Source organism: Thermosyntropha lipolytica DSM 11003 (genome assembly GCF_900129805.1).
GTDB lineage: Bacteria > Bacillota > Syntrophomonadia > Syntrophomonadales > Syntrophomonadaceae > Thermosyntropha > Thermosyntropha lipolytica.
In genome coordinates this window covers 1-57,671 of sequence record NZ_FQWY01000007.1, presented here as the reverse complement: position 1 = coordinate 57,671, position 57,671 = coordinate 1, and the positions used below count along the sequence as shown (strand labels likewise).

Genomic DNA, 57,671 nt, shown 5'->3' with positions numbered 1-57,671 from the left:
TATCTTCTTTGTTATAAAAAACATTAGGGTCAGTCATATGGAAAGTCTGATACATTTTAGCCTGAATAGTAAACAGCCAGGATGGATACCTTATATGGCTCTTAAGTTCTGGTGGCATCTGTTCTAAAGGTTTAAATACCCCTTTAAATATCCGGCTGTAAGTTTTTATAACCGGGTCGGATTTATCAGCTATATAAAAGTCCATTTCTCCGGTATAAGCATCTATAACTATTTTTACGGCATTTCTTACATAGTTATTGCCCCGACGGTCAAAAGGTTGAGAATAAGGATACTTGTCCGAGTAGGTATAAGCATCAATGATCCAGTATAATTTGCCATTTTCTTTATTTATTACTATATAAGGATCATCATCAAAATAGAGGTAGGGAGCAATTTTTTTAACCCTTTCTACTATATTGCGATTCATTAATATCTGGCTTTCCTTAGTTATATCTGAAGACAGCAGCATTTTATAATCCTTAAGTACCCAGGCGAACATGAGTTTTTTGCCTACTGAATCAAGTTTTATGCCATTTTTGCCTTCATAGAAGCAATAGACATTAGTATTTCCCATAGGATAGTCGAATTCTTTTTGTTTAGTATTTACAATGACATAGGAGTTAGTAAGTTCTCCAAAATATATCTCGGGTCTTTTTACAGTTAAGTCAGTAGTAAAAACAGGTGGTATATCTTTGATAAAAAAGCGCGGAAAACCTTCTTCTTCTACTTCATTTACCGGGCTTACTACTAAACCATAGCCATGAGTATACATAAGTCTTTCATTTATCCAGGTACGGGCATTTTCAGGAAGCCCGCTGGGGTCAATCTCACGGGCGGCCAGCATTACCTGACGGTATTTGCCATCTATAACATAGCGGTCGATATCGACATCATTAAATACATAGTAGGGACGAAGTTCCTGTAAGCTCTTATAGGTAGTAAGCAATGGCTGCCAGTCCCAGAGCCTTATATTATTAATAGTCGGGGCATCGCTAGGATTATTTATATCCAGTTTATAATCAACCGGAAAATCTTTGTGTTCAGCTTGATCCAGAGCATAGGCCTGCCGCGTATATTTTATAGCATTTTCGATATACTTCTTTTCCTTATTAAACTCATTAGGCTGAACGACAAATTTTTGCAAAAGGCCAGGATAAATTCCGCTCAAAACCAGAACAATAACCAGCCATACGGCAATACTTCCTACGATCCAGCTTACCCGCCTTATGAATATATTGAGCAGGATTACAGCGGCAATTACCAGCGAAATTATCACCAGAGCTTTATAGGAAACTAAACGGGCATATACATCAGCATAGGTAGCCCCAAACACTATACCTGAAGGGGAAAATAATATTTCATAAGAAGCAAGTTTGTATTTGAGGGCTTGCAGGGCAAATATAGCGGCAAAAAGGGTTGCCATATGTCCCTTGGCTACGGTAAATTGTCTCCAGTCTCCAAATAATATATTAGACGAAGCATTAAACAGGTATATGGTTCCGACAATAATAGTGATGAGAATTAAGGTGGACATTAATATACTGTATATAAACTGATAAAAAGCCAGATTAAAAAAGTAAAAGCTTAAATCTTTATTAAAAATAGGATCGTTAATATTAAAAGGCACCTTATTTATATACTGCTGCACCAGAATCCATTTATCAGCTACCGAAGAGCTGATCAAAAATGCTATAAAAAGGCTTATGCCTATAAATATCCAGGTAGCATATTTCCCCTTTAAAAATTCCAGCCAGGGGGATTTATGCCGCTCTTCATCCAGATAAATTACGGTAGGGTCATCATCTTCATCTTTATAATTAATGCCTATATTTTTGCGGGTAAAAATAAGGTTTATATAGCAGAGCAGAAAAACAGCCAGAAATACTGCGGCATACAAAACAATCTTATTAAGGAGTATAGTAGTAAAAACTGCTGCATAGTTTACAGATTTGAACCAGAGAAAATCGGCATAAAGATGAAGAAAAAGAGAGATTCCTCCCAAAAGGAGTAAGAAAACTATAAGCCTTATCGTACTCTTATTATTTCGCGCCATATTTACCTCCTTTTTAATCCCGCCTTTGCCTATTGCGCAGGCCTGTTTTTATAAAACTTCCCCCTCTAATAAACAGGTTTTAAAAGGGTTTCTTTTCGCAATTCAGCACACTGGCAGCCAGGAACTGGCGGGAGCTGTTTTAAAAATTCAAATATTATCTTTCCTATTGCAGCACTTTCTGCATAAAAGATATCTTTAAGCTCCTCATGCTGCCAGGGAGTTACTACACCTTCAGCATAATTTACCACTAAATAGATGCCGGCATAGCAAGCCCCTATCTCACGGGCCAGATAGACCTCAGGACATATGCTCTGCCCTATAATATCAGCCCCGGCTATTTTGTAATAGTTGACTTCTGCCGGGCTTTCAAAATGCCTTCCATCCGTATTGCAGTATATTCCGCGTTCAAAGACTTTTCCTTTGCGCCAGTTTTGTTGGGCTATGGAGAATATTTTGTCCCGCATCTCCGGACACAGCGCATCCCGCATAATAAGAAGATGCCGATCTTCAAGCCCTACATCTTTGCGCATAGAAAAATCCATATAATCATGAGGGATAACTAGATCCCGGGGATTTAAGAGATGATTTACCGCTCCCACCCCGCCTTCCGCTATTATCCGTTTTACTCCTGCCTGTTTAAACACCCAGAATATCTGCCGGGACGCATCTCCTCTTTTAATTCCTCTCCTCCATCCATGCATACGGCAGGCTAAAACCCTGCGGATTCCTTCCCGGCTCTTTACTGCCAACAGCTTAAACTGGGGACTGGTGCCAAAAGGGGTTTCAAATTTTAAAGTTTCCAGAACTTCTACATAATCCAGCCCCAAATCCTCCGGAATTTCAATGCTTAAAGTGCTGGAGCCTCCTATAAAGGCAAATTCTGCTGCTGGTACATACATCTATATCGCCTCACCTTACAGTTTAAAAAATTTGCAGTATGTTATAGGACGTGTCTCTCTGGGCCGGTATTCTGCCTGCCGAACGGATAAGGGAAATCATTTCTTCTTTTTTCATCTTATAAAAAGTGCCTGCTGCCCTTACCACATTTTCCTCGATCATTATGCTTCCCAAATCATCAGCCCCAAAAAGAAGGGAAAGCTGTCCAATCTCTTTGCCCTGAGTAACCCAGGATCCCTGTATGTGCTTAAAATTATCCAGATAAAGCCTGGATAAAGCCAGAAAACGCAGATAGTAAAGCGAAGAAATCTTATCTCCCGCCAGCATATTATTACCTGGCTGATAAGTCCAGACAATGAAAGCCCTGAAACCACCTGTTTGGTCCTGCAAGTCGCGAATTTGGTGCAAATGGTAAAGCTGGTGTTCTAATTTTTCAATACTTCCCATCATCATGGTAGCCGTAGAAGCAAGTCCTATTTCATGAGCTGTTTTCATGATAGAAAGCCATTCTTCCGTACTTATTTTATTGGGGCTTATCTCTCTTCTTACATCATCATGCAGGATTTCTGCTCCTCCTCCGGGCAAGGAATCAAGTCCGGCCTCTTTTAGCCTTAAAAGGGTTTCCTTTATGCTTAACCCGGATATTTTAGCAATAAACGATATTTCAGGAGCACTTAATGAATGCAGGGTTATATTATATCTGGCTTTTATATCTTTAAACATGTCGGTAAAAAAAGTTATATCCAGCTCTTCATTAAGCCCTCCCTGTATCATGAGCTGGGTGGCTCCCAGATCTATTGCTTCCTCAATCTTGGCCCAAAGAGCTTCGCGGTCGATGACATAAGCATCTTTCGCTTCCCTTGTCCGGTAAAAAGCGCAGAATTTACACCGGCAGCTGCAAATATTGGTGTAGTTTATATTGCGGTCGATTATGAAAGTAGCTAAATTATGGCCAAATATTTTTTGCCTTCTGGCATCAGCCGCTTTCCCTAAAGCAAAAAAATCAGCTTCCTGCCAGAGCTTGACAAATTCCTCATCTGTCATGCGTTTTCCATTTACGATATCTTCCAATAATCTATCAGCTCGCAAATCTATCCTCTCCAGCTTTATATATTGAGTATTTTTAAAGGCGGAACCTTTTCTAAAATACCTAACTTATGGGCATAGCGATAATATTCCTCAAGTCCTTCCTGTTTGGAAAGGTCAAAATCAAAACGCAAACTCTTAAAATAGTCTACCAGGTAGGAGGTAGTAAAATCTTCCCAGTAAGCCGCCTTGGCGGCTACCTCTTCAACATTTTCCAGGCTCAAGCTTATGGAGTCGACAAAGGTGTTTTTTATAAGCCTTATGGTATCCAGGTTTTTTTGCGCAAACTCTTCCCTTATTGCCCATACGGCAAACACCATGGGCAGACCTGTTTTATCCTTCCATAATTGGCCCAGATCATATACGAAAAGCCTCTTTTCCTGCTTGTATTTAGCCCTCAGGGCATCATCACCTATAAGCAAGGCGGCTTCTCCTTCTAAAAGCATAGCTCCCAGTTCTGGAGCTGAAATAAAATAGTGAGGTTCAATCTTATAAAAAAAGTGCATCAGTATATATAAAAGATTAACCGAAGTAGCAGATATATTGCTCAGGGCAATCTTCTTGCCATCCAATTCTTCAATCGGCACTTTGGAGAACAGGTAAACACTTTTAACTTCTCCATCACAGCTTATCGATATATCCGGCATCAGGACATATTCCTCATAATTTTGGGCATAGGCAATAGAAGAAATAGGAGCCAGATCAAGCTCTCCCTCTTTCAACATGCGGTTTAGATCAGTCGGGTTGCCTTTTATCAGCTCTATTTCCAGTAAAAACTTTTTCTCAATAAGTCCATAAAAAAGGGGAAAACAATTTATAAACTGTATGTGTCCTACTCGCGGCCGCATCCTGTTCCTCCGCCCCCCTGCTATCTGGTTAATAAGTCTGGAGAATATTATAGACCGTGTCCCGTTCTGCTGGTATATAGCCGGCTTCTTTTATAAGCCTTATAATACTAGTTTTGGAAATGCCTTTATCCGTTTTGGCTCCGGCAGCATGCATAATTTTTTCCTCGATAATAGTTCCATCCAGGTCATCAGCCCCAAATTCCAGAGCTATCTGGGCTACGGGAATACCCAGCATGACCCAGAAGGCTTTTATATGTTCTATGTTATCCAGGATCAGCCTGGATATGGCTATAGTTTTAAGCTGGTCGAAAACACTCGTTTTATTCAGGTGGGCCAGAGCTGTATTTTCCGGCAGGAAAGGCAGAGGAATAAAAGCCTTAAAACCGGGAGCTTCATCCTGCAATTCCCTTAATTTAAGCAAATGGTTTATCCGGTCCTCGTAATTTTCGATATGCCCAAAAAGCATGGTACAGTTAGTCTTAATTCCCAGCTTATGAGCTATGCGGTGTACCTCCAGCCATTCTTCACTGCTTGCTTTGCGCGGACAAAGCTCTTTTCTTATCCTGTCATCTAAAATCTCGGCTCCCCCACCGGGAATAGCATCCAGGCCGGCATCCTTCAAAGCACAAAGAACTTCCTCCACGGAGAGATGGCTTATATTAGCCAGATAGACGATTTCAACAGCAGTCAATGCCTGAATAAGTATATGCGGATAGGCTTTTTTAAGACGGCTTATTATTTCCACATAATAATCGAGAGTAAGTTTAGGATTTAATGCGCTTACAATATGAAATTCCGTTATCCCCTGATCTACAGCCCTGGAGGCATAGTCAAAAGCTTGCTCTACCGTCATGGCATAAGGTTTAGGTGCGTTTTCATCTACCCCGAATGCGCAGAACTTGCACTTGGAAACACATATATTAGTCAAGTTAATATGGCAGTTAACATTAAAAAAAACATAGTCCCCTATAAGCTGCTTCTTTTTTTCTTTGGCTATTTGCCCGATAGATAAAAGATCAGGAAACTCATATAGAAAAAGCCCATCTTCCTTAGTTAAACGTATGCCATTTGCAACTTTTTCTCTTATCTCAGCAAGTCTTTTATCCATTTCTTCTCTCCCCTGATTATTTAAAATCTATTATAACAAATAAATGTACTGCAGGTAAGAAAACTATTTTATTTGCAAAGTACGCAGGCGATTAAGAGCCGCCCCCAATTCGTAAGGGCGCACCCAAACCAGATCCCCCGGATGCTGGCCGGCAGGAAAAGGGGATATAACCTCAAAATTATCCGCTATATCTTCATATACCTTATCAATTATTTCCCTTAAACTTCGCCTGTCATCAACATACCGCTGCATATAGACCAGCAGATGAGCAATAGCTCTGGTCTGCCCGGGGTCTATCAGCTGTTCTACCGCCGACAGGTCAATAGCTGTTTTGCCATAAAGCACCGTGTCGATTCCTTTGGCGGCTACCTTGGCTTTTTTATGCCTGCCGTCTGACCAGCTGGCCTTTTTTATGATGCGGAAGGCATTTACTTCTAAACGGTTTCTCTTCTCTATAATCCGCTGGCTAGGAACTTCCTGCACTATTTTTCTGGCTTTATCGGTTACATTATAAACCTGGTAGCTGTCGAGCATAATAACCGTATCTGCTACCTCCAGATAATCTCCTGATCCTCCTATAACCAGGATGCTGGAGACTCCCTGCTCTTCATAAAGCTGCCTTACCCGATCTATAAAAGGAGTTATAGGTTCCTTATCTTTGGCAATAAGCCTTTGCATCCGCTCATCGCGTATCATGAAATTAGTAGCACTAGTATCTTCATCGAGGAGCAAAAGCCTAGCGCCCAATTCTAATGCTTCCATAATATTGGCAGCCTGCGAAGTGCTGCCACTGGCATTTTCCGTGGAAAAACTTTTCGTATCCTTCTGGAAAGGCAGGTTGTCAATAAAACAACTTATGTCAACCTTTTCTATATTTCTGCCATCTTCCGCTCTTATCTTTACGGCATCTCTTACCGTTATCACCCATTCCCGGCCATCACCCTTTATATGGTTATATACTCCTCTTTCCAGGGCTTTTAAGAGGGTGCTTTTACCATGAAAACCTCCGCCGGTTATCAGCGTTACCCCTTTTCTTATGCCCATGCCGGTTATAGGCCCATGATGAGGAGTAGTAATAGTTATCTGTAAATCAGGAGGAGACTTGAATTTAACTGCTTCTCTCGCCGGCAGAGGAAGATTGCTGTTACCGCTCCTGCGCGGCAATATGGCTCCATTGCCGACAAAAGCCACCAGGCCCAGCTCATCCAGTTTTTCGCGTAAATATTCCTGGTCGGCAAAAAGATTAACATGTTCCTCCAGCATATGCGGGTCAAGCTCTTTATAATAAAGGCATTTTTCCGCTATAAGAGGTAAAATATGGAGGAAAATATGCAGGGCCGCCTGTCCTTTTATCGTTCTCCCGCTAGCGGGAAGGCCTACGGATAACCTGGCTTCTATAAATTCCGAAGTTATCTTTACGGCCGTCCTCTTTATGACCTCCTGGCCTCCGGCATCGATAAAGATGAGCCCGCTGTTGCCAGTGCCGGCCGGTTTAAGATTAAGCCTGTCTAGTTCCTTTTTTATAAGCCGGGCAATAATATCTTCTAAAGCGGTAAGCTTTACTCCCTGGTAAAGATGCTTGGGAAAGCCGGCTTTAGCTATAGGCACCCTTAAGCGTATGCGGCTCATAGGGGCAAAAGGGTCGGCCTGGGCATGATCTATATAAAGATAACAGGTATTAAGCTCATATTCTCCTTCTATCTCCTTGTAGGCTTTATAACCGCGCCCATCAATGCGGGATATAATCCTCTTAAGATCTTCCGCCTTATACATTACATCTATTACCTCCTGCCATAATTAAAATAGCCTCAAGATACCCATCTTAAGGCTATTATTTATCTTCTATTTAATTTTAAACAGGATACCGGTTATTGCAAAGCCAGTTTTACAATGCGATCCACCAGTTCTTCAAAACTCATGCCGGCTGCCCTAGCTGCATCAGGCACCAGGCTCATTTCCGTCATACCCGGGATAGTATTTATCTCCAGAACCCAGGGCTGATCATCCTTATCGACTATAAAATCAATCCGGGCAAAACCGCGACAGCCTACGGCTTTATAGACCTTGCTGCTTATTTCCCTAACTTTAGTTTCTGCCTTTTTCGTAATCCGGGCCGGAATTATGTGCTGGCACATTCCAGGCGTATATTTCGATTGATAATCATAAAATTCATTGGCTGAAGTTATTTCAATTATCGGCAAGACTACCGGATCTTCATTGCCTAAAAGAGCAGCCGTAACTTCGGTACCGGCGATAAATTTTTCCACCAGGACTTCATCATCGTAATTAAAGGCATCGTTTATCGCTTCCCGCAAAGCTTCTGCATTTTTCACAATATGCGTACCGATGCTGGAACCCTGGGTAGGTGCCTTAACTACTAGCGGACAGCCTAATTTATCCATTATAGATGAGACATCTTCAGGGACAAACCCTTTTCTTTTTATAACCACATATTCAGCAGTAGGGATATTTTCACATGTCAGTATCTTTTTTGTTAATATCTTATTCATGCCGATAATACTGGCCGTCATGCCCGAACCGGTATAAGGTATTCCCAGAAGATCCAGATAAGCCTGCATCCTTCCATCTTCCCCGTACTTGCCGTGCAGTGCATTAAAGACAACATCAGGCTTAATGCGGGATATTTCCGCCAGATTGTCTTTATTCACATCCAAAACTTCCACCGCATAGCCTGCCTTTTTAAGGCCTTCAGCCACCGCTTTTCCGCTTTTCAGGGAAATTTCCCGTTCGGAGGAAGTTCCCCCGTATAAAACTAGGACTTTAACCATTAAAATTCACCTCAGCAAAATTTTTACTAATTTATATGATTTATTTATACCACAGTATATCTTAGGAAAGAAAATTCTGACCTGTTTTTGCCTGGTAAAGACAAGTTCAGGGATTTTTGGGCCTTCTTGCAGCTTAAATATAAAAAGCCACCTTCCTCTCCAGGTGGCCTTACTTATACTATTTTCGCCCCGCCTATTTTACTAGATGGCAGGGGAGACGCGACTCGAACACGCAACCCTCGGTTTTGGAGACCGATGCTCTGCCAATTGAGCTACTCCCCTGCAACAAATTTCTGACGGTAATTATTATAACTTCTCTATCCCAAAAAAGCAAGAGGTTTATGCCGAGATCCTTCCTCCATATAGAACCTTATGTCCGGTTTTTTAATTCCAAAGCGATAAGCCTGCTCTTAACTTCAACCCCGCCTTTATATCCGCCTATTTTCCCATCACTCCTTACCACCCGGTGGCAAGGTATAAATATGGGAAGCGGATTTTTTTGGCAGGCAAGGGCTACTGCCCTGTAACTCCGGGGATTACCCATACGGAAAGCAATTTCTCTATAGCTGGTAAGCTCACCATAGGGTAGGCTTAATAGATAATGCCACACCTTCTGCAGGAAAGGGGTTCCTTCTGGTTTGAGAGGCAAGGTAAAATACTTTCTTCTGCCTGCCAGATACTGATCAAGCTGCCGGGCAGCTTCTTCAAGCAGAGGAAGACTTTTTCCTTCCGTACAGGCCAGGGAAAAATTCAGCTTTCCCAATTCATGTTCAAAATAAAGAGCAGTTAGAAAATTTTCCTCCCCGACTATGAACAAATTTCCTATTTCCGTATCATGCCGCAATACGCCTGGCATTTGCTTACCTCTTTGCTATCTCTGCGGATTAAGTATTATGCCGATACTGGTATTATAGCCTTCATATTCATTACTTTTAGCTATATCAATAGTATAAGTGTAATTTCCTATGAAACCATAGGAAGTCAAACTTTCCCCGGTTTTAGTTTCCGTTATAGGCTGAGCTTTAGTCAGGATATTTTCATAAAAACTCATGACTTTTTTTACATCATCTTTAGTACAGGCAACTATGGTGTAGCCACCTTCCAGTTCTATCACCTGGAAAATATGGCTTCCTTCGTATATAGGTAACAGATCAGAAGGATATCCTTTCGGCAGGGCAACACCCTTTTTATCATCATAATCCATTTTCATCGTACCCTGAGGTTCATTTACCGGGGTTGGGCTATCAGCCTTATTTTCCGTTACCGCGGCTTTATCAGAAGCTTTTTCCTTTTCTGTCTTGCTGCCCCCGCAGGCTAAGGTGGAAAATAAAAGAAAAATTACCAGCAGTAATAACCAACCTTTTTTACGCATAACTCGATCTCCCTTCTTTCTACTTGAACGCCTGAACCATAACCTGGCTGATAAAAAAATATCTTTTTCCGGTTTTTACAATCATTTTAAACCGGAATACTATCACCCCTCTATTTATAAAGTTAATGTACTTTCATTTTATCAATTTCTGGCAAACATTAAAACAGGTTGAAATAAATTTCTCTCTTTCTTACTGGCAACATATTCCCTCTCTTAAATTGCGAAGGTTTAATACCCACCATAAATTACACCAAGATATAGACTTTTTAACCACCAGCTATTATCATATTTTTTGTATCTTATTTCACCATCCATCATAGCGAAGATGAGGAGAATTATCATGTCAGGAACTGGAAACAAGCTAACCTATCTGGCTCTTTTGATCACTATCCTGGTGTGGGGGCTTTCTTTTATCGCCACCAAAATAGCTTTAATAAGCTTCCCCCCGGTTATATATATGTTCCTTCGTTTCAGCCTAGCTTCTGTTCTGTTCTTTTTTATATTGCTTAAAAGAGGTATTCCCCAATTATCTGCTGATGAACATAAAAAGCTTTTTCTGCTGGCCTTTTTTGAACCAGGTCTTTACTATTTTTTTGAGGCTACCGGGTTGGTCTATACGACAGCTTCCAAAGCCTCCATTATAATATCAACTGTCCCGATAGCGGTAATCCTGCTGGCCAGAATAGTCCTCAAAGAAAAGATAAGCCGGCAAAACCTGCTTGGCATCTTAATTTCTATAACCGGAGTTTGCCTTCTGGTTTTAGGTGATCCCAACTTTTCCTGGTCCCTTCAGGGTTCTTTGCTAGGAGATATTTTAGTTTCAGGAGCCATAGTATCAGCTGCCTTCTATATGGTAATAACCAGACATTTAGGGCAGATTCTAGACTCTCTGGTTATCACCAGCTATCAGATGTTTTACGGAACCCTTATTTTTGCTCCTGTTTTTTTAGTCCAGTATTCTTCGCTAAACTGGACCCAGATCTACCTGCCTTCGCTGGCAGCTATCCTGTTTTTGGCCCTATTTCCTACGGTAATAGGCTACTGGTCTTATAACTATGCTCTTACCCAGATTCCGGCTTCCAAGGCAGGTGTTTTCTTAAATGGAGTTCCCCTGGTCACTGCTCTGGGGGCCTGGCTGATATTAGGAGAGAAGCTGGTTGCGATGCAGATATTAGGAGGTATCATCGCCATAGCCGGAGTTATAATAGCTAACCTGGAGGACATAAAAAACTTTTCTTATCGCCATTCTACCTCCTATATAAAAAATTAAAAAGGGCTAGTACTCTAGCCCCAGATAGCCATCTGCAGCCCTACCAGACAGAGAAGGATTCCCACGAATTTTACAAACGTTTCCTGCGGCATCTTTTCGATGATTTTTTTGCCTGCCCAGGTGCCTCCTACCATGGCTATGCCCATAAATAAGCCTATACCTAAAGCCTGCCAGCCAATGTCTAAATACCTTTGATAAGCTATCGTCTTTACAATATGCATAACTGTAGCCGTAACTGCTTCACTGGCTACATAAGCAACAGGAGGAAGATTTAGCGCAAGGAATATAGCTGCTCCCAGAGGCCCGGCACTCCCTACTAACCCGGAAAGCCCCCCTACCAGCATACCCCCTGCCAGCAGGGTGATGTTTCCAGGTCTAAATCGGAGCAGGTTAAAATATTTTAGAATTACAAATATTATGATGGATACACCTATGATGCGGGTAATCAAGTGTTTGTCAACTACGGCAAAAGACCAGGCGCCTAACCAGGCAGCAGGTAAGGCACCAGCGATAAATAGCAATACTGGTTTCCATTTAATCTCATTAAATCCCATAAAAACCCGGGATAAATTCCCTATCAGCTGAGCCAGGGTCAGAACTGGAACGGCCAGGGCAGTGCCAATTGTTTTCGTGAGCAGAGGAAGCAAAAGCAGAGCTCCTCCAAAGCCTGCTGCTCCTGATATAGCTGCAGCTATAAAACTCCCGGCAAAAAGCAAACTGTATTTTATGGCCTCATCCTTGCTGAGCAAGCCGTTTAACGGTAAAGCAAATATATTTTTCACTATGACAAATATCAGCAATATCCAAATTCCTATAATTAATATACCTGCCGTCCAATTGCGGGGCATTTTTTCTCGCAAACGGGAAGCAGCTTCTCTTCTGCATTCCTTCATAACCTCTTCCGGAATAAGCCGAATAGCTAGAGCAAAACCCAAGGGGAGCAATATTAAATCATCAATATATCCTAGTATAGGAATAAAATCAGGGATCAGATCTACCGGGCTTAAGGCATAAGCAATGACTACGGCCAGCCATAAACGCGCATACCAGGGAATATCTTTTCTTTTACTTGCCAGATATAAAGCAAGCAATTCCGTTTGGAGCTCATGCTTATATTCTTTTATATTTTCCCGTTTCAGGCTTTTCATTTTGACCTTCTCCCTTTCTTAAAATAAAAAACAAGGCTTATAATTAATTTTTTCAATAAATAGTGTAATAATCTTATTTTATAATTACAAATAAAAAAATATAATTATAATATAAAATAATTAAACTATATAAAATATTTAAACTATTATGTGTGGCGGGGGGATTTAGGTGCAAGAACATTATCTCATAATCCAAAACCGGGAAGAAGGGCATAAAAAAGCTTTAATCATTATACCAGTAATCGCTTTCTTCTCCACCTTATTAGTTTTCGCTCTGGTACTCACCGGAAAGAATGCCGGAGTTTATGGGCTAAGAGAGGCTATAATTCTGGCTCTGGTTATGGTCATATTCTATTTAATAGCCCGTACCCTTATAAGGCTTTTTCCCCATCAATTCTGGAGCAGCTACGGATCAGTAACCTGTTTTGCCTTAACCCTTTTCGCTTTTGATTATGTGCTCCATTTTGCCGGTGACCTGCATATGGTTTTTATGCTTCTGGCTCCTTTCAGCATCATTTATTTTGATCGCCTGCTTACTGTATATGCCTATGTATTAAGCTGCCTTATGCATACCATATTGATTATAAAATTCCCCGGCGAAGCAGGTGTTAATATGATTGCTACCCGCTATTTCAACTATACCTGGGTAGCTATGATTTCCTATTTTGCCGCGGGAATTTTTGCCCGCACTATGCAAACGGCAGTTGAAAACGATATCCAGTCCCAAAATCTCAATAATCAGCTGAAAAAAATAGGCAGCGAGGTAGTGCAAAAAGCAGAGGAGCTTAACCAGGCAGTGGAAACTCTGCTTAAAGCCGCCTCTTCTACCGGCGAAGCTGCTGACAGAGTACGGCTTAATATCGAACAAATCGCTCAGGCTTCTAATTCGGAAGCCAGCTGTGCTTCTACTACCAGTCAGGCGGTAAAACAGATGCTGATTGCCCTTAATAATTCCGGAGATAATTTAAGCCAGATAAACCAGAAAACCCAGGATTTTATCCAGGTTATAGACCAGGGACTTGGTTTCATCAAAGAACAAAAATCCTGCAGCCAGCTGCAGGAAAAATCTATGCAGGCAGTCAAAACCGCAGTTAACAGCCTGCATGGCAAATCCCAGGAGATTCAAAATATTATCCTTACCATAAGCAACATATCTGACCAGACTAATCTTCTGGCTCTCAATGCAGCCATTGAGGCCGCCAGAGCCGGTGAAGCAGGCAAAGGCTTTGCAGTGGTAGCCGATGAAGTCAGAAAACTGGCTGAACAATCCGGTGAAGCCGCCAAGTATATATCCCAGCTGGTATATGAAGTACAAACCGGCATAAATCAAACGGTAAGCGAATTACAGACAGCAGATAAATATGCAGCCGAACAGATGGCAGCTACCGAAAAGACCAGTTCGATTTTTGACGATATCCAAAAAGGTGCTTCTATGATCAATGATTCCCTGCAGGAGATTTCGGCGATGATGGAAGAACTTTTAGCCTCTACCAACCAGATTGAAGAAAGTGTGGAAAATGTTTCTGCCATAGCGGAAGAAAATGCCGCCTCTACCCAGGAAGTAGCCGAACTGGCCAGCGCGCAAAATGAACAGGTGAAAATTATTGTTGATATGACTGCCAGTATTAAAGAAAAAGCCAGCTATTTACAAAAACTGGCGGGAGATTTAAAATAGGATAAATTTTATCCTCTGTCTTCTCGTGGAGCCTGGAGTTAAATCTCCAGGCTTTATTGTTTATAATAGATACCCCCGAATATATGGTTAATATTTCCATATATATCATGGTTAAATTTTACATATCGAATAATTGCTAATACAAATAAATTATAGACAAATATACGCATCGTAATATAATAAAATTATCAAGTTTAATTAATACAAGGTTCACAAAAAATAATAATTTTCACAGGGGGGGGATAGTTCTAAAGCATTTATGCCACATTTTTATGGAAATCAGCAGAATTAAACAAAAACAATGGGGGGATTAATATGTTTACATCATCAGAATTAATGAACAAATACAAAAGTAAATTAATAACTGCTGAACAGGCGGCGCAGCTTGTAAAAAATGGAGATAAAATTTCTTATGGTTCTTTTCATACTAAACCGATAGATTTTGATATAGCTTTAGCTAACCGGATTGCCGCTGGTGAAATCACCAAGCTTGATATCTGTATTGTGGGCACTATTCCACCTGTTCCCCAGGCGCTGGTAAAAATGATAGAGATGAGTGAGAAAGGTGATTTTAAGTATAATACTTCCTGGTTTGGGGTTATCGAAAGAGCAACTGCTGCTACGGGAGTACCTGCCTTTGTACCTGTCCAGTTTCAGGATGTCATCAAAACCAGAACTGAACCTCTCTGGCATGATTCCCTCAGACGCGATGTGGCAGTAATCCAGTGTGCCCCTATGGATAATTTCGGCAATTTTAACTTTGGTATAGTCAACGCTCATACCCGAAGAGATTTACTCAATACCCCTATTAAAATAGTAGAAGTAAACCAGAATTTCCCTGTGGTTTATGGAGGGGCTGAAGAACATATTCATATCGATGAAATCGACTACATTATTGAAGGCTCTAATAGTGAAATGTTTTATCTGCCTGAAATAGAGCCGACAGAAGTAGAAGTCAAGATTGCGCAGCATATAATTCCCTTGATAAGAGATGGTGCCTGTCTCCAGTTGGGAATAGGAGGAGTTCCCAATGCTATAGGCAAAATGATAGCTGATTCTGATTTGAAAGATCTAGGAGTACACAGCGAAATGTTCTGTGATGCTTTTTATGATCTTTACATGTGTGGTAAAATCACCAACAAGCGAAAAGTCAAAGATACCGGCAAGAGTGTATTTACCTTCAGCCTGTGTACCAAAAAGACCATGGAGTTTCTGCACAAAAACCCGCTTATGGCCTCATACAACGGAGAATATGTAACTGAATATTCCAATATTAAAGCCATAGATAACATGTTTGCCATAAATGCTACCCTGGAAATAGATATATTAGGACAGGCTACTTCTGAAACTATAGGGCAAACCCAGTATTCAGGAACCGGTGGAGCCTTAAGCTTTACCTGGGGAGCTTATGAATCAAGAGGAGGGACAGCAGTATTATGTCTTCCTTCTACCTATACGGATAAAGAAGGCAGACTCCACTCCAAAATAAAAGCCAGCCTTACCCCCGGAGCCGTAGTAACTATTCCCCGTTCCGTGATAAGCACAGTAGCTACTGAATACGGCATAGCCAATATCAAAGGTCTTCCCCTCTGGGCTCGGGCAGAAGCCTTAATAAACCTGGCTCACCCTGCTTTCCGGGATGAACTGGTAGCTGAAGCTGAAAAGATGAAAATATGGAGAAGGTCTAACAAGATAGAGCTATAAAGGCATAAAAACCTGTAAGCCGTATTTTCTCGGCTTACAGGTTCCGTTTTTAAGAAAATTGCTCCCCAAAGGGAAAACAGCTATAAACGCATTTTAATTTAACATAATTTGGCTATATCTCTTTTCCCTGCAGTTTTCCCTTTATGTCTCTAAAATTAACCACCCTATTTTTACCTGCGGCTTTGGCTTCATACATAGCCAGATCAGCATATCTGATAAGTTCATCAATAGTCTTGGGATTATCTTCCGTATAAGAAGCTGCCCCCAAACTGGCAGTAACATGTATTTTCCCATCACTTATAACTATCTCCCGGGCAGCGATGCTTTTGCGTATTCTTTCCAGAGGAATAAAAGATTGTTCATAATTGGCATTTCTTAATACCAGGATGAATTCTTCCCCTCCATACCTGAATACATAGTCTAAACCGCGAATGCTGCTTTTAATTGCATTCGCTACTTCCTGCAACACTTTATCTCCTGCTTCATGTCCATAAGTATCATTTATCTTTTTAAAATTATCCAGGTCGATGACTACCAAGACAAAAGGATCTCCTGTCTTCTGGGTTTCCAGTACAAGAGCCGGCAGAACCCGGGCCATCGCCAGCCGGTTATTAAGGCCAGTCAATACATCTTTTTCCACCTGTTCGCGTAGAGTAAGCAAATTGTTATCGATAGTCATCAATATCTGGGCAAAAAACTCATTGGCCCTGGTTATATAAATCCATTGTACGGCATCATTGTCCCTCTTTACATTAAGAACTTCCTCTAAAGCCCGCACATGTATGTCAAAAATATTTATCGCTTCGGTAAGATAAACATCACTTATGCTCAATAATTCATTAAAAGCATTCATTAAAATAGCTTCTTCTCCTCCATTGAAGATATATTCCCGCAGATATCTGGTATATTTGCTTACAAACAAGGCTATATTTTCAACCAATAGTTTTACCCCCTTACTACAACACAGGTAGCATCATCATCATAACTGCCAAAGTCTTCCAATATCTTATCCGCAATATACTGAGGTTCAGCATCAATATCTATATAATCATGAGAGGGCACAAACCTTGATATAATTCCATCTGTACATATAAGCAAAAGACTCTGGTACAAGTTGTCAATCTCCCGATTTATTTTGGCCGGAACAGGTTGCCGGCCTACAATTCCCGGTCTTTCGGCCAGTCTTTTTATATTTTTGGCGGTTATCTTCCAGGCCCTTATATTGCCAATATTTATATAATCTATGACATTACCGCCTATGCTGGCGACAAAAAGCTCACAACCCCTGGTATTTAATATTCTGTTTTCAATATGTTGAAATACTTTAAGGATGTTGGCTTCAACCAGTTCATCAACTGCTTCATATATCTTATCTCCGATATCAGCTGCCTTATCTCCATGGCCTAAAACATCAGCCACTACTATCACATAGAAACCATTAATATTTTTAACAACCGCTACATCCCCGCTTCTTTTTTCCCTTTTATGCGGCCTGCTGGCAATGCCATATTCCAACCTGTTTATTTTCTTGCCATTATCCCCGCATAATTTTATCCAAAGAGCTACCGTCCAGCCGCCTTCTTCATTGTTATTTATTGTCAAACGGTCAGCATATGATTTTACCACTTTAAGGCCTAACCCCAATCCAGGGCTCAGATCAGCCGGGATGTTATCTTTGGGGCCTTTCCCATAATCAAAAGCCACGATATCAAGGTCATCATCTTTAAGCATAAGCTCTATATACCCATAGCCGCCATACTTTAAAATATTGGTGCCTAATTCTCTGGTTATTAATATTATTTCCTTTCTATCCAGACGGTTTTTTTGTAAGAATTTTTTAACCCGGTATTCCAAAATAAATAAATCCGCACTGTCTCTTATATCCACCCGCAAGCTATCTTTCAAAAAGTACGCCTCCTCTTGGTAACAATAACTACTGTTCCCCGGTTAACTTCGGATTCAATAAAAAACGAATCCATCAGTCTTCTCACTCCGGACAAACCTAGCCCTAAACTCCCCTTGCTGGTGGTAAAACCGGCCTCTACTGCTGCTTCCACATTTTCTATCCCCGGTCCTTTATCTACGGCTGCTATTTCTATTTCTTTTTCTTCTCCTGTATTTTCCCTTATATATATAAATCCTGAACCGGCATATCTGAATATATTTCTTGCTAATTCGGAAACCGCCGTAGATATTTTGGTAATATCAGCTAGAGAAAAACCCATTCTTTTGGCAAAATCTTTAACCATCTGCCTGGCTACCACTATATCTCTCTCATCATTTATTTTTACCAGCATGTCATAATCTTCCATCTTAATATCCCGCAATGTTCCCACCTCATGAATGTTCTCTGGCTTTTACTAATTTACTAAGGGCATCTTCCAGATCCTGGGCAAATATTATCCCTCTCATATTCACACCCATCTGGGCCAGGGTGAGAGCAACATGGGGTTGCATCCCGCAAATCACCGTATCACATCCCATCATTTTGGCCATAATAGCTGTTTCCGACAGCGAATAGGAAATATAGCTATCCAGTATATCTATTAAACTGACATCGATAATAACCCCTTCGATAGCCTTTTCTTCAATTTCCGATAATATCTGTCTTTGCATAGCTTCTACGGTGGAATCGTCAAGCTCAATCTGTACAGGAACAATCAGATAATTATACAATTTAATCGTTGTAACTACCCTATCCTTCATTTTAGACTGCTCCTTTGCCTTCTTTCTCCGTTATACTTATCGCATACCGCAACCCGCTCTCCAGATCACGCTTTACCGTTACCATATTAAAATCTACTCCCAGCTTAACCAGGGTATGAGCTATAGATGGCTTAATACCTGTTATCACCACTTCGCATCCTAAAAGTTTAACCGCATTAAACATCTCTATCAAAAAGCCACCTACTATGGTGTCTATCAAAGGAACTCCTGTAACATCAACTATCACCACTTTGGCTCTCGTATCTGCTACAAATTCCAGCAATCTTTCCGCCATGCTCTGAGCCCTTTCACTGTCAAGCGTGCCTATTAAAGGAGCCACCACTACATCCTTCCATATCCTGATCGTAGGGGTAGCCAGTTCAGCCAATACTTCCTTCAACTCTTTAATCACCATATTTTTCTCTTCCAGGGCATGGTCGGCTACCTGCAATACCTGTCTTAAAACTTCTCCTGCCGGGAACCCCTCGATTTTTTCTCCTATTCTATCTAATCCCCGGGCGATATCTGACAATTTAAATTCCTCTACCAGATTAGCCAAACTATCTCGCATTTTTTTCTCATAAGCATCACTATCATAGCTTTCCATGAAAGATACCAGGAATTCTTCCCATTTAGCTTTGCGGCCTGTTATTTTATGCAGTTCCTCCAGCAGTATGTCCATATTATTCACTATCTTCTGTTTCACGGTATTCCCTCCTCAGACAGATTTTACGGTTATTAAAAATTTCATTCTAAACAAATTAGCTTAAATATTGATATTTTTAGCCTTAATTTTTTAGCATTTTTTTATCTTATTAAATTATGGATAAATGAATATTAAATATCAACCCAATTTTTTTATTTCGCCATTTAAACCGGATTACAGTTTAAAAAGGACCGGTATTTTTTTTAAACCTCCCCCTTCCCGGCAAGCTACTTTTAGCCTCCCATCTTTAATCCTATAAGCCTAGTTCTTGCAGCAATTCTTGCAGCGGCTCATCTTCCTGACCCTTGTATGTATATGACTTTTCTTTTTCAATTTTCAAGCCTTCTTTTAACAGAAAGTTTTTAATCTTCTCCCTGACTACCTGCAAACCTTGTTCATCTGTAAAAGGCAGTATAACTAAAACCTCTTTTCCTTCGACAACTTTTAATATATCAATCCTTCGCAAAGAACCTTTCAAAACTTCCAAACCTTTATCAATATTATCCTTATCCATTTTTATAACCATAAAAGAAGTAGGGTATTTTCCGCGCCAGCATCTCTGTACTTCTAAATCGATCAGCTCCGCGGCTTCTTCCTTTATGATGAAGAAATCTTTTTTCCTGCGCTCTTGTCGGGAATCGGACAAATACTTTTTCAATCTTAATACCAGGTCTTCTTCTTCAATGGGGACTACTATATAGTCACTGGCCCCGGCCAGAATAGCCTCTCTAACAATCGCCGCATTTCTTTCCGAAGTAAAGAAAACAATGGGAATTTCTTTATACAGGGGATGGCTTTTTAGCTTCCTGGTTAGTTCGATCCCGCTAATTCCCGGTAGAGTAGTATCAGTGATAATAAGCTTTATATTCTCCAAATATACCTGGGGTTGATTAAATATCAGACTGGCATTATCCAATTTAATTACATCGGTATCTTCTTTCCCTAATATTTTTAAAACATCGCTAATCTTATTCTGCATCAACCGGGAATCTTCGATAACCAATATCTTATCCATCCTGGCCTCCCTGGATTTGGTCTTTTTAAATGTAAACTTATCTTCTTAATTCTGCATAATACAACTATTTCCTCTTTTATCTGCCTATAAACTATAAACATAGGAGAAAAGCCCGAGTCGAAAATCAGGCTTTTCTCCTGTTAACATGGTATCTATTATAGCTTAAAGACATTTACCGTTCCCATCAGCTCTTCAGCTATGCTGTTAAGGGTTTGGGCCGTAGCTGCTACCTCCTCGGAAGAAGCAGTCAATTCTTCGGAAGAAGCCGCTACTTCCTCGGCCGCAGCTGAATTTTCCTCGGCTACGGCACTTGCACTTTGCACCTTTTCAATCACTATATCTTTAGTATCCACTATGCCTTTTAGGGCCTTATAGGTTTCCTCCATATACGGGGCAATCTTCTCTACGGTCTCTAATATGTCATCAAAAGATTGAATAGTCTTCTGCAAAGTTTCCACCTGGGCATTAACATGCTCTTTCACCACATTAGATGTAGCTATGACCTCTTCCGTATCTTTTACGGTAGACATGATAAGACTAGTTATTTTTTCCGTTGATTGTTTGGATTCTTCAGCCAGTTTGCGGACTTCTTCCGCTACCACGGCAAATCCCCGGCCGTATTCCCCGGCCCTTGCTGCTTCAATAGCCGCATTGAGAGCCAGAAGATTGGTCTGTTCTGATATGCTGGAAATGAGCTCGGTAACCCCCTTGATTTCATTTACCGATTCTGTCAGGTTAGCAACTTTTTGCACTACTGTTTCAAAGGCTTTTCTTATATCTTCAATAGAAGTCTCCAGCTTGTCCATCTCTTTTTTGCCTATCTCAGCTCTTTTAGCCGTTTCCTTGGTCTCATCCGAAACATCTTTTAATTTTTCATACATAAATTCCACACTGGATGTTACCTCTTTCAACGCTTCGCCTATATCGATAAGATCGCGGGCCTGACCTTCCGAACCTTTGGCTACCTGTTGAACTGTGGAAGACAGTTCCTGCGAAGCGGCGGAAACCTCTTCGGAAGTAGCGGCCAAAGTATTAGAACTATTTTCCAATTCCCTGGCTTTTTCCTCTACTTTGACTACCAAACCTTTCAGGGTTACTGTCATGTTATGCAGGGCCGCAGCAATGGCTCCGATTTCATCATTGCGGCTGCGCACCTCTTCTTCCACTTCTACCTGAAAGTTCCCTTCCGCAATATGTTCAGCACATGCCACCAGAGAACCTATAGGTTTTACCACCGTATTTCGGGCTACCAGGAAGTAGACAAAACCACCTGCAATAATTAAGGCGAGAGATAAAAGCCAGGCTTTAAAACCTAAACCTTTAATATTTAACAGGGACTGCAAAGCTAAGTTATTGAACACCAGTATCAGCAATAAAATTCCTAAAAAATAAGCAATAAGTTTTAACTGCAATTTATCCTGTTTGCTTTTTTCCATTTCAACTTTTCCTCCTTATAGTTATAGTTTCACCGGCCATAGAATTTACCTCTGGAACTAGTGTTTCTAAATAAGTGTCCGATATTAAGAAACTTTTATCTTATTCTGGTAAAAAGCCTTCATAAAAGCCCGCACCACCTCGGGATCAAACTGGGTTCCTGCATGTTTGGTGATTTCTTCTATGGCTTTTGCCTGGCTCATGGCCTTACGATAAGGACGATCACTGGTCATAGCGTCATAAGCATCGGCTACAGCCAGAATACGGCAGGGTAATGGTATCTCTTCCCCTTTCAACCCTCGAGGATAGCCTTTGCCATCCCAGCGCTCATGGTGATACAAAATATACTCGGCAATTCCTGCCAGTTCTGGTGTATTCTGCACTATGCGCCAGCCTATTTCGGAATGTTTTTTCATCCAGGATAGGGGTTTTAGCTTCCACGCATTTTTGATAATTAGACCTGACTTTTTCCCCAGCTCCTGCCCTAAAAGTTCAAGGGAAGTTTTGCCTCTTATTTCCTCTAGGCTAAAACCGGTCAAAACCTGGTGGGCTTTATTATTTCTTATATAGCGAAAATCTCCGTCCTCTACCTAAACCAGGAACATAGCATCCTGAGTTCCATTGAAAATAATATCCAGTTCTATTTCCCTGGCATCGGGGTTAAGTTCTTTTTTAACGTCTTCTCCCATGCTACCTCCTCCTTTGTTCGAAGATTCTGAATTTTCTTTGGCGATTTATCCATTTATTTTATACCCCTACTGCCGTCTGAGATTCTCCTATTAAAATATAGGGATTTAAGAGGATTATGATTTCATTCTCTTTTTTAGCCAGGCCTGAAATATACCTGGCTTTATAATCTAAATCCGTTTCCTGATAAGCCTCGATTTCTTCTTCATTGATCTTAGCCACCCGTGATACAGCATCTACCAGGATGCCTATTTTTTGCTGGTGCACATCCGCGACAATAATCCTGCTTTCTTCAGTAACCTGACCTTCATGCATGTTGAATTTTTTGCGCAGGTTTATTACCGGAATTATATTTCCCCGAAGATTAATAATGCCTTCCATATAATCAGGCATATTAGGGAGCAGTGTAGGCTTCTGATATCTGGTAATCTCCTGAATGTTTAAAATATCAAAACCATAATATTCATCGCCTAGTTTAAAAACTACAAACTGTTTTTCTGCCACTTTTTTCACCCGCTTCCAAGGATTAATAAAATTTTAATATATGTAAATTAATTGAAAAACACCCTTATACCTATTCTCACCCCTTTCTTTAAAGACTTAATTAGCAAAACGACCTATTGACACCTTCGAAAAGTATCAATAGGTCTCATCAGGCATATTCCTTCAACCAGCTATGCAAGGTGAAAAATTGTAAAATTGTCGCGATATTAGTCCTAAAATATCGATTATCTACTTAATAATAATAATAACTTCTCAGGTTGGCAAGATTTTCTTTGCTAAAATCTTTAAAATCGTCATATTATAGTTCATAATAATTAATTCACTAATTTACATTTAAGTTAAGCTAATTATTTCTTCCTTAAATCCTTTCTTTTCTTCATTTAAAATATATATTCGACAGAATTTTATTCTCCATCCATTGTTAAACGGTTCTTATCAGTTTGGGTTCTGTTAAATTTACTGCCTGATGAACTAGAAAAAAATTTGCCCCTTTCCCTAAGCCCTGGTCTCCTTAAAAACCGAAGAACTAATTCCTGAAGCACAACGCGAAGAAAGTGGTTCTAAAACAGATGTGGCAACAATTGGAGCTATGCTGGGATTTTCAATAATGATGATCCTGGATGTTGCCTTGGGATAATACGGCAAACCTGATAAAACTTCCAAAGCAGATAAAAAGTTTAATCTCTTCAATAATATATCTGCTAGCCTGGATAAGATTAAGGTCGTGGTCCAGGGTAGCCAGGTTGCAGTAAACATAGGCTATCTTCATCTCTGAAAGCACTTATAGTGTCCCGCTACTGTTTAGTACAACCTGGATTACCTGCTGGCTCAAAATGTAACCTCTCTTGCCAGGTTTTGCAATTAAGGCCTTCCCCTAATCTATACGGCGTATTCCTGCTACACACTCCACATGATACGTCTTGCTGAACATATCAAAAGGTTTAATCTCTTCAATAATATACCCGCTAGCCTGGATAAGGTTAAGGTCGCGAGCTAAAGTAGCCGGGTTACAGGAAACATAGGCTATTTTTTGTGGAGCCGCCTTTATTAAAGAGGCAATTACTTCTTTTTTAAGTCCGCTGCGCGGAGGGTCAACTATGACCATATCGAATTTTTCATTAAGTACCGGCAGGATCTTTTCACAATCCCCAGCCAGGAAACGGCAGTTGTTAAGGCGGTTATAATGAGCATTATACTCAGCATTTTTGACCGCTTCCCGATTGTTTTCTATTCCCAGCACTTTGGCCGCTCTGCCAGCCAGGGAAATCCCTATGCTTCCTACTCCGCAATAGGCATCAAGGAGGGTTTCTTTTCCCGTTAAGTTTAAATAACTCTGTATAAAGCTTATTATTTTCTCATTCTGTTCCTGGTTTACCTGAAAAAAGCTGCCCGGGGATAAGCGAAAAATATTAGCCCCTATTTTTTCTTCCAGATATAAATCACCGTAAAAGTGGATTAATCTGTTTTTCTGTTTGATGTATATCCCATCTACATCTTCTTTAAGCCGGGACAATATTTTCTCAGGTTCCAGGGAGGGTAAATCGCAAATGAGCATTATTTTGCCATTATATGAAGATTGTCTTACGATTATCTCCCCCTGGCCTTCATGTGCGATCTCCTTCAATATAAAGCCTATTTTCCGGCTTATTTTTGCCATATCTTCCTTAATGAGCAAACAATCATCAATAGGAACCAGCTCGCGGCTTTCTGCCCGGTAATAGCCTAACCTTCCCTTTGCCACATGCCAGGTCACTTTATTGCGGTAACGGTAAGGTTTGCTGCTCCGTTCCACTTCATTTATTCGGGCTTCTATCTTGCCAATTCTGGTTACCGCATCAGTTACGATTCTTTTTTTTAATTGCAGTTCCTCCTCATAGTCTACATGCTGAAAACTGCAGCCTCCGCAGGTATAATAATGCGAACACAAAGGGGTTGTGCGCGCCGGAGAAGGATGGATTATTTTTTCCAACCGGCCATAGGCATAGTTTTTTTTCTCTTCGGTTATGTCAAGTTCGACTTCTTCTCCCGGCAGGGCAAAAGGTATAAAAACTGCCTTGCCGTTTATTCTGGCTACCCCTTCCCCTTTATGAGTTATGCCATCAATTCGTGCCTGCACTTTTGAACCTCCTGGCTGTTAGCTTAATAATAAAAAGCGGAGAAATTATGCCTCTCCGCTTCTCTATATTTTATACTAATTTCAACCCTTCATGGAAAGCTTTTATATTTAAATCAACATATTTGGGGGGTACTATAGCTATTATGGCCTTTTCTACTTCTTCTATCGGAAGTTCCATCACTTTGCTTAAAACCCCTACCAGGACTACATTGGCTACTTTGATATCACCACATTTTAAAGCTATATCACTGGCATTTACCACTAAGGTAGAAGGAACCAGACCTTTCATTTTATCGATTATGTCATCCGGATACCTGGCTTTTCCGCTCATAACCGGCAGAGGATCTATGCGCTCATCATTTACAATCAATATGCCTTCCGGCTTAAGGTAGGAAAGCCAGCGCGCAGCTTCAATCTTTTCAAAACCCAGGATAACATCGGCATCTCCTTTTTTTATTATCGGGGAGTAAACTTTTTCTCCATATCTCACCTGGGAAACTACACTGCCTCCGCGCTGGGCCATACCGTGTACCTCGGAAATCTTAACATCATATCCCATCTGCACAGCTACCTGAGCAATTATGCGGCTGGTTAAAAGCGTCCCCTGTCCTCCTACCCCTACTATCAATATATTTTTTACCTCTTTGCTCATGCTTATCCCTCCATAACCTTAATCGCATCAAATTTGCAAACTTGAGGACAAAGGCCGCAGGCCACACAGGTTTTCAGGTTTATACGCGCTTTTTTGGCATCATCATCAAAATATACCCCGGTACATCCTACCCTTATACACTGCTTACATCCGGTACATGCTTCATCATCTACAAAATACCGGGTGGCAGTATCCTGCTGGTATTTTTTCAAAAGCACACATGGCCGCTTGGTTATTATGACTGACGGGGCTTTACGGCTTAGCTCTTCATCCAGCACCTGTTCCAGTTGGGCCAGATTTAAAGGATCAACTATCCTTATGTGTTCAACCCCTACTGCTTTTACCAGAGTAGGCAGATCCAGCTTGTAGGTAGGTTCATTTTTTATCGTAAAGCCGGTAGCAGGATGTTCCTGGTGCCCGGTCATAGCGGTAGTATCATTATCCAAAATCAACACTGTCGAAATCCCCTTGTTATACACCACATCAATAAGAGCTGTGATCCCGGAATGAACAAATGTAGAATCACCTATAACAGCTACCGTTTTTTGCGCAAATTCTCTTCCCCGCGCCTTTTCCATCCCTAGAGCCATGCCTATACTTGCTCCCATACACAGACAGGTATCCATAGCATCTAAGGGACTTAAAGCCCCCAGGGTATAACATCCTATATCCCCGGTTACGACTAATTTTTTCTTGCGCAAGGTGTAAAAAACTCCTCTATGCGGACATCCCGGACACATAAGAGGGGGTCTGGCAGGAACTGCCGAGCTCAAGTCTCCTGCATTTCTAATCTCCGTTCCTTTGATCTTCTCTTCGATAAGCTCCGGGCTGTATTCCCCAATAACCGAAAACAGATTTTTGCCCTCTACTTTTATTCCCAGGGCTTTTACCTGTTCTTCTATAACTGGCTCTAATTCTTCTACCACAATAAGCCTTTCTACTTTTTCGGCAAACTCGCGGATAAGTTTTTCCGGCAGCGGATTGGTAATACCTAATTTTAAAACTGATGCTGTGGGTAAAACTTCTTTTACATACTGATAAGGAATACCGCTAGTTATAATTCCCAGGCTCTTATCTCCCCATTCAATGCGGTTAAGGGGAGTAGTTTCTACATATTCCTTGAGGCGGGCCATGCGCTTTTCTACTTCTACATGTCTTAAGCGCGCATATCCCGGAAGCATAACATATTTGGCCGCATCTTTTTTATATTCTTTAAGGGCTATTTCCTCGCGTTCCCCTTCTTCTACCAGGGTCTGGGAATGGGAAAGACGGGTGGTAGTCCTTAAGATTACCGGCGTATCAAACTCCTCGCTTAAAAAAAAGGCAAATTTCGTAAAATCCCTGGCTTCCTGACTGTCAGACGGCTCTAAAACAGGTATTTTGGCAAATCTTCCATAACCCCGGTTATCCTGTTCATTCTGGGATGAATACATACCGGGGTCATCGGCAGAAACCAGGACTAATCCCCCATTAACTCCTATATAGGAAAGGGTATATAAGGGATCAGCAGCTACATTAACCCCTACATGTTTCATAGCCACCAGGGTTCTGGCTCCCCCTACCGAAGCGCCGGCTCCTACTTCTAAAGCGACTTTTTCATTGGGAGACCATTCAGCATATACTCCTTCATATTTAGCAAAGCTGCTCAAAATTTCCGAACTGGGGGTGCCGGGATAAGCGGCAGCTACGGTAGCTCCTGCCTCATAAGCTCCCCGGGCGATAGCTTCATTGCCTAACATTAACCTTTTCATCCTTCTCCTCCCTTGGCTCCTTTTCTACATACAAGCAGCCTTCCATCTTGTTAGATAGAAGGCTTAGATAGTTTAAGTTATTTGGCATGATAATACCACAATTCATATTTTAATGTAAACAGATTTTATTCCCATCTTTTATGTCCCAGGGCTATAGCCCTGCTTAAAACACGGGCCATATGATAAACATGTTTTATGCTTTTTGGCTTCAAACTGGACAGATTTTTATCGCCCAGCTTTTCTCCTACTATGCCGGTTATGGCAATCTGTCCAACCGGCGGAAGCCTTTTATCTAGAGCTTTTCCAGGCAGTATCGGACCTTCCCTTATCCTGATCACACCTAAATCGCGGATATTACCCAGGGAGGCATCAACAGCTATGATCACATATCCCTTATTATATTTTTCCTTGATTTTTTCCATAAACAGCCCTATATTGCCTGAGTGTATAGGCTCATCCAGGGTCCCATACAGGCACAGGTCAGGGGCCAGCTCTTTGGCCATAGTGCCGGTCAGAGGCCCAAAACAATCGAGTATATGCCGGTCTGAACCCAGGCATATAAACAGGGGTTCTGCATCATATATAAGATATATTTCATGCAAAACCCCAGCCAGGTTTTCGATTATGTCAGGTTCCGCATAGTGTTTTTCCAGCCTGTACATAAGAGAAGCTATTCTCCCAGCACCTTTTTTAATCCTTCGATAAATCTTTTGTTTTCTTCCGGAGTACCGATAGTTACCCTTATAAAAGTGGGAAAGCCGAAAATATCACCGGTTCTGATTATAATCCCCAGTTGCAGGAGCTTCTTAAAAACTTCCCGGCAGTCTCTTCCGGTATCGACAAAGATAAAATTAGCCTGGGTAGGAACATATCTAAGCCCCATTTCTTCAAACCGGGAATAAAGATACTTTTTACCTTCGAGATTGAGCTGCCTGCTCTCTTCCAGATGTTCTTTATCATCCAGAGCAGCTTCTGCTGCTACCTGAGCCAGAAGATTTACATTAAAGGGTTCAGTTACCCTTTCAACTGCCTGGGCAATAGCAGGAGTAGTAATTCCATAACCTACTCTAAGCCCAGCCAGGCCGTATATTTTGGAAAAGGTCCGCAAAACAATGGCATTTCTTCCGGCTTTAACATATTCTATTCCACTCATATAATCAGGGGCATCTACATACTCGTAATAAGCCTCATCAAATACCACCAGAACATCTTCCCTTATTTTATCCATAAAGTCTTTAATTTCGTCCCGGGTAGAGTAAGTTCCGGTGGGATTGTTGGGATTGCATACATAAACTATTTTGGTGCGGGGGGTAACCGCATCCAGCATGGCTTTTAAATCATGGCGGAAATCATTTAAAGGCACCGCTATACATTTAGCTCCCATTATAGTAGCCGTAAATTCATATTCCACAAAGGAAGGATCGCCAAAAACGACTTCATCCTCGGGAGTCAAAAAAGCCTCGGCCAGGAGCTTTAAAAGCTCATCTGAACCGTTGCCGATCAGGATACATTCTTCTCCTATGCCGATATGTCCGGCCAGTTTTTGTTTAAGGTAAAAATTATTGCTGTCAGGATAGAAATGTATTTTATCCAGGGTTTCCTTAATTTTTTCTACGGCCAGGGGGGAAGGCCCTAGAGGATTTTCATTGGAAGCCATTTTTATAATATCTTCTATGCCCAGCTCCCTTTTTACCTCTTCGATGGGTTTTCCCGGCACATAAGGTTTTAGTCTAAATATCTCTTTTCTGGCTTTAGTCTCGACAAAATTATTCACCCTGTAAACCTCCCTGTTTATGGCGTAAATCTATGACGCGTTTAGCCTTGCCGGCAGTTCGTTCTATGCTGTGCGGCTCTACCAGTTTAATTTTGGGATTGATGGATAAAGTTTTATAAAGCTGCTGGCGCAAATTTTCTTCAATGTGTTCCAGATCGCTGAAGCGGTCAGTAAATATATTTTCTGATACTTCTACCCTTATTTCAATATCATCTAAAAATCCTTTCTTGTAAACTATTATCTGATAGTGCGGCTCTAACCCTTCGATATTCATGAGCACGCTTTCAATCTGAGAGGGGAAAACATTAACTCCTCTGATGATAAGCATATCATCAGTTCGGCCGGTAATCTTGCTCAAGCGAGCCGTAGTACGTCCACAAGCGCAGGGCTCGTAAGTAATAGAGCTTATATCCTTGGTTCGATACCTTATAACCGGCAAGGCTTCCCGACAGAGAGTAGTAATAACTACCTCTCCTTTTTCACCGGGAGGAACTGGTTTTAAGGTTTCGGGATCGATGATCTCAACGATAAAATAATCTTCGGCCACATGCTGGCCGCATATCAATTCACACTCCCCGGAAAAACCAGGCCCTCCTATTTCGCTTAAACCATAATTGTCCGTGGCCAGCATACCCCATCTGGCTTCTAACTCCCTGCGATATTCTTCCGAACAGGCTTCGCCGCCAAACAATCCTACCCTTATCTTAAGATCATTTTTGGGATCTATGCCCATCTTCATTGCTACTTCCGATAAATGCAGGGCATAGGTAGGAGTGCTTACCAGAGCAGTAGTACCAAAATCTTTCATTATCATTATCTGTTTTTCCGAATTGCCTCCGGAAATAGGTATTACTGTGGCTCCTACCTTTTCCAACCCGTAATGTAAACCATGCGCCCCGGTAAAAAGTCCGTAGCCAAAGGCAATCTGCGCCACATCTTCTTCCGTAACCCCGGCCATCGTAACCATACGCGCCACCAGTTCCGACCATATCTCCAGGTCATTTCGCGTATACCCTACCACGGTGAGCTTGCCGGTGGTACCGGAAGAAGCATGCAGGCGAACGACATCTTTCATGGGAACGGTAAACATGCCAAAAGGATAATTTTCCCGGAAATCATCTTTTACCGTAAAAGGAAGCCGGGTTAGGTCACTTAAACTTTTAAGGTCTTCGGGATGGAAACCTGCCTGGGTAAATTTCTTACGGTAAACAGGTGATTTTTCATATACCCGGTGCAGGGTTTCTTTAAGCCGCTTGAGCTGCAGCTTTTCCAATTCCTCCCGCGGCATACATTCCATTTCTTTATTCCATATGCGCATAAAAAATCCTCTCCTGTTTCAGGCTTAATTTTCTAAGACCAGTTCTTCTTTGCCGTAAATCCTGCTAATATGTTCTGCGGAATATTCGGGAGTAACCAGGCTAACTGCCGGTACTACAATTAAAGGGACAAGCATAGCCAGGGCTCCAAAAAAGGGAGTTCCCAGCTGCTGCACGGTTGTAAGCAGGGGATAACTGGTAAAATAGGGCAGCCAGTTGATTATAAAATAGCCGCCAAGTGATATTAAAACCCCGGTTATCATTCCTGCCCAGGCTCCAGCCCGTGTAGTCCTTTCCCAGAAAAGGCCGTACAGATAAGGAGCCAGGAAGGCACCTGCTACGGTTCCCCAGGAAAGGGCCATAAGGGTCAGTATGATACCTGGAGGATTCAAGGCAATCCATAAAGAAAGCCCTACGAAAACGACAAACAGTGTACGCATAAGTTTCATCGCTTTTTCTTCACTTATATGCGGGAAAAGGGCTCCTTTTATCAGGTCAATAGTTACTGAAGAACTGGAAACCAGCACTAATCCCGATAAAGTAGACATAGATGCAGCCAGCACCAAAAGCAGTATCAATACAGCTACGGTTTCGGGCAAAGCCTGACTTATAATATTAGGCATTAAAAGGTCAGGAGAAGGTTTGCCGTTTAATACCGGAAGTTCACGGAAAAACAGATGGCTTAAAGCACCTGAAAAATAAGCTCCTCCCGTTATAACCAGGGCAAAAAAAGTGGAAACCACAGTAGCTCTGGGAATTACTTCCGTATTCTTTATGCCATAAAACTTCTGCACCATCTGAGGCATGCCCCAGGTTCCCAGACTGGTCAGGATAACCAGAGAAATAAGTCCTAAGGCTCCACCGGGACCAATCGGAGCAGCCAGCTTAGGATCGACAGCTTTTAAGGCACTTATGCTGTTTAAAAATCCCCCTACGGTTTCATAGCCGGATATATAAGCTACCATAACTATTACCCCTGCCAGCATAACAATGCCCAGCACAAAATCAACCAGGGCAATAGCTATATAGCCGCCTAACACCAGATAGAGGGCGGTTAAAACCGTCATCAGTATTAAGGCAGCAACATAAGGTATATGGAAAATCTGTTCAAAAAGATAGCTTAATCCCATAAAAACCGAAGCCGAATAGGGAATAAAGAAAATAAATATTATCAAGCTGGCAAATATTTTCATATTGGTGGACCTGTAGCGGGCTTCAAGAAAGGAAGGCATAGTAAGTACATGCAAACGGCTGCTCATTTCTCTAGTTCTGCCTGCTAAAATCTTCCATGCCAGAAAGGTACCGATGATGGTATTGCCCAAGGCAATCCACAAAGCAGATAATCCATAACCCCAGCCTACTTTTCCGGCAAAGCCAATAAGCAGTACAGCCGAAAAATAGGTGGTACCGAAGGAAAATGCCGACATCCAGGGGCCGATACTTCTTCCCCCTACCACAAAATCATTAATGGTAGCAGCTTTGCTGCGGCTATAAAGGCTTAAGCCGATAATAACCGCAACAAAGCATACTACCATCCCTAGTTTCATAATCATTTTCTACCATCCTCCCGTACAACTTTTTTCATTTTGTAAGCCTTCCTGCTCTACCCCTACCGTCCTGCTACAGCATTTCCCTTATGAAATTAGGCAGGGCAAATGCTGCACTATGAACAGCCTCATTGTAATATTTTAAACCATCAATAAGCTTTTTGTCATCAGGAAATTTTCCGGGCTTATATTGCTTGCTGCCGATAGTAAACGTCCAGGGGCCACTTACATAGGTGATACAGGTAGTAAGATACACGAATTTATAAGGGAATACCTCTTTTAAATATTTTTGCACTTTTAAGAAAGCATCTTGAAAAAAGACAGGAGATTCTGACTGTACTACTATCATCCCATCATCACGCAAAGTTTTATAGGCATTTCTATAAAAATCTAACCCAAAAAGCTCTACTGCCGGTCCTACAGGATCGGAAGAATCCACGATAATGACATCGTACTTTTCATCGGTTTCCTTTACATATTTGATTCCATCTTCAATAAAGAGCCTGGCTTTGGGATGGGCAAAAGCCTGAGCCAACTGGGGAAAATACATTTTACTGTTTTCTACTACCCTTTCATCTATCTCTACCATGTCTACTTTCTTTACTTCTTCATGTTTCAAAACTTCTCTTAAAGTCCCCCCATCGCCTCCTCCTATGATAAGGACTTTCTCCGGCCGGGGATGGGTATACATTACCGGGTGAACAATCATTTCATGATAAATAAATTCATCTTTTTCCGTAATCTGCACAGCTCCATCCAAGACTAACGTTCTTCCCCATTCCCTGGTTTCTACAACGGATAGTTCCTGAAAAGGGGTTTTCTCTTCATTTAATATCCTGGTTATTTTCCAGCTCACCTTATATCCATCAGTATGCATTTCCTCCATCCAGTATTCGCTCATTCTGCAACCTCCTCAAGTAAGATTTTCTTTAATATTTTGCCAGTAATCTCCTTATATTATCAATCGTTTTTTTTAACTCCTTCTCATCCTTAAGGTCAGAAGTTAAAAGCAGGTTTTTTATCTCTTCATCTAAAGCGGGATTTAGATCTTTTTGCAGCCATAAATGCAAAACCTGGGTTAAAGGCAGACTTTTTCTTTCGATAACTATAAGGTCCAAAAGGTTTAATAGAAAATACATCTCATCCTGACTCAAATTTTGTTTTAAGGCCAGATCGGCAATCAGGGTAGCAGTTTCATCATATATCTTTTTTATCTTTTCCCGTTCTTTGAAGGTCATAATTGAATCCTCTCGGCATCTTTCATAATCTGCCTTTTTAAGTCAAACTGAATAGGCAGAAGAACTCCGCTTTTTCCATCCCGGTTTTTTTCGATAGAAATATAATAATTCGGATTAAGGTACTTCTTTAGCTCCTCATTTTCCGCCAGCTCTTCTTTGGGAATAGGACTTAATCTTAACATTAAATCACATTCATTTTTCATACGCTTGGCTCCCTGCAGGGTCCCGTCAGGATTAAGCTGTACCAGACACATAACCACAATCTGCAGATTCTGAGCCAGAACCTTTTGCGTTTTGACAATCTGTTCAAGTATCTGCCATTCTGACAGCCGAGGATCATATTTTTCCATTCTTCCTATATAGTCGATAATCATCATGTCAATATTTTTCTGGGCCTTAAACTTACGGGCTATGGAAATAGTCTTTTCCGGCGTAAGATTAGGGCAGGGATAGGAATAAAAGCCACTATCCCTTAATCTTGAATAAGCATTAAAAATAATAGATAATTCCGTTTCGTTTATATCCCCTTTGCGTATGCGCTCATGTTCAATACCTGATAAAATCGATCCCCAGCGCAAAGCTATCTGTACCCTGCTCATTTCCGTATTGAGATAAAGCACTTTCTTGCCTGCATCTACAGCGACCGCCCTAGCTGTATGCAGGGCAAAAGCTGTCTTGCCATGTCCTGTCTGAGCTCCCAGTATAACCAGATCTCCCGGCTTATAGCCCAGGGTTATATTATCCAGGCTAGAAAAGCCGGTAGGCAGGCCTTCTAAAGGCAACACCCCTTTGTTAAGCTCTTTTATTTCCTTATAGCGCAAAAACCTCTTTTCAACTTCTTCATAGCCTAATTTAGCCAAATCTTCCGGAGTATCGATCTTATCATCTATATCCAGAGCGGTGAGGTTGGTAAGCTCTTCCTCCGCTGCCAGCAAAATATCATCTACATCGCTTTCCGGATTTTCATAGAGCAGATTATAACTGCGCCGCAAAAAGGCTTCAAATTTTCTAAGCCGTGCTTTATCCTTAACCCGCTTTATCCAGTATTTTATATTTTCATCATCTATATAATGTTCGGCTATATATTTTAACTCCTCTATATCTTTAGGGTTAGTAAGTATCCCTAAAGCATGTCCTTCTTTCAATATTTCCACATAAGTAGGTTTTATCTCCCTTTCATAAAGGCTGCAGGCCAGTTCGAATATAGTAGCATGTTTGGGAGAATAAAAATCAGCAGCTACCAGAGCGGAATGAGCTTCGATACAAGCTTCTTCCGCATGCAGCATGGCAGATAAAACCCGTCTTTCACTTTCCAAATCATATAAGTATTCTTGAATCTTCTCATAACCCCTAGCCAGCAAAATCCTCACCACCAAATCAAAAACGGGATTTTAAATCCCGTTTTCCTACTAAAATAATTATACCTTACTCTTCAATTGTTCCAAGGTAGAAGGTGGAATATATATCTCATATTCCGTATCCAATCTTGATTTTTTTTCTCCTTTAGCAGAAGTTTTTTCATTTTTATTCTTGGCTTTAAAATCGCGTATTTCTTTTTCCGCATCCTCTACCGTTCTTATTTCTTTGCGCAGCCAGTTGCTGAGCACACTGTCTATGTACTCCAGCCCTCCGTTTTTAGTGCGCTGGCACATAATTTCTCCGGCTTTCATTATCATGGCATGGCTGAAACCCCAATCGTATCTCCACTTATAATAAATGCGCTTGCGGGCTTCTGCCGTCATATCAATCCCGGTAAAATTACCAAATTCCATTATTTCCGGATCAAACTGTTTCATCCTGATGGCCATATTCTTTTCCAGATCAACATATTTTTCAAAATAGAGTCCCATGCCTTCTACGGTATTTATGCTGTACTCTTTGAGATCACGGGCAATTCTGGTTATCTCCCGGGGGTTATAAATATTTCTTTCAAAACATAATTCCAGCATACACAGCAAAAATTCCGGAGTAAACCCCAGTTCATACAGCCATTTTTTCAGCTCATTAGACATTTTTACACTTAAAAGATTGCCTGTCTTGCGAGCTATAAAATCTGCTACCTTCTTATAATTATCATTTTCATGGTCTAAAGTGTTAATATCAGCTGGGACAACTGCTCTTTTCTCTTCCAGTTCAGCTTCTAAAGACCTTATTTTTTCTTCGTAATTTTTAATTAAGGTCTCCATTTCTATTAACTGGTTCCGGTCATTAGCTGCCGGGAACAGCTCAGGATGATCCCTCCATATAAGCGCTTCGATTTTGGCCATCAGAGGTTCCAGATATATTTCCTTATCATTAAAAGCAGCTTTATCATCTTTTATCTCGATTAATTTCATTTTACTCAAGCGGCTTATCTTTTTAGCCAGCTTTTGCTTGCTAAGAGAAGGGCAAACATTCAATACCTGTCCGGCAGTTATCCCGGTGCGATATAACGGTTTGGAATTTTCGATGGCATAAAAAATAGCCGATAATACTCCAATATCTTCCATGTCCAGATCTAATTCTTTAGAATAAGAAAAAATAACCCCCGGAATGCAGGCATATCCCCAACGCATCATTTCCAATGCAGCACATTTATCCATACCTGTTCTTACTCCCATCACACGAAGTAAGATGATTATATCATCCTCACTCTCCCACCCACAAACACATAATATTTCAATTTTAAAAAGATTAAAGACTAGAACCTGTTAAAAATTAAAAAAAAAAGATATTTTGCACCAAATATAAGCTTGACTAAAAAAAATGCCGACTGGTTGAGGAAAACTTCTTGCTGTCGAAAATTAAGGTTTTAAAACTTGCTCCATCTTTTTTAAATCATCTATCATCTTATCATAATCCCCATTAGCCCAGTATCTAGCAAACTTCTCGTGCCATATGCTCATAGTAGCAAGATATAATTTTTCTGCTTCCAGGGCTTTTGGCATATTTTCAGCCAAGAGAGAGGAAACTTCCGCCTGTTCATGTTTGCAGGGCAGTTCTATTTCTTCTCCCCATTCCGGTATATAAACCGGTATCTTTAATTCCTTTTGAATAATTTCCGCTAAAGCTGATTGTGCCTCTTCTTCCCCATGTACCAAAAATATTTCTTGCGGTGGAGAAACAAAAGCTTTAAGCCAGGAAAGCAAACCTTCCCTATCCGCATGAGCGGAATAAGCTTCAATACGTTCTATTTCCGCTTTAACCGCTATTTCTTCACCGTGAATCTTTACTACCTTCTCTCCTTCCAGTATTTTGCGGCCTAAAGTTCCTTCAGCCTGATAACCTACAAACAGGATAGTAGACTCCGGACGCCACAGATTATGTTTTAAGTGATGTTTTATGCGTCCTGCTTCACACATGCCGCTTGCTGATATTATTATGGCTTTTCCTTTTATTTGATTCAAAGCTACTGAATCTTCCTGGGTAACAGAAAATTTAAGGTTGGGAAGTTTTAAAGGATGTTTACCTTCAGCTACCAGTTTTCTAGTTTCATAATCATAATACTCGGTATTTTCCTGAAAAATTTGGGTAGCAGCTACCGCCAGAGGACTGTCTATATAAATCTTGATATCAGGGGGGAGCAAGCCTTTATGATAAAGATAATTGAGGTCATATAATAAATCCTGGGTACGCTCTACCGCAAAGGAAGGTATTATTAAATTACCTCCTTTGCGCATAGTCCTATCAATAATCTCTTTTAACTGTTCCTTCCTCTTTTCTACCCCTTCATGGAGCCTGTTGCCATAAGTTGATTCAAGTATTAAATAATCAGCACTTTCAATAACTGCCGGGTCTTTTATTATAGGCTGATTAGGTTGTCCTAGATCTCCGGAAAAGACCAGTTTTAGCTTATGATGATCCTCTTTAATCCATAATTCAACTATATTGGATCCTAATATATGGCCGGCATCGCGTAACCTTACTTCTACTCCCTCGTGTAAAGGAATTATTTCATCCATATTAAGGGGGACAAACTGCTCTAGACATTTTAAAGCATCATCTACCCTGTATATAGGTTCTAGCAAAGGTTTACCTGCTCTTTGATATTTACGGTTTTTTCTTGCTACTTCCATTTCCTGTATATGTGCTGAATCAGGCAGGAGTATTTCGGCAAGTTTTTTCGTGGCATGGCTGCAATAGATAGGTCCTTTAAAGCCTTTTTTGCAAAATTTAGGCACTAACCCTATATGATCAATATGCGCATGGGTGAGAATTAAAAAGTCAACAGTTTCCGGAGGGACTAAAAATTCACCATAGTTGCGTTCCTTTATCTCCTTACTCCCCTGAAATAAGCCGCAATCAATAGCAAAGCGGGTATTTTCCGTATCAACAAGAAAAAAAGCCCCTGTAACTGTTTTAGCTGCTCCTAAAAATTTAAGCTTCATCCTTATCCCGCCTTCTTTAATTATTATTCATTATGGGGACATAATTAGTTTTTGGTTACGGTTCTTTATCTATGTAAATTATAATACGCGCCAGTTAGGCCCAGCAATGGGAAAGTAAACTCATTATTATCTATCAAAATATTAGACTGCCATTACATGCCGGCTGTCTTTTTTTCTCGCCAATCTTTCATATTGCTGAAAAAACTCAATAATTTCATATCTTATCCGGTTAATATCCCCGGAAATAAATGCTGTTTCCACCTGGCTAAAATTATTTTGTCCAAATTCCCTGACTATTTCACTGGTATCGAGATCCTCTACCAGTTCACTATAACGGTTATGAATATCAGCAAATATGGCATAATAAAGCTCTTTAATCTGCATCATTCTTTTCTGGGCCAGCATAATATCAAAATCTTCTTTTTGTACCAGGTGCAGAAGTCCTCGTAAAAGATTCTGCAGCAGATTATTGTTAAATATGGCCAGGTTCAGCTCTCTTTTATATTGTTTACTCAAAAGATATTTTATATATTCCAGGCATTCTTTTTGGCCTGCTGGTCCTAAAGCTTGAAATAGTTTTAATAATTCTAGCTCCCGCAGAGAAAAATCAGGTAACATGAGGAAAACCTCCTTTAGCTTTTATAGTCGCTAAAAGAGGTTTTCCACTTCCGGCTCCGTAATTCCTGCATTTAATTATCGTATAATTCATGCCTTATTTTATGCTATTCGCGATATTTCAGCACTTTTTCTGTGCATAAATGGCAAATTATCCTTTTCTATGTCGAGCTAGAAAATTCCCCATCCTTTCAATAGCTATCTCGATATTTTTTATGCTGGCAGCATAACAGCATCTTATATGTCCTTCACCATTGGCACCAAAAGCATTTCCCGGCACTACGGCTACTTTTTCTTCCATAAGGAGTTTTTCGCAGAACTCTTCACTGCTCATACCCGAAATTTTTATCGAAGGGAAAGCATAAAAAGCCCCTTTCGGTTCAAAACAATCCAGGCCTATTTCTTTAAAGCCGGAAAGGATTATTTTGCGGCGATTATTGTAGTCATCCACCATGCGGCGCATCTCGGACTCTCCATGTCTTAAAGCTTCAATGGCTGCCATCTGGCTCATTATAGGAGCACACATAATAGTATATTGATGAATCTTGGTCATAGCCGCAATAATGTCAGGATGTCCGCAGGCATACCCTATGCGCCAGCCGGTCATGGCATAAGCTTTGGAAAAACCGTTGAGCACAATAGTCCTGTCCCTCATACCGGGAAGGGAAGCTATGGAAACATGTCCGCCATTATAGGTAAGTTCCGCATAAATTTCATCAGAGATAACGATGAGGTCATTTTTTATAATTAAGTCTCTCAATTTTTCCAGATCTTCCTTTTCCATTATCCCTCCGGTAGGATTGTTGGGATAAGCTAAAATAAGTATTTTACTTCGGGGAGTGATATATTTCTCCAGCACTTCTGGTTTAAGTCTGTACTCATCTTCAAAATAAGTAGGAACAGAAACTGCTTTGCCATAAGCAAGGACAGTTCCCGGCGCATAAGATACAAAAGAAGGCTCCGGAACCAGCACCTCATCGCCAGGATTTAATAAAGCCCTCAAGGCTAAATCTACCGCTTCACTTACCCCGATAGTTATCAGTATTTCCCTTTGCGGCGAATACTCAACTCCAATCTTTTTCTTCATATAATTGGCTATCTCTTCTCTAAGCTCTAAAAGTCCGCTATTGGAAGTATACATCGTATATCCTTTCTCCAGAGCATAGAAACAAGCTTCTCTTATATGCCAGGGAGTAACAAAGTCAGGTTCTCCTACTCCTAAAGAAATAACCCCTTTGGTTTGGGTCACCAGATCGAAAAATCTTCGTATCCCGGAAGGGGGAATAGATTTAACCGTATCGGCCAGATAATTCTGCATACTGTTCATGGGCTTACCACCAACCTTTTATCTTCTTCTGGCTCTTCAAAAATAAAATCATCTTGTTTATAGCGTTTGAGCACAAAATGAGTAACTGTGCTCTGTACCTGCTCCAAGGTAGAAAGGCGGTGGGAAACAAACCAGGCAATATCTTTCATGGTTTCCCCGGTTACCACTACAGAAAGATCATAAGTTCCGCTCATCAGATATACACATCTTACCTCGGGGAAGCGGCATATACGCTCGGCCACCTTTTCAAACCCTACTTCCCTTTCCGGGGTAACTTTCACATCAATCATAGCCGTAACTCCATCTTCCCCCAGGCGTTCCCAGTTTATCACCGTGCTGTACCCTAAAATAATCTTTTCTCTTTCCAGCCTTTCTATAATATCCCTGATTTTCCCCTCATCTTCGTCCAGTATAGTAGCAATTAACTTGGGGCTCATTTTGGCATCCTTTTCTAAAAGCTTTAAAATCTTCTTCTCTAGCTCCATACTTCTATCCCCCTTCATGGAAAATATTGTAATATTAAAAGCTCCCATCCCTTCACCACAAGGGACGAGAGCTTTACTCCCGCGGTACCACCCTAATTGGCATTCAATGCCCACTCCATTCTGATAACGGCAAAAACCGTCCGGCTTAATTCACCGGCGCTCGCAGGTGGCCTTCACTATATAACTGTTACCGGTTTCCAGCTACCCCGGCTCTCTGGAAACAGCCATATAGCTACTCTTCTGCTCATCGCTTTTTCCTTTTCAATTGCTATAATCCTAACATAATAATTTTGTCCCCGTCAATATATGCTTATAAATAGTTATTTCTAAAGGTCATAAATAATGTTTATAAATGTTTTTATTTCTAGCCTTTCACTCGGTACTAAATTTACCCAAAAATAACAATCTTTTTTGGCACTATTTCTCATCCCTGGGCATATTATTTTTTAGATTTTTATAAGGAGGCATCATAATGTATACTGCTCTCCATCTGAGTGCAGAAGAAAGAGAAATCGCCCGCCGCGTCGATAACTATTTTAAAACTCCCCACATGAATTTCCGGGATAAGGTGTTTAATGCTTTATTAATTGCCCAGCATGAATTGGAAAGCCATCATTTTTCTACGGAAGATGAGAAACTGAAGATTATATATTTTAGAAACACTCTCTACAGCCTGCTTAAAAAGCTGGATTCCGCAAATATGAGATGAATCAATACTTTCCGCTTTTTAATATAGAATAAGCCAGGACAAAACCTAAAATAACAGCTATACTAAAACCTAATTCTACCAGAGGTATGCGGTTTAAAAGCGCACTGCCTGCTTTATCTACCACCAGAGAAGTACCGATTATTATACTGGCCAGGATTATGGCCAGAGACAGCCGGTTAGACATTATATCAATACGTTCCGCCAATTTTCTAATATTAGTATGCTCCATTTTAATCTGCAGCTGTCCTTCACTTATAGTTTTTAAAATATTCTCCATATCGCGCGGGAGTGATTTAAATAAACTTCCATAATCAATAGCCAGATCTTCTACATTTTGTTTGAGGCGTGCAGGAGAAAATTTGCGCAAAATAAGTTTTTTGCCGTAAGGTTCGGCAATATCAACTATACTGATCTGGGGATCAAGCTGCGTTATTAAACCTTCAAGGGTCATAAGCATCTTAACCATTAAGGATAACTCAGCAGGAAGCCGCATCTGATATTTAACCGAAAGTTCGACTAACTCTCCTAAAGCTTCTCCCACATTGATATTAGACAGAGGCAAGCCATAGTATTTTTGCTGCAGTTTAGATACATCCCGCCTTAATTCTTCCTGGTTTACATACTGGCTGCCTATGCCTATATCCAGCAAAGCCCGGGTAACTCCATGGGTATCATAACGCATCATATTTATAATAAGGTTCATGCCTTTTTCTTTTAAAACATCATCAATAATCCCTACCTGACCGAAATCATAAAAAATAATTTTTTCCCCCTCGGCAATTGCCAGATTGCCGGGATGGGGATCAGCATGAAAAAAACCGTGATCCCATATCTGTTTAAAAAGAGCATCGACTAAATTCTGGGCAATCTTTCGCGTATCCAGACCTGCCTGTTTAAGCTTTATGAATTCTGATATTTTTATGCCTTCAAGATACTGCATAGTTAAAATGCGGCTGGAAGAATATTCCCAGTATATCCTGGGAATAAGGACATTTTTATCCCGCTGAAAATTTTGGTAAAACTTATCTGCATTTAAAGCCTCTTTGCGAAAATCAAGCTCATTCAAAAGAGCTTCACTCAATTCATCTACTATTTCGGTTATTTTATAAAGTCTACCCCAGGAAGTCCTCTTTTCCAAAACCGCGCTTATCTCCCGCAGTATTTCCAGATCAGTTTCTATTATCTTCCTTATGCCAGGTCTCTGTACCTTGAGTATTACTTTTTCTCCATTTTTCAACACGGCTTCATGTACCTGGGCAATAGAAGCGGCAGCTAAAGGCTGGGGATTAAAATAGATAAAATCCTCCTCAATATCAATTCCTTCTTCCTGACATATACTGCGCAAGACATCAAAAGGAAAGGGAGGCACATTATTCTGCAGTTTTTCCAGTTCTTTTATGTATTCCTTGTTCAAAATATCTGGACGGGTGCTTAAGAGCTGGCCTAATTTTATATAGGTAGGACCTAAATCCTCAAAAAGGTGGCGCAGTCTCTTAGGGCCAGTTGTAAAATGGGATTCTCTACGGGGAAATATGCTTTTACGGCCTAATCTTTTTTGATTCAAAATATCAACAATAAATCCAAAACCATGTTTAATCAGAATATTAACTATCTCCCGGTATCGGGGAACATGTTTTAAATGATTTACATTTTTACCCCGCTTATTAAGCATAAGAAATCACCTCTAACTAGCAAAGCTTATCACCGCCGAAAGTCTGGCAGTGATAAGCCGGCAGGTTTATTGCAAGCGGTCTTCCAGAGCTTTTATCCTGGCTTCTAGAGCTTCTAATTCTGCTTTAGTAGCTACGGCAACATCATTTTTGAGGTTAAAAAATTCCTCTCTTATCATTCTGCGCAAAGCCTCTTTTTCTTCTTCTCCCTTTTTAAGTGCTTCATCGATAAATTGTTTGGCTTCTTCCTTGCTCATCTCTCCTCTTTCCACCAGTTCGTTTATTAATTTCTCCGCTTTTTCTCTGGTGATGCTCATGGCGCCAAGTCCGAAATAAAAAGCTTTCTTAAGCAAACTTTCCATGTTTGTCCCTCCTAAAAGCAAATTAAAATTAGCTTACTTACTATATTATGCTCTATTTTAAACTTTCATACAAATATTAGAAAGCATATAAAACTAAAAAAACCCGCACTTTTTAGCACGGGTTTCATAATCTTTATATATGGTGGGCCATGAAGGAATCGAACCTTCAACCTTCTGATTAAGAGTCAGCTGCTCTGCCAGTTGAGCTAATGGCCCTTGGACAATATGAATTATAACTCTTGCTCAGCTAAAAATCAAGCCTTTTTAGGTTATATTTTCAACTCATTTGCCATCCTTTAATTTTAATAAATTCAAAGCTACAGCCAGCACAAACCACTTGGGGGCTATTTCATCCGGGTCATGATCTATAGTTATCAAGCCTTTATCTTTAGCCTCCCTGATGATATCTAATTTCCAGCTCCCTTTACTTCCAGCATGGGAATCTACATTCTTATTCTCCTCTTTAATCTTTCTTTTCACCTCCTCCAGAGGAAAAAGTTTTCCCGGACAAGAAGTGGCTATAACATCCCGATGTCCTATAATCTGTAATTCTCCATATCTCTTTATAAGGTCCCTAATAAGCCAGACCAGCGCTTCCATCTGCTTCTCAGTCGGTCTAACTATCTCGAAATTTCCTGCCAGAGCTATCCCGATACTATCACTATTGCCCTCGGGCCCGGCATGGGCACCGATTACATTTTCTGGCCTTCCTCTCTCAACAGTTCCATCCTGGCGAATCAAATAGTGATAACCTATACCTGCCCATCCCTGATTCAGGTGCCAGGTGTGCACAGTTTCTGCTGCTACATCACCAGGGGTGGCTGTATGATGGATAATAATCCGATTCGTCCTCGTTCTAGGTTTAAGCGGCCCATTAAATTTTAAACCCGTCTCTTTAATCTGCATCCTTATTCCCTCCTCTCCTATCATATAATCTATTTAAACCCCCAGCTTAAAGTTCCAATATATAAGCCCATAAAAAAGAAAAGCTGTTTTTTAAGGAAAATCATCCTTAAAAAACAGCTTTTTTTGTCTTAATCTCTATAAGATTTGGGGAGAAAATATCTTTCCCTATTTATTATTTAGCCAGTTCATCAGCCAGTGCTTTGCTCTTCTCGGATAAAATACGGGCCAAATCAGCTGCATCTTTATTTTTACCCAGGATTAAAGTAGAAGCAAGTTCCGCAAAAAGTTTTTTAAGTTCCATAAAAAGCTGATTAACCATTCTATCTACCCCCAATCACCATGCTGTCTGATGATGGAATAACAATTATGTATTTTTTTATTTTAATATATTTAAGTGCTTTATTCAATAATATTTTTTACTTAAAAAGAAGCAAGCCTGGCGGGAATATAAAGCAGGCTCAGTCAAGCTTTACGGCAGCTTAGCTATTATTTTCTCCACCACAGCATCAATTTGGGGAGATACATATTCTTCAATCCTTCCCTCATCTATCAGCAGGTTGAGTTTGGCATCCCAGGGAAGAGCACCTAAATAATCAATGCCCATTTCTTTAGCTATATTTTCCCCTTGAGATTCCCCGAATATATTAATCTTTTCCCCGCAATGAGGACATACAGCATAGCTCATATTTTCCAATAATCCTAATATGGGAGCATTCATTTTTTTGGCCATCTTTATAGTTTTTTTAACTACCATAAAAGCTAAATCCTGAGGGGAAGATACAATAACTATACCGTTTACAGGTAAAGACTGCATTACCGTAAGAGGAACATCGCCCGTTCCTGGAGGTAAATCAACTACCATATAGTCTAAATCCTGCCAGTCCACTTCCCCCCAAAATTGATTAACGGCTCCGGCTAAAAGGGGACCTCGCCAGATCACAGGGTCATCCTCATGGGGAAGGAAAAAATTAATAGACATGACTTTTATGCCAGATCTGCTCTGAGGAGGAATTATCCCAAACTGACTAGCTTTTAAACCTTCCCTGTTATCTATCCCCAATGCTTTGGGTTGACTGGGGCCTGTAATATCAGCATCCAAAACCCCAACCTTTTTCCCTTTTTTAGCCAGACTAGAAGCTATAAGTCCGGTTACCGAAGATTTACCTACTCCCCCTTTACCGCTCATTACGGCAATTACGTTTCTGATGTCATTAAAAGCACCCAGCAAGCTTTTATCGGGACTTTCTCCACATTTTTCCGGTGATGAATTGCATCCTGCCTGGGATGGACAAGTTTTACATTGATCTGCCATTATTCCTCTCCTCTCTTCACTAATGCTGCTTTATTAATATTTATACACCTGTTTAGGCCTGCTGACAAGATAATTGTGCATATGCTCATTTTAATTTATTTATTGAAGGTGAGCAAATTGATCTGCATCTCTTCATTAAAAGCTCGCATAGAGCGCAGTCCATTGAGTTCCAGGATTACTGCTTCGATGGTAAGATAAACTTCGGCATCTTTGCGCAAACACCCTACCCTTACTTTGTCTTCACGTCCGACTGCTACATGCATATGCAGGGATGGCTTTTTATCTTCACCTTTAAATAAGGTTCCTATACCCAATACCTCCCTGCCATCCGTAAAGGTAAAAGGCAATCCCAGCGGGGGAATAGTACATTCCTGCGGTCCTACTACCATATGGCCGCTTTGCAAAGCGCCTAGTATAACAACTAGAGCCGAGGAAATATTTTTATTTTCGGCTAAAGCCTTCAATTCTTTTATTATATCATCTCCATGCTCAAAATTGACTACAAAAACCCTGCCTATTTGTCCTTCCTGGTATTTCATATTCTACCTCCAGAAATTATAATTAGGAATAGCATGGCAATAAGGGAACTTTTATTATTATAATTTATATGGTTATTATACACAATTCAGCCTTTATTATCATGTTAAAAACCTGTAAGAAAATATTTTAATCTTGCGTAAAAATTATTGCACAGGTTAGGAGCTGATCATATTGCTTAGCGATGAAACCCTGGTTCTTCGCCTTAGGGATGGTGAAATTACAGCCTTTGAAGAGCTGGTCAATAGATACAAAAACAAGGTCTTTGCCCTGGTTTATCGCATGGTAGGAGATTATCAGGAAGCAGAAGACATAACCCAGGAAGTTTTTTTAAATATCTACACTAAAATCAACCAGTTTGATAGCGAAAAAAAATTTGCTCCCTGGCTTTACCGCATAGCGACTAATACAGCCATAAGCCACCTGCGCAAGAATAAAAACCGCAACCATTTAAATTTCGATGAAGTTTTTTCCGGACTGTACAGCAGTTTGCAAGCTTCCTGGGACGTAGTAGACCCTTTACTGAATATGGAAAGAGTAGAATTAAAGGAAGAAATAAATAAGGCCTTAAGCAAGTTGCCTGAAAACTACAGGATAATTATCCTGCTGCGCTATCAGCTGGAACTGAACAATCAAGAAATTGCGCAAATTCTCAACCTGAAAAAAGAAAATGTAGAAGTAAAAGTACATAGGGCTCGCAAAGCCCTGCGCAAAATACTTGAGGAACAGCAAACCGGAAAGGGGGTAAAGCATGAACTGTAAGGAAGTAAATGAATTATTACTTGATTATGTGGAAGGTAATCTGCCCCCTTATTTAAAAAACGAACTGAAAACCCATTTAGAAAACTGTATAAGGTGTCAAAAAATCCTGGCCTTAACTGAACTGGAAAACTCTTTATTAAAGGATACTTCAGATATTCCAGAACTTGATGAAGAATTTACCCGGCAAGTGATGAAAAAAATCGCGCTTTTGCCTGCTCCTTTGCCTCAGAGGGCAGTAATTAAAAAATTTATCTCTACCCTTGCAGCTTTAGCTGCCTGTTTGCTCGTGGCTTTTATGTTGCACTATGCTCCATGGACACCTGATAAAGAAAACAACATAAAAGATGTTCGTATGGCCATGGACCCTAAGGGAACAGCCTATTTGTCAAAAGCTGATTCTTTAAAAAGCCAGGAGGGAGCAAAATATTTTCACGAAGATACATCATCTAAAATATCCGCCCCGGCTCCCAAAGAGGGAGAAGCTTTTTCTGCCGCCTCTACCGGAGATAACTCTACTGTTTATTCTGGAGGGAAAGAAGAGGTAAAGATGTCATCAGCAAAATCAGGGCAGAAAATAAATCCGGAAAATTATTCGGTCATAACCGATATAAAAATAGCCGGATTGCCTGCGGATTATGTATTACAAACAAGCAGGCAGATTGATGAAAACAGAGTACAGTATGTTTACACCAACCATAACCAAAATACAATTACCATAGAAATTAGCCTTCCCTATGCTGAAGATAAAATGGCAGCGAAAAATTTTATGTCTGCAGATACCTTACAGGAAAAAAGCAGCCAGACTATTTCCCTAACTGATGTCAAAAGTCTGGAAGATAAAGCATATAAGGTAACCATAACTGCTGACCTGCCTGCAGAGGAATTAAACCAGCTGCTCAGCAGTATAGAGCTGGTCAAAAATTAATTGCCTGTATGAAAGTTGCTTTCTACAAGGGTTTTTCTTTGACAGAGAACCCTTGTTTTTTTATTATAATTACAGAGATAAAAAATAAGTAAGCGGAGGATTTTATGAACGGCTATCCGGATTACAATTATCTTATATCTACAACCGCTATGCTTTATGAGTCAGAACAAAAGTATCAGCGTCTGGTGGAAAACGCCATGTTTGGCCTGGTTATATTCGATATGAATAATATTTATTTTTCCAATAAATATATAACGGAAAATTTAGGCTATACTTCCGAAGACTTCTGGAAAAACAATTTAAGCATATGGGACCTTTTAACTCCTGAATACCGCAAAAATTTTTATCCGGTAGCCCAAAAATACTTCACTACCCAAAAGCCATACAGCCAGAGATTTATCAGTGAACTCATATGCAAAAATGGAGAAGTCCGCACTTTTGAAGTAGCCGTTTCCTCCATAAGCTATAACGGCCAGTATGCTTTTCAGGGCAATTTTATTGATATAACCCATTTTATTGCCGCCCAGAAAAAAATGGAAGAAAAAACTGTTCTGCTCCAAAAAATAGAAAAAAAGAACCGTATCCTGGTGGAAAAATTAAATGATGGGTTTCTTTTCGTAAATACCGGCTTTAAAATAACTCAGCTCAATCCGGCTTTAGCCCGCATGTTAGAATACAAACCCGAAGAGCTGGAAGGCAAATGCCTTTTAGAGCTGGCTGCTTATCCTAGAGATGTAATCGCTCTCCTCATAGGCATGAAAAAAAGAATGAATCTGGTTATTGACAGCTATGAGCTAAACCTGCGCACTAAATCGGGCCGAGTTATCCCTACTTATATATCCCCTTCGCCTTTTATCGAAGATAATAAAGTAGTAGGCTGTTTTGCTACAATACAAGATTTAAGTGCCATAAAAGAAACTGAAAACAAGCTGGCTTATCAGGCTCACATATTAGCCAATCTTTCCGAAGGTATTTTAATCACAGATGAACAAGGAATATTAACCTACATAAACAAAGGAGCACAAAATATTCTCCATATAAACAGCAATTCTTTCCTCAACCAGCACATATATAAACTTATGGAAGCCTTTGAGGTGAGTATTGATGAAAACGAACTTTTCTCCCACTTAAATCAAAATAATAGTCCCTGGCAAAAAGAGATAGGCTTTTATAATTTAAATAAAGAACAAATCTTTGTCCGTATATCAGTAACGCGGATGAAAGATATCTATAATAATTTTAAAGGACTGATTATCGTCATCTCAGACCTTACTGAAATTATCAAAGCTAAAAAAGCAGCTGAAGCTGCCAACCTGGCCAAGACCAACTTTTTAGCCAATGTAAGCCATGATATTCGTACTCCTATGATCGGCATCATGGGAGCTGCTGATCTTTTAAGTCAAGAAAAACTATCTCCTTATCAAGCTGAGCTGGTGCAAACTATAAAACAGTGTGGAGAACAGCTTTTGGAACTCATAAATGATATACTTGATCTTTCCCGCATTGAAGCTGGATATGCTCTAGGCAGAAAAAAAACTTTTAAACTGCCCCAGGTGATAAACGAATGCATTCAGACAGTATACGGCAAGCTTCCTGAAGAGATAGCCTTACATACTCATATCGATCCTGATGTTCCTTTAAATTTAGTAGGAGATCCCTTACAGTTAAGAAGAATAATTCTTAATTTGCTCAGCAACGCTATAAAGTTTACTACCCAGGGGGAAATAGAGGTTAAAGTACAAGTCTATAAAGAACCTTCTAATTCCCGTGATGATATAGTATATTTGCTTTTCTCGGTCCGCGATACAGGTATAGGCATACCCGAAGACAAGCTCCATACCATATTCGAAGCCTTTGAAAAGATAGACCCCTATTCCTCATCTGGTACTGGGTTGGGCCTCACTATATGCAAACAGCTGACAAAAAATATGGGTGGAGATATATGGGTAGAAAGCGTTTGGGGAAAAGGTTCTACATTTAGTTTCTATCTGCCTTTTTATAAAGCTAAAGAGGATGAAAATAAAACCGGTGAAGCTAGTGCCTATAGTACTAAAAATTCCCCATCTTCTGAACAGACTAAATCAATACTTTTAGTAGAAGATAATGATGTTAATCGCAAAATTTTATCCTACATGCTGTATAATGCGGGATATGCTGTTACGGCAGTGGAAAATGGAATTAAATGTTTAGAAATTTTACAGCAAAAAAAATTTGACCTTATAATAATGGATATGCAGATGCCTATACTTGATGGATACGAGACATGTAAGCGCATAAGGCAGGATTACCATGATAATACTCCTATCCTCGCTCTTACCGCCTATGCTATGGAGGGTGATGAAGCCAGGTGTCTGGAAGCGGGATGTAATTATTACCTGTCCAAACCTGTTTCTTCGCATAAGATATATGATAAGCTCAAGCAAATTTTTGCTCAGGAAAGCAGCCTGCATCCTGATGAAAAAACCTTCTGGTCAGCCAATACCCTTATTAAAAACCTTATTCCCGAATTTATAAACAGTCTAAATGATTTGATGCTGGGAATGAAAATAAGTCTGGAAGCAGAAGATGCTAAACAGCTTGCCAGCATCGCTCATGACATAAAAGGCAGTGCCGGCCTGTACGGATTTCATAATCTTGCCAACCTGGCCTCAGAAATCTACAGAGAAGCTCTTAATAATAATATAGATAAAATAAAAATTATATATAAAGAAATGTTGCAAAATATAGAACAAATAAAGCAGCTTTTATGAAATCCCATAAAAGCTGCTTTATTTACATTAATTTTCCAGCCTTCTCTCTTCATAGTGAGAGAATTCCATAGAGAAACCAGCTCTACCCTGAGTAAGAGAGCGCAACACCGTAGAATAGCCAAACATTTCGGCTAGCGGAACATAAGCCCTTATAATTTGCGTATTGTTTTCCATTTCCATGTTTTCTAAACGGCCTCTGCGGTTGTTTATATTGCTTATTATATTACCGGTAAATTCATCCGGAGTTGTAACTTCGAGTTTCATTATAGGTTCTAACAGCTTAGGCTGCGCCTTCTTGAGGCATTCCTTCATAGCCATCATGCCGGCTGTCTTGAAAGCCATTTCCGAAGAGTCTACTTCATGGTAGGAGCCATCAAGCAAGGTTACCTTAACATTTACTACCGGATAACCTTTTAATACTCCTTCTTCCATAGCCTGTTTTACACCTGCTTCCACAGCCGGTATATATTCTTTGGGGATAACTCCTCCCACAATCTTGCTTTCAAAAGCATAGCCTTCATAAGGTTCTACCTGGAGCACTACATGCCCGTACTGTCCTTTACCGCCTGTCTGTTTTACATATTTGGTTTCATGCTGAGCGGTAGCCCCTATAGTTTCCCGATATGCTACCTGGGGCTGCCCTACATTAAAGTCAACTTTAAATTCTTTAGCCAGACGGTCAGTTATTATTTCTAAATGCAGCTCTCCCATACCGGCAATCAGAGTCTGCCCGGTTTCTTTATCATAAGATATTTTAAAAGTCGGGTCTTCAGCGGCAATTTTGTTCAGGGCTTCCCCTAGTTTAGCCTGATCAGCCTGAGTCTTAGGCTCAATGGCTATCTGGATAACCGGTTCCGGGAAATCGATAGCTTCCAGCCATACCGGCCTTTCTTCGGTACACAAGGTATCACCTGTACTTACATCTTTAAGGCCGATAAAAGCCACAATATCGCCGGCACTCGCTTTTTCAATTTCCTCACGATGGTTGGCATGCATCTTTACCAAACGGCCTATCCGTTCCTTTTTCCCCTTACTGCTGTTATAAACATAGCTTCCGGCATTTACAGTTCCTGAATAGATACGAGCAAAAGCCAATTTACCTACGTGCCTGTCGGTAATAATCTTAAAAATCAAGGCCGTAAAAGGTTCAGAAGGATCGGCGATAATTTCTATTTCTTCATTGCTGTCAACCAGGGTGCCGATCGCCGGTTTAATATCAAGCGGTGAAGGCAAGTAATTTATTACCGCATCCAGTAAAACCTGTACTCCTATATTCCTGTAAGAGCTTCCGCAGAGAACCGGAATCATATTGCCATTTATCGTATTTTTGCGGATAACTTCGATGATCATATCTTCCGGTATCTCTTCTCCGCCAAAATACATTTCTAAAAGCTCTTCATCTGTCTCAGCTACCGCTTCTATCATAGACAGACGCCAGGTATCAGCTTCTTCTTTATACTCGGCGGGAATTTCCGCTTCTCTTATCTCGGTTCCAAAGTCACCTTCAAAGGTGATATATTTCATCCTGATTAAATCGATTATACCGGTAAAGTCATCTCCTACAAATACCGGAATAGTAACTACCAGGGGATTAGCACCTAATCTGGTTTTTATTTGATCAACTACCCGGTAAAAATCTGCCCCTATAGCATCCATTTTATTAACATAAGCTATACGAGGAACCCTGTATTTATCGGCCTGTCTCCAAACGGTTTCTGACTGCGGTTCTACCCCGCCTTTGGCACAGAATATAACTACTGCACCATCTAAGACTCTAAGGCTTCTTTCCACTTCAGCTGTAAAGTCCACATGTCCCGGAGTATCAATAATGTTTATGGCATGTCCTTTCCAGATACATTTGGTGGCAGCCGAAGTTATAGTTATTCCTCTTTCCCTTTCGGCTTCCAGGTAGTCCATAACACTTTGCCCATCATGGGTTTCGCCTAATTTATGCGTTAATCCTGTATAAAAAAGAATTCGCTCCGTAGTCGTTGTCTTCCCGGCATCAATATGGGCTATTATCCCGATATTCCGAAGTTCTTTCATTTGCTAACTCACTCCTTCAATAACCAAAAAATTAACGGCATTCTTTGTTAGTAATGCCGATAACATCTATTTCTACAATTATCTTTAAAATTTATTAAACTTAATCCAAAAGGGCACCCAATGTAGAATTATATGTTGGTTATGTTTTTTTGTCAAACATAAATTTCATAATTTCTGGCCATAATTTTTTTACGCGAATTATATACGCTTTTAAAACGGGAAACACTTTTTTATAGCTTCTCCATCTTGAGCCAGATTAATTCCCGCGCGCAAAAAATACCTCGGTAACAAAAAAGCGGAAGCCAGCACTTCCGCCTGCCAGTTTAAAATTATTTATCTCCCTTTAAAAACAGGTTTGCGTTTCTGGAAGAAAGCATCAATCCCTTCATTCTGGTCTTCAGTCCCGCAACAGAAAGTTGACTGAGCCTGTTCGAAGAGCAATCCAGCTGCTACACTGCTCTCATCAGCAACATTGATGCCCTTTTTGGCAAAGCGTACCGCCACCGGCGGCAAATTGGCAATGCGTTTGGCCATCTTCATAGTTCTTTCTTCTAATTCTTCCCTGTCCACCAGTATTTCAATAAGCCCGATTTGCCAGGCTTCTTCGGCACTTATTTCATCACAGCCAATTATAAGGCGTTTGGCCTGGCCTACACCTACCAAACGGGTAAGCCTTACCGTGCCCCCCATATCCGGTGACAGCCCAAACCTGACTTCAGGAATGGAAAAGCGCGCATCGCGTGATGCAATCCTTATATCACATCCTAAAATCAATTCCATAGCCGAACCATAACAAAGTCCGTGCACCGAAGCAATAACTGGTATGGGCATTTCCTGCCATCTTCCATAAAGCCTCTGCAGCCAGGCTAAATTATCCATGATAAACTGGGAATCGATTTCTCTGAGCAGTTTCAGATCAACACCAGCGGAAAAATGAGGGCCATTAGCCCTTATGACTACTACCCGCAAACTTTTATCACTATCTATCTCTTCCTGAATTTCATAAAGTTCTTTAAAGAACGCCTGGGTAACGATATTCATAGTTTCCGGTTTATTGAAAGTTATTATACCGATATTATCCTGTTTAGCATAGGTTATAGAATCACCATAAGCCACTATACATACCCCCAGATGCAAAAATTTCCCTCTCATAAATACTATAATGCCTAACAGAATATATTGTCAATTGAAATTCCAATAAAAAAATTTTTATTTCAAAAGCGGGGATATAGCCTTAAATTCCGGAGTGCCAGAAAACTTGAGCAGATCAAATATTATGGTTTCGGTATTGGTTATAATGCCTCCTGCTTCGCGCATAAGCTGAAGCCCATTTTCGTGATTAATATCAAACCTTGAACATACAGCATCTTTAGCTACATGTACAAAATAGCCATCTTCGCAAAGGTCTCGTACCGTTTGATAAACACAAACATGGGTTTCGCTTCCCGCAACTAAAATATATTTTTTAGCTAGACGGCTTAAAATCTGGCGCAGTTCCTCGGTACAAGCCGTAAAGCTCATCTTTTCCAGATATTCATAAGGATAATCCCCCAAAGCATTTTTTATATCTTCACAGGTAGGCCCCAGGCCTTTGGGATACTGTTCAGTTAATATTACAGGTATATTCAAAGTTTTGGCCGTTTCAATAAGCAGCCTGGTATTTTTAAAAACCTTTTCCCTATCTTTCATAACCTTCATCAGTTTTTCCTGCAGGTCAATAATAAGTAAAACCACCTTTTCTCTTTCCAATCTTAATCTGGTCAAAATCCATCTTCCTTTCTCCTTAAATTTTGTTAATATAAAAATTCAGCTATTTTATTAAATAATAAAATAGCTGAAAAAAGATTTGGCTTCTTGAATTTAAATTATATATGTTATATAATTTAAATGTTGTGTGTCATCTTAGTATAAGGTTGATTATTTTTGCACAAAGTTAGCTTGTACCACAGGACTTATAACCATTTGGGCTACTTTCTGTCCGGGAACTATTTTTACCGGCTTGTCATTAACATTTAAAAGCAGTATGTTGATCTCCCCTGTATGTTCAGGGTCAATAGTTCCCGGCGCATTAGCCACTATTATCCCTTTGCGGGCCATGCCTGCTCTGCTTCTTATCTGCGCTTCATATCCATCCGGAAGTTTTATAGCTATACCCGTAGGGAAGCTTTTTACTTCATTGGGATATAAGACTACTTCTTCGGTTATTGCCAGGCTTATATCGCATCCGGCTGCATTTTTAGTTTCGTATTCGGGAATCTTGGCCCATTCTACTAGTTTTTTGAATTGTACGTCTACCTTGTCCATTGTTATTACCTCCCAACTCTTATTTTATTAAGTATCTATATTTAAGAATTCTAGCTTCCCCCCTTTACTTCCTCTTATTTTATAAATATTTTTTAAGTTCAGCCCGCAAAAAATAAAAAAATCTCCTGCCTTTTTAACCTAACAGTCTATATATAATCTGCTAAAATAATAGTATATTTTATCCCGGGGGAGGTAATACTTTGCTGCATTTTAAAAAATACCTCATCATCGCCATTATTTTGCTGTTGCTTCTGACACCTTCTTTCTCTGTTAATGCTGCCCAGTTCAGGGACATACAAAACCACTGGGCTGAACCTTATATAAGCTATATGGCTGCCAACAGCTATATAAGCGGCTATCCGGATGGCACTTTCAGGCCGGAAAACCATATAACCAGGGTAGAGTTCCTGAGCATACTCCTCAACTGTATCCAGCAAAAACCTGCTTATACCAGTAAATACAGTACGTCATGGACAGATATGATAATTGAAGAAGCTTCTTATCAAGGGATAATAGATTTAAGCGCATATCCTTATAAACTAAAACCTTATGAACTGCTGACACGGGGCGAAGCTGCCTTTCTTATAGCTAAAGCCTTAAATATACCTCCTGATTACAGTCAGGTTCCTTTCAGAGATGCCGATATCATAAATAAAAATCCCTATAAACCATATATAAAAGCTGTCTATGAGCAGGGGATCATAAACGGCTATCCCACAGGAGAATTTAGGCCTTATGATAAAATTACCCGTGCCCAGGCTGCAGTAATGTTAAAAAAACTAGGTGATAGATATGTTTTTACCTCCGTCTCTTCCTATAACCAGAAAAAATACAAATATATTACTACCTTACAATTTGACGGGTATAAATATAACCCTGACTATGTTTCCCTATATATAAACCGGGAATCTACCTCATATACCGCAGGGGACATGAAGATAATAGATGAATACAATTTTTATCTAGGAGGCCAAAAATATAACCTGAATTCCGAGCGTATTGGCATAGCTTTACAAGATGGTGTCTACGCGGTGAAAAAAATAATCCTGTCCAGGACCGGAAATACCCTGCTTATTGATTCTTCACCCTATATGAGGAATAAAATCTGGCAGGATATAAGCTTATCTGACATATATTCCATATATGACAATGAAGGTTACAGAGTTGCCGGTGAAGACCTGCAATACCTGAAATTAAGAATAAATGGCCGCAGTACCATCTATTATCTGGATGAAATTAAAATTAATGTTGACGAAAAGTATATAGAAATAAAGGGAAATAGATATGATGTGAAAGATATAAAAATCATATATAAGAAAAAATACTCCTCTAGCGAATATGAATATACCCTAAGGGATATTTACACCAGAAACAACCAGCTGGTCTTTGACTGTTATTAAGACAAACAGCTTACTTGCAAACTATTCTGCAAGTAAGCTGTTTTTTTCAAATCCTTAAAACCTTGCTTAAAAACTCCCGGGTTCTCTCATTTTTAGGATTATCTATAACCTCTTTCGCTATTCCCTCTTCGACAATTATGCCATTATCCATAAAAATTACCCGGTTAGCAACTTCCCGTGCAAATCCTATCTCATGAGTTACTACAATCATCGTCATGTGTTCCAATGCCAGATCCTTCATTACTTTTAAAACTTCTCCTGTAAGCTCGGGATCGAGAGCCGAGGTAGGCTCATCAAAACACATGATATCAGGGTTCATGGCTAAAGCTCGGGCAATAGCAACCCTCTGCTGCTGCCCGCCTGATAATTCAAAAGGATAATTATTAGCTTTCTTCTTCAGTCCTACTTTTTCCAATAATTCCAGGGCTTTCTTTTCCGCTTCCTCTCTGGGCACCTTGTTTACAAGCATAGGAGCCAGTATAAGGTTTTCCAGTACCGACTTATGAGGGAATAAATTGAAATTTTGAAATACCATCCCCATCTTCCGCCTTATCAAGGCAATCCTATTTTCATCACTGTAAACTGCCTTACCATCCGGGCCATTCTGGACCATTATTTCTCCCTCTACTTCAATCATACCTTTATCAATAGTCTCCAGACGGTTCAAGCAGCGCAAAAATGTACTTTTCCCTGAACCTGAAGGGCCTATTATAGCAACTACTTCTCCCTTTTCTACAGTTAAGGATACTCCTTTTAAAACCTTCAGATGTCCAAAATTCTTGTATATATCTAATGCCCTTATCATATACATACATGTCCGCTCCTAACGGTAATAATCAAATTTGTGTTCCACCCATTTAAAGAACTGCTGTACTATCGCTGTCATAAACAGATAAAATACTGCCGCAATAATAAAAGGAACAAAAGTTTCATCTCTCATTACTGCCGTTTTAGCCACTCTCAATAATTCGCTTATAGCTAAAACATATATGAGGGCTGAATCTTTAACCAGATTTATGACTTCATTGCCAATAGGAGGTATAACCCGCTTAAATACCTGAGGCAATATAATGTTAGTCATAGTTTGAAAACGCGTCAAACCTAAAACATCTGCTGCCTCATATTGCCCCTTATCAATAGACTGAATACCTGCTCTAATAATCTCGGCAATATAAGCCGCATAATTAAGCACAAACGCCAATACCGCCGCGGGAAAACGCTCCAGCCTTATACCTACCGTCATCAGTCCAAAATAAATAAACAAAAGCTGTAAAAGCAGAGGTGTTCCGCGAAAAAGCCAGACATAAAATTCCATAAACCAGGCCAGAGGCTTGAAATGAGAAAGACGAGCTATTCCCATAACTGTTCCCAAAGGGAGGCTCATCACTAAAGTGAGGAAAAACAAGGTCAAGGTAACCTTCCAGCCTTCCAGCATGGGTGGTAAAATTTTTAATACATACTCAAAATGTTCCATAACTATCTCCCTGCTATCCTGATACATTATTATTGTTAAACAAAGCTAATTTCATAATTACAGGCTAACAGTACAAAAATACTGTTAGCCCGCTTTATTAATAACTCAAATTTCGCAGTTTAAAACAGGCATCAAAGCCCTAATGTATGCTGGTTGACCAGCAATCCAATATCGAACTTGACACAAAATTTCTGCGTATAAATCCTGGGGAATTTTTTTGCGTAGTTCGGCAATAAAAAGCAAAAGATACCGTATGGCGGTCTGGTAGTCAATATCCTGTACCTCATCGCATAACAAATAGAATATTTCTCCGTAACTACGTGA

The 57,671-nt window shown here is 40.3% G+C and carries 55 protein-coding genes, 2 tRNA genes, 1 pseudogene and 1 other annotated feature (1 of these 59 running past the window's edge); of the genes and pseudogenes, 8 read left to right on the top strand and 50 right to left on the bottom strand.

Going from position 1 to position 57,671, the window contains the following annotated elements; genetic code table 11:
- From BUB92_RS03090 to BUB92_RS03045, 10 genes are all read right to left on the bottom strand, one after another.
- Nucleotides 1–2,053, bottom strand: the 5' portion of a protein-coding gene (locus BUB92_RS03090) for a UPF0182 family membrane protein (RefSeq protein WP_073089812.1). 686 nt of this gene lie to the left of the window's left edge; only the first 2,053 of its 2,739 coding nucleotides appear in the window; the start codon lies at nucleotides 2,051–2,053; its stop codon lies off the left edge, out of view.
- A gap of 65 nt (nucleotides 2,054–2,118) precedes the next feature.
- Nucleotides 2,119–2,952, bottom strand: a complete 834-nt coding sequence (locus BUB92_RS03085) for a phosphorylase family protein (protein ID WP_073089809.1) — start codon at nucleotides 2,950–2,952, stop codon at nucleotides 2,119–2,121.
- A 22-nt stretch (nucleotides 2,953–2,974) separates the two neighbouring features.
- Nucleotides 2,975–4,039: a cyclic dehypoxanthinyl futalosine synthase gene (mqnC, locus tag BUB92_RS03080; RefSeq protein ID WP_242938988.1), complete on the bottom strand. Its 1,065-nt coding sequence runs from the start codon at nucleotides 4,037–4,039 to the stop codon at nucleotides 2,975–2,977.
- A gap of 17 nt (nucleotides 4,040–4,056) precedes the next feature.
- A complete protein-coding gene (locus tag BUB92_RS03075; protein ID WP_073089806.1) occupies nucleotides 4,057–4,884 on the bottom strand; it encodes a menaquinone biosynthetic enzyme MqnA/MqnD family protein in 828 nt (275 codons plus the stop codon).
- A gap of 28 nt (nucleotides 4,885–4,912) precedes the next feature.
- A complete protein-coding gene (gene mqnE, locus BUB92_RS03070; protein ID WP_073089803.1) occupies nucleotides 4,913–5,992 on the bottom strand; it encodes an aminofutalosine synthase MqnE in 1,080 nt (359 codons plus the stop codon).
- Nucleotides 5,993–6,055: 63 nt separating this feature from the next.
- On the bottom strand, nucleotides 6,056–7,765 hold the full coding sequence (locus BUB92_RS03065) for an ABC-ATPase domain-containing protein (protein ID WP_073089800.1): 1,710 nt from the start codon (nucleotides 7,763–7,765) through the stop codon (nucleotides 6,056–6,058).
- Between the two features lie 95 nt (nucleotides 7,766–7,860).
- Nucleotides 7,861–8,781 carry a D-alanine--D-alanine ligase gene (locus BUB92_RS03060; protein WP_073089797.1) on the bottom strand — a complete coding sequence of 307 codons (921 nt, stop codon included), beginning with the start codon at nucleotides 8,779–8,781 and terminating at the stop codon, nucleotides 7,861–7,863.
- 206 nt (nucleotides 8,782–8,987) lie between these two features.
- Nucleotides 8,988–9,063: transfer RNA gene (locus tag BUB92_RS03055), tRNA-Trp, on the bottom strand.
- 88 nt (nucleotides 9,064–9,151) lie between these two features.
- Complete coding sequence (locus BUB92_RS03050; RefSeq protein ID WP_073089794.1) at nucleotides 9,152–9,637, bottom strand: methylated-DNA--[protein]-cysteine S-methyltransferase; 486 nt, start codon at nucleotides 9,635–9,637, stop codon at nucleotides 9,152–9,154.
- Between the two features lie 15 nt (nucleotides 9,638–9,652).
- Nucleotides 9,653–10,153 (bottom strand): hypothetical protein, encoded by a 501-nt coding sequence (locus BUB92_RS03045; RefSeq protein WP_073089789.1) that lies wholly within the window; start codon nucleotides 10,151–10,153, stop codon nucleotides 9,653–9,655.
- A 340-nt stretch (nucleotides 10,154–10,493) separates the two neighbouring features.
- On the opposite strand from BUB92_RS03045, the gene BUB92_RS03040 reads away from it, so the two are divergent.
- Nucleotides 10,494–11,423, top strand: coding sequence for a DMT family transporter (locus tag BUB92_RS03040; protein ID WP_073089785.1), 930 nt, complete (start codon nucleotides 10,494–10,496; stop codon nucleotides 11,421–11,423).
- 14 nt (nucleotides 11,424–11,437) lie between these two features.
- Here the strand turns inward: BUB92_RS03040 and BUB92_RS03035 are convergent, their stop codons facing one another.
- The gene (locus BUB92_RS03035; RefSeq protein WP_242938987.1) at nucleotides 11,438–12,571 is read right to left on the bottom strand and encodes a TSUP family transporter; all 1,134 of its coding nucleotides are present in this window, start codon (nucleotides 12,569–12,571) and stop codon (nucleotides 11,438–11,440) included.
- Nucleotides 12,572–12,740: 169 nt separating this feature from the next.
- Here BUB92_RS03035 and BUB92_RS03025 point away from each other — a divergent pair, with 169 nt between their 5' ends.
- The gene (locus tag BUB92_RS03025; RefSeq protein WP_073089783.1) at nucleotides 12,741–14,246 is read left to right on the top strand and encodes a methyl-accepting chemotaxis protein; all 1,506 of its coding nucleotides are present in this window, start codon (nucleotides 12,741–12,743) and stop codon (nucleotides 14,244–14,246) included.
- A 315-nt stretch (nucleotides 14,247–14,561) separates the two neighbouring features.
- Nucleotides 14,562–15,950 carry an acetyl-CoA hydrolase/transferase family protein gene (locus BUB92_RS03020; protein ID WP_084728295.1) on the top strand — a complete coding sequence of 463 codons (1,389 nt, stop codon included), beginning with the start codon at nucleotides 14,562–14,564 and terminating at the stop codon, nucleotides 15,948–15,950.
- A 112-nt stretch (nucleotides 15,951–16,062) separates the two neighbouring features.
- On the opposite strand, the gene BUB92_RS03015 is transcribed toward BUB92_RS03020, so the two are convergent.
- The 25 genes from BUB92_RS03015 to BUB92_RS02895 form a co-directional block, all read right to left on the bottom strand.
- Nucleotides 16,063–16,890, bottom strand: a complete 828-nt coding sequence (locus tag BUB92_RS03015; protein WP_073089776.1) for a GGDEF domain-containing protein — start codon at nucleotides 16,888–16,890, stop codon at nucleotides 16,063–16,065.
- 5 nt (nucleotides 16,891–16,895) lie between these two features.
- The gene (locus BUB92_RS03010) at nucleotides 16,896–17,855 is read right to left on the bottom strand and encodes a SpoIIE family protein phosphatase (RefSeq protein WP_073089774.1); all 960 of its coding nucleotides are present in this window, start codon (nucleotides 17,853–17,855) and stop codon (nucleotides 16,896–16,898) included.
- Entirely contained in the window at nucleotides 17,852–18,277 is a 426-nt protein-coding gene (locus BUB92_RS03005; RefSeq protein WP_242938986.1) for an anti-sigma regulatory factor, read from the bottom strand. Before BUB92_RS03005 ends, BUB92_RS03010 begins: the two co-directional genes overlap by 4 nt.
- Before the next feature lie 10 nt (nucleotides 18,278–18,287).
- Entirely contained in the window at nucleotides 18,288–18,656 is a 369-nt protein-coding gene (locus BUB92_RS03000) for an STAS domain-containing protein (protein WP_073089771.1), read from the bottom strand.
- A gap of 1 nt (nucleotide 18,657) precedes the next feature.
- A complete protein-coding gene (locus BUB92_RS02995) occupies nucleotides 18,658–19,362 on the bottom strand; it encodes an STAS domain-containing protein (RefSeq protein ID WP_073089769.1) in 705 nt (234 codons plus the stop codon).
- Nucleotides 19,363–19,615: 253 nt separating this feature from the next.
- Nucleotides 19,616–20,377, bottom strand: coding sequence for a response regulator (locus BUB92_RS02990; protein WP_073089765.1), 762 nt, complete (start codon nucleotides 20,375–20,377; stop codon nucleotides 19,616–19,618).
- Between the two features lie 155 nt (nucleotides 20,378–20,532).
- Nucleotides 20,533–21,813, bottom strand: coding sequence for a methyl-accepting chemotaxis protein (locus BUB92_RS02985; protein ID WP_073089763.1), 1,281 nt, complete (start codon nucleotides 21,811–21,813; stop codon nucleotides 20,533–20,535).
- 84 nt (nucleotides 21,814–21,897) lie between these two features.
- A complete protein-coding gene (locus BUB92_RS02980; RefSeq protein WP_073089760.1) occupies nucleotides 21,898–22,350 on the bottom strand; it encodes an HD-GYP domain-containing protein in 453 nt (150 codons plus the stop codon).
- 208 nt (nucleotides 22,351–22,558) lie between these two features.
- Complete coding sequence (locus BUB92_RS02975) at nucleotides 22,559–23,002, bottom strand: chemotaxis protein CheW (RefSeq protein ID WP_073089759.1); 444 nt, start codon at nucleotides 23,000–23,002, stop codon at nucleotides 22,559–22,561.
- A gap of 601 nt (nucleotides 23,003–23,603) precedes the next feature.
- The gene (locus BUB92_RS02970) at nucleotides 23,604–23,783 is read right to left on the bottom strand and encodes a hypothetical protein (RefSeq protein ID WP_073089740.1); all 180 of its coding nucleotides are present in this window, start codon (nucleotides 23,781–23,783) and stop codon (nucleotides 23,604–23,606) included.
- Between the two features lie 93 nt (nucleotides 23,784–23,876).
- Nucleotides 23,877–25,118, bottom strand: a complete 1,242-nt coding sequence (rlmD, locus tag BUB92_RS02965) for a 23S rRNA (uracil(1939)-C(5))-methyltransferase RlmD (RefSeq protein ID WP_073089738.1) — start codon at nucleotides 25,116–25,118, stop codon at nucleotides 23,877–23,879.
- A 70-nt stretch (nucleotides 25,119–25,188) separates the two neighbouring features.
- Nucleotides 25,189–25,770, bottom strand: a complete 582-nt coding sequence (locus BUB92_RS02960; RefSeq protein ID WP_073089736.1) for an indolepyruvate oxidoreductase subunit beta — start codon at nucleotides 25,768–25,770, stop codon at nucleotides 25,189–25,191.
- Nucleotides 25,771–25,772: 2 nt separating this feature from the next.
- Nucleotides 25,773–27,521, bottom strand: coding sequence for an indolepyruvate ferredoxin oxidoreductase subunit alpha (gene iorA / locus BUB92_RS02955; protein ID WP_073089734.1), 1,749 nt, complete (start codon nucleotides 27,519–27,521; stop codon nucleotides 25,773–25,775).
- Between the two features lie 125 nt (nucleotides 27,522–27,646).
- The gene (yyaC, locus tag BUB92_RS02950; RefSeq protein WP_073089732.1) at nucleotides 27,647–28,183 is read right to left on the bottom strand and encodes a spore protease YyaC; all 537 of its coding nucleotides are present in this window, start codon (nucleotides 28,181–28,183) and stop codon (nucleotides 27,647–27,649) included.
- Between the two features lie 8 nt (nucleotides 28,184–28,191).
- Entirely contained in the window at nucleotides 28,192–29,295 is a 1,104-nt protein-coding gene (gene hisC / locus BUB92_RS02945; protein WP_073089730.1) for a histidinol-phosphate transaminase, read from the bottom strand.
- Nucleotides 29,288–30,613: a phenylacetate--CoA ligase family protein gene (locus BUB92_RS02940; protein WP_073089728.1), complete on the bottom strand. Its 1,326-nt coding sequence runs from the start codon at nucleotides 30,611–30,613 to the stop codon at nucleotides 29,288–29,290. Before BUB92_RS02940 ends, hisC begins: the two co-directional genes overlap by 8 nt.
- Nucleotides 30,614–30,637: 24 nt before the next feature.
- The gene (locus tag BUB92_RS02935) at nucleotides 30,638–32,158 is read right to left on the bottom strand and encodes a sodium:solute symporter family protein (protein WP_073089915.1); all 1,521 of its coding nucleotides are present in this window, start codon (nucleotides 32,156–32,158) and stop codon (nucleotides 30,638–30,640) included.
- Nucleotides 32,159–32,231: 73 nt separating this feature from the next.
- Nucleotides 32,232–33,059, bottom strand: a complete 828-nt coding sequence (gene speE, locus BUB92_RS02930; protein WP_073089726.1) for a polyamine aminopropyltransferase — start codon at nucleotides 33,057–33,059, stop codon at nucleotides 32,232–32,234.
- A gap of 28 nt (nucleotides 33,060–33,087) precedes the next feature.
- A complete protein-coding gene (locus BUB92_RS02925) occupies nucleotides 33,088–33,396 on the bottom strand; it encodes a hypothetical protein (protein ID WP_073089724.1) in 309 nt (102 codons plus the stop codon).
- Complete coding sequence (locus BUB92_RS02920) at nucleotides 33,393–34,757, bottom strand: replicative DNA helicase (protein WP_242938984.1); 1,365 nt, start codon at nucleotides 34,755–34,757, stop codon at nucleotides 33,393–33,395. The genes BUB92_RS02925 and BUB92_RS02920 overlap by 4 nt, the downstream gene beginning before the upstream one ends.
- A gap of 57 nt (nucleotides 34,758–34,814) precedes the next feature.
- Nucleotides 34,815–35,978 (bottom strand): DnaD domain protein, encoded by a 1,164-nt coding sequence (locus tag BUB92_RS02915; protein ID WP_159432298.1) that lies wholly within the window; start codon nucleotides 35,976–35,978, stop codon nucleotides 34,815–34,817.
- 201 nt (nucleotides 35,979–36,179) lie between these two features.
- Nucleotides 36,180–37,763, bottom strand: coding sequence for an MBL fold metallo-hydrolase RNA specificity domain-containing protein (locus tag BUB92_RS02910; protein WP_073089720.1), 1,584 nt, complete (start codon nucleotides 37,761–37,763; stop codon nucleotides 36,180–36,182).
- Between the two features lie 141 nt (nucleotides 37,764–37,904).
- Entirely contained in the window at nucleotides 37,905–38,381 is a 477-nt protein-coding gene (locus BUB92_RS02905; protein WP_073089718.1) for a hypothetical protein, read from the bottom strand.
- A gap of 148 nt (nucleotides 38,382–38,529) precedes the next feature.
- Nucleotides 38,530–39,705, bottom strand: a complete 1,176-nt coding sequence (locus BUB92_RS02900) for an aminotransferase class I/II-fold pyridoxal phosphate-dependent enzyme (RefSeq protein WP_073089716.1) — start codon at nucleotides 39,703–39,705, stop codon at nucleotides 38,530–38,532.
- Nucleotides 39,702–40,190, bottom strand: coding sequence for an Lrp/AsnC family transcriptional regulator (locus BUB92_RS02895; RefSeq protein WP_084728293.1), 489 nt, complete (start codon nucleotides 40,188–40,190; stop codon nucleotides 39,702–39,704). Before BUB92_RS02895 ends, BUB92_RS02900 begins: the two co-directional genes overlap by 4 nt.
- Nucleotides 40,191–40,247: 57 nt before the next feature.
- Nucleotides 40,248–40,447 (bottom strand) — a binding site (T-box leader).
- Nucleotides 40,448–40,662: 215 nt separating this feature from the next.
- Between BUB92_RS02895 and BUB92_RS02890 the strand changes: the two genes are divergently transcribed.
- Nucleotides 40,663–40,899 carry a hypothetical protein gene (locus BUB92_RS02890; protein ID WP_073089714.1) on the top strand — a complete coding sequence of 79 codons (237 nt, stop codon included), beginning with the start codon at nucleotides 40,663–40,665 and terminating at the stop codon, nucleotides 40,897–40,899.
- Nucleotide 40,900: 1 nt separating this feature from the next.
- Here the strand turns inward: BUB92_RS02890 and BUB92_RS02885 are convergent, their stop codons facing one another.
- The 7 genes from BUB92_RS02885 to BUB92_RS02860 form a co-directional block, all read right to left on the bottom strand.
- A complete protein-coding gene (locus tag BUB92_RS02885) occupies nucleotides 40,901–42,571 on the bottom strand; it encodes an ABC1 kinase family protein (protein WP_073089712.1) in 1,671 nt (556 codons plus the stop codon).
- Nucleotides 42,572–42,637: 66 nt separating this feature from the next.
- Nucleotides 42,638–42,931 carry a phasin family protein gene (locus BUB92_RS02880; protein WP_073089710.1) on the bottom strand — a complete coding sequence of 98 codons (294 nt, stop codon included), beginning with the start codon at nucleotides 42,929–42,931 and terminating at the stop codon, nucleotides 42,638–42,640.
- Nucleotides 42,932–43,071: 140 nt separating this feature from the next.
- Nucleotides 43,072–43,147: transfer RNA gene (locus BUB92_RS02875), tRNA-Lys, on the bottom strand.
- A gap of 66 nt (nucleotides 43,148–43,213) precedes the next feature.
- The gene (locus BUB92_RS02870; RefSeq protein ID WP_073089708.1) at nucleotides 43,214–43,837 is read right to left on the bottom strand and encodes a peptidoglycan recognition protein family protein; all 624 of its coding nucleotides are present in this window, start codon (nucleotides 43,835–43,837) and stop codon (nucleotides 43,214–43,216) included.
- Between the two features lie 172 nt (nucleotides 43,838–44,009).
- Nucleotides 44,010–44,156, bottom strand: coding sequence for a hypothetical protein (locus BUB92_RS11500; RefSeq protein ID WP_159432297.1), 147 nt, complete (start codon nucleotides 44,154–44,156; stop codon nucleotides 44,010–44,012).
- 150 nt (nucleotides 44,157–44,306) lie between these two features.
- Nucleotides 44,307–45,149 carry an Mrp/NBP35 family ATP-binding protein gene (locus BUB92_RS02865; RefSeq protein ID WP_073089706.1) on the bottom strand — a complete coding sequence of 281 codons (843 nt, stop codon included), beginning with the start codon at nucleotides 45,147–45,149 and terminating at the stop codon, nucleotides 44,307–44,309.
- Between the two features lie 95 nt (nucleotides 45,150–45,244).
- Nucleotides 45,245–45,688, bottom strand: coding sequence for a PPC domain-containing DNA-binding protein (locus tag BUB92_RS02860; protein WP_073089704.1), 444 nt, complete (start codon nucleotides 45,686–45,688; stop codon nucleotides 45,245–45,247).
- Nucleotides 45,689–45,860: 172 nt separating this feature from the next.
- Between BUB92_RS02860 and BUB92_RS02855 the strand changes: the two genes are divergently transcribed.
- The 3 genes from BUB92_RS02855 to BUB92_RS02845 all read left to right on the top strand — a co-directional run bounded on the left by BUB92_RS02855 (nucleotide 45,861) and on the right by BUB92_RS02845 (nucleotide 50,123).
- A complete protein-coding gene (locus BUB92_RS02855) occupies nucleotides 45,861–46,448 on the top strand; it encodes an RNA polymerase sigma factor (RefSeq protein WP_073089702.1) in 588 nt (195 codons plus the stop codon).
- Nucleotides 46,438–47,373 (top strand): anti-sigma factor family protein, encoded by a 936-nt coding sequence (locus BUB92_RS02850; protein ID WP_073089700.1) that lies wholly within the window; start codon nucleotides 46,438–46,440, stop codon nucleotides 47,371–47,373. Before BUB92_RS02855 ends, BUB92_RS02850 begins: the two co-directional genes overlap by 11 nt.
- 104 nt (nucleotides 47,374–47,477) lie before the next feature.
- Complete coding sequence (locus tag BUB92_RS02845) at nucleotides 47,478–50,123, top strand: PAS domain S-box protein (protein ID WP_073089698.1); 2,646 nt, start codon at nucleotides 47,478–47,480, stop codon at nucleotides 50,121–50,123.
- A gap of 27 nt (nucleotides 50,124–50,150) precedes the next feature.
- Here the strand turns inward: BUB92_RS02845 and fusA are convergent, their stop codons facing one another.
- The 4 genes from fusA to dut form a co-directional block, all read right to left on the bottom strand.
- On the bottom strand, nucleotides 50,151–52,169 hold the full coding sequence (gene fusA, locus BUB92_RS02840) for an elongation factor G (RefSeq protein WP_073089696.1): 2,019 nt from the start codon (nucleotides 52,167–52,169) through the stop codon (nucleotides 50,151–50,153).
- A 333-nt stretch (nucleotides 52,170–52,502) separates the two neighbouring features.
- Nucleotides 52,503–53,306, bottom strand: a complete 804-nt coding sequence (locus BUB92_RS02835; protein WP_341372068.1) for an enoyl-CoA hydratase/isomerase family protein — start codon at nucleotides 53,304–53,306, stop codon at nucleotides 52,503–52,505.
- Between the two features lie 72 nt (nucleotides 53,307–53,378).
- A complete protein-coding gene (locus tag BUB92_RS02830; protein WP_073089694.1) occupies nucleotides 53,379–53,933 on the bottom strand; it encodes an isochorismatase family protein in 555 nt (184 codons plus the stop codon).
- A 153-nt stretch (nucleotides 53,934–54,086) separates the two neighbouring features.
- Entirely contained in the window at nucleotides 54,087–54,473 is a 387-nt protein-coding gene (gene dut, locus BUB92_RS02825) for a dUTP diphosphatase (protein ID WP_073089692.1), read from the bottom strand.
- Between the two features lie 200 nt (nucleotides 54,474–54,673).
- Here dut and BUB92_RS02820 point away from each other — a divergent pair, with 200 nt between their 5' ends.
- The gene (locus BUB92_RS02820; protein ID WP_073089690.1) at nucleotides 54,674–55,873 is read left to right on the top strand and encodes an S-layer homology domain-containing protein; all 1,200 of its coding nucleotides are present in this window, start codon (nucleotides 54,674–54,676) and stop codon (nucleotides 55,871–55,873) included.
- 46 nt (nucleotides 55,874–55,919) lie between these two features.
- Here the strand turns inward: BUB92_RS02820 and BUB92_RS02815 are convergent, their stop codons facing one another.
- The 3 genes and pseudogenes from BUB92_RS02815 to BUB92_RS02805 form a co-directional block, all read right to left on the bottom strand.
- On the bottom strand, nucleotides 55,920–56,684 hold the full coding sequence (locus BUB92_RS02815; protein WP_073089688.1) for an amino acid ABC transporter ATP-binding protein: 765 nt from the start codon (nucleotides 56,682–56,684) through the stop codon (nucleotides 55,920–55,922).
- A gap of 12 nt (nucleotides 56,685–56,696) precedes the next feature.
- The gene (locus BUB92_RS02810; RefSeq protein WP_073089687.1) at nucleotides 56,697–57,347 is read right to left on the bottom strand and encodes an amino acid ABC transporter permease; all 651 of its coding nucleotides are present in this window, start codon (nucleotides 57,345–57,347) and stop codon (nucleotides 56,697–56,699) included.
- 105 nt (nucleotides 57,348–57,452) lie between these two features.
- Nucleotides 57,453–57,671, bottom strand: a pseudogene (locus tag BUB92_RS02805) (IS4 family transposase); the annotation flags it as partial.

Coding starts and splice junctions, on each gene's coding strand:
- BUB92_RS02990 (WP_073089765.1), bottom strand. CDS start 20,377: ATGGATAAGATATTGGTTATCGAAGATTCCCGGTTGATGCAGAATAAG.
- BUB92_RS02915 (WP_159432298.1), bottom strand. CDS start 35,978: ATGGATAAATGTGCTGCATTGGAAATGATGCGTTGGGGATATGCCTGC.
- BUB92_RS02910 (WP_073089720.1), bottom strand. CDS start 37,763: ATGAAGCTTAAATTTTTAGGAGCAGCTAAAACAGTTACAGGGGCTTTT.
- BUB92_RS02935 (WP_073089915.1), bottom strand. CDS start 32,158: ATGAAACTAGGGATGGTAGTATGCTTTGTTGCGGTTATTATCGGCTTA.
- BUB92_RS02865 (WP_073089706.1), bottom strand. CDS start 45,149: ATGGCAGATCAATGTAAAACTTGTCCATCCCAGGCAGGATGCAATTCA.
- BUB92_RS02940 (WP_073089728.1), bottom strand. CDS start 30,613: ATGCGCATATGGAATAAAGAAATGGAATGTATGCCGCGGGAGGAATTG.
- BUB92_RS02860 (WP_073089704.1), bottom strand. CDS start 45,688: ATGAAATACCAGGAAGGACAAATAGGCAGGGTTTTTGTAGTCAATTTT.
- BUB92_RS03060 (WP_073089797.1), bottom strand. CDS start 8,781: ATGGTTAAAGTCCTAGTTTTATACGGGGGAACTTCCTCCGAACGGGAA.
- BUB92_RS02895 (WP_084728293.1), bottom strand. CDS start 40,190: ATGGAGCTAGAGAAGAAGATTTTAAAGCTTTTAGAAAAGGATGCCAAA.
- yyaC (WP_073089732.1), bottom strand. CDS start 28,183: ATGTACAGGCTGGAAAAACACTATGCGGAACCTGACATAATCGAAAAC.
- iorA (WP_073089734.1), bottom strand. CDS start 27,521: ATGAAAAGGTTAATGTTAGGCAATGAAGCTATCGCCCGGGGAGCTTAT.
- fusA (WP_073089696.1), bottom strand. CDS start 52,169: ATGAAAGAACTTCGGAATATCGGGATAATAGCCCATATTGATGCCGGG.
- BUB92_RS02845 (WP_073089698.1), top strand. CDS start 47,478: ATGAACGGCTATCCGGATTACAATTATCTTATATCTACAACCGCTATG.
- BUB92_RS02870 (WP_073089708.1), bottom strand. CDS start 43,837: ATGCAGATTAAAGAGACGGGTTTAAAATTTAATGGGCCGCTTAAACCT.
- BUB92_RS02810 (WP_073089687.1), bottom strand. CDS start 57,347: ATGGAACATTTTGAGTATGTATTAAAAATTTTACCACCCATGCTGGAA.
- BUB92_RS02985 (WP_073089763.1), bottom strand. CDS start 21,813: ATGGAAAAAAGCAAACAGGATAAATTGCAGTTAAAACTTATTGCTTAT.
- BUB92_RS11500 (WP_159432297.1), bottom strand. CDS start 44,156: ATGGTTAATCAGCTTTTTATGGAACTTAAAAAACTTTTTGCGGAACTT.
- BUB92_RS02900 (WP_073089716.1), bottom strand. CDS start 39,705: ATGAACAGTATGCAGAATTATCTGGCCGATACGGTTAAATCTATTCCC.
- BUB92_RS02890 (WP_073089714.1), top strand. CDS start 40,663: ATGTATACTGCTCTCCATCTGAGTGCAGAAGAAAGAGAAATCGCCCGC.
- dut (WP_073089692.1), bottom strand. CDS start 54,473: ATGGACAAGGTAGACGTACAATTCAAAAAACTAGTAGAATGGGCCAAG.
- BUB92_RS02880 (WP_073089710.1), bottom strand. CDS start 42,931: ATGGAAAGTTTGCTTAAGAAAGCTTTTTATTTCGGACTTGGCGCCATG.
- BUB92_RS02885 (WP_073089712.1), bottom strand. CDS start 42,571: ATGCTTAATAAGCGGGGTAAAAATGTAAATCATTTAAAACATGTTCCC.
- BUB92_RS02815 (WP_073089688.1), bottom strand. CDS start 56,684: ATGTATATGATAAGGGCATTAGATATATACAAGAATTTTGGACATCTG.
- BUB92_RS03065 (WP_073089800.1), bottom strand. CDS start 7,765: ATGTATAAGGCGGAAGATCTTAAGAGGATTATATCCCGCATTGATGGG.
- BUB92_RS02905 (WP_073089718.1), bottom strand. CDS start 38,381: ATGTTACCTGATTTTTCTCTGCGGGAGCTAGAATTATTAAAACTATTT.
- BUB92_RS03020 (WP_084728295.1), top strand. CDS start 14,562: ATGTTTACATCATCAGAATTAATGAACAAATACAAAAGTAAATTAATA.
- BUB92_RS03075 (WP_073089806.1), bottom strand. CDS start 4,884: ATGCGGCCGCGAGTAGGACACATACAGTTTATAAATTGTTTTCCCCTT.
- BUB92_RS03085 (WP_073089809.1), bottom strand. CDS start 2,952: ATGTATGTACCAGCAGCAGAATTTGCCTTTATAGGAGGCTCCAGCACT.
- mqnE (WP_073089803.1), bottom strand. CDS start 5,992: ATGGATAAAAGACTTGCTGAGATAAGAGAAAAAGTTGCAAATGGCATA.
- speE (WP_073089726.1), bottom strand. CDS start 33,059: ATGAGCGAATACTGGATGGAGGAAATGCATACTGATGGATATAAGGTG.
- BUB92_RS02960 (WP_073089736.1), bottom strand. CDS start 25,770: ATGAGCAAAGAGGTAAAAAATATATTGATAGTAGGGGTAGGAGGACAG.
- BUB92_RS02925 (WP_073089724.1), bottom strand. CDS start 33,396: ATGACCTTCAAAGAACGGGAAAAGATAAAAAAGATATATGATGAAACT.
- BUB92_RS03040 (WP_073089785.1), top strand. CDS start 10,494: ATGTCAGGAACTGGAAACAAGCTAACCTATCTGGCTCTTTTGATCACT.
- BUB92_RS03045 (WP_073089789.1), bottom strand. CDS start 10,153: ATGCGTAAAAAAGGTTGGTTATTACTGCTGGTAATTTTTCTTTTATTT.
- BUB92_RS03000 (WP_073089771.1), bottom strand. CDS start 18,656: ATGAAGGATAGGGTAGTTACAACGATTAAATTGTATAATTATCTGATT.
- BUB92_RS03035 (WP_242938987.1), bottom strand. CDS start 12,571: ATGAAAAGCCTGAAACGGGAAAATATAAAAGAATATAAGCATGAGCTC.
- BUB92_RS02850 (WP_073089700.1), top strand. CDS start 46,438: ATGAACTGTAAGGAAGTAAATGAATTATTACTTGATTATGTGGAAGGT.
- BUB92_RS03050 (WP_073089794.1), bottom strand. CDS start 9,637: ATGCCAGGCGTATTGCGGCATGATACGGAAATAGGAAATTTGTTCATA.